Annotated in this window: 56 protein-coding genes and 1 tRNA gene (1 of these 57 only partly in view); 29 read left to right on the top strand and 28 right to left on the bottom strand. The window is 63.6% G+C overall.

Annotated elements, in window-relative coordinates:
* Positions 1-249 precede the first annotated feature (249 nt).
* Positions 250-510, top strand: coding sequence for a styrene oxide isomerase (locus NKH83_RS03375; protein WP_502895537.1), 261 nt, complete (start codon positions 250-252; stop codon positions 508-510).
* Positions 511-659: 149 nt separating this feature from the next.
* On the opposite strand, the gene hisN is transcribed toward NKH83_RS03375, so the two are convergent.
* Both hisN and NKH83_RS03385 read right to left on the bottom strand, forming a co-directional pair.
* Positions 660-1,433, bottom strand: coding sequence for a histidinol-phosphatase (hisN, locus tag NKH83_RS03380; protein ID WP_352478202.1), 774 nt, complete (start codon positions 1,431-1,433; stop codon positions 660-662).
* A 326-nt stretch (positions 1,434-1,759) separates the two neighbouring features.
* Positions 1,760-2,701, bottom strand: coding sequence for an N-formylglutamate amidohydrolase (locus NKH83_RS03385; protein ID WP_352478201.1), 942 nt, complete (start codon positions 2,699-2,701; stop codon positions 1,760-1,762).
* Positions 2,702-2,854: 153 nt separating this feature from the next.
* Between NKH83_RS03385 and cpdR the strand changes: the two genes are divergently transcribed.
* Positions 2,855-3,217 (top strand): cell cycle two-component system response regulator CpdR, encoded by a 363-nt coding sequence (gene cpdR, locus NKH83_RS03390; protein WP_006199474.1) that lies wholly within the window; start codon positions 2,855-2,857, stop codon positions 3,215-3,217.
* Positions 3,218-3,321: 104 nt separating this feature from the next.
* Positions 3,322-3,396, top strand: a tRNA-Val gene (locus NKH83_RS03395).
* A 91-nt stretch (positions 3,397-3,487) separates the two neighbouring features.
* Here NKH83_RS03395 and fcl read toward each other — a convergent pair.
* The gene (gene fcl / locus NKH83_RS03400) at positions 3,488-4,450 is read right to left on the bottom strand and encodes a GDP-L-fucose synthase (protein WP_352802125.1); all 963 of its coding nucleotides are present in this window, start codon (positions 4,448-4,450) and stop codon (positions 3,488-3,490) included.
* A gap of 162 nt (positions 4,451-4,612) precedes the next feature.
* Positions 4,613-5,767 carry a dihydrodipicolinate synthase family protein gene (locus tag NKH83_RS03405; RefSeq protein WP_352478197.1) on the bottom strand — a complete coding sequence of 385 codons (1,155 nt, stop codon included), beginning with the start codon at positions 5,765-5,767 and terminating at the stop codon, positions 4,613-4,615.
* 244 nt (positions 5,768-6,011) lie between these two features.
* Between NKH83_RS03405 and NKH83_RS03410 the strand changes: the two genes are divergently transcribed.
* From NKH83_RS03410 to NKH83_RS03470, 13 genes are all read left to right on the top strand, one after another.
* Positions 6,012-7,067, top strand: a complete 1,056-nt coding sequence (locus NKH83_RS03410) for a LacI family DNA-binding transcriptional regulator (RefSeq protein WP_352478195.1) — start codon at positions 6,012-6,014, stop codon at positions 7,065-7,067.
* A complete protein-coding gene (locus NKH83_RS03415) occupies positions 7,064-8,080 on the top strand; it encodes a Gfo/Idh/MocA family protein (RefSeq protein WP_352478193.1) in 1,017 nt (338 codons plus the stop codon). Before NKH83_RS03410 ends, NKH83_RS03415 begins: the two co-directional genes overlap by 4 nt.
* Entirely contained in the window at positions 8,077-9,678 is a 1,602-nt protein-coding gene (locus NKH83_RS03420) for an acyl CoA:acetate/3-ketoacid CoA transferase (protein WP_352799927.1), read from the top strand. Before NKH83_RS03415 ends, NKH83_RS03420 begins: the two co-directional genes overlap by 4 nt.
* Positions 9,671-10,447: an enoyl-CoA hydratase/isomerase family protein gene (locus NKH83_RS03425; protein ID WP_352478190.1), complete on the top strand. Its 777-nt coding sequence runs from the start codon at positions 9,671-9,673 to the stop codon at positions 10,445-10,447. The genes NKH83_RS03420 and NKH83_RS03425 overlap by 8 nt, the downstream gene beginning before the upstream one ends.
* 15 nt (positions 10,448-10,462) lie before the next feature.
* Complete coding sequence (locus NKH83_RS03430; RefSeq protein WP_352478188.1) at positions 10,463-11,974, top strand: aldehyde dehydrogenase family protein; 1,512 nt, start codon at positions 10,463-10,465, stop codon at positions 11,972-11,974.
* Between the two features lie 60 nt (positions 11,975-12,034).
* Positions 12,035-13,288, top strand: a complete 1,254-nt coding sequence (locus NKH83_RS03435; RefSeq protein WP_254816907.1) for an ABC transporter substrate-binding protein — start codon at positions 12,035-12,037, stop codon at positions 13,286-13,288.
* 142 nt (positions 13,289-13,430) lie between these two features.
* Entirely contained in the window at positions 13,431-14,390 is a 960-nt protein-coding gene (locus NKH83_RS03440; protein WP_254816906.1) for a carbohydrate ABC transporter permease, read from the top strand.
* On the top strand, positions 14,387-15,331 hold the full coding sequence (locus NKH83_RS03445; RefSeq protein ID WP_352478185.1) for a carbohydrate ABC transporter permease: 945 nt from the start codon (positions 14,387-14,389) through the stop codon (positions 15,329-15,331). Before NKH83_RS03440 ends, NKH83_RS03445 begins: the two co-directional genes overlap by 4 nt.
* 4 nt (positions 15,332-15,335) lie before the next feature.
* Positions 15,336-16,451 (top strand): ABC transporter ATP-binding protein, encoded by a 1,116-nt coding sequence (locus NKH83_RS03450; RefSeq protein WP_352478183.1) that lies wholly within the window; start codon positions 15,336-15,338, stop codon positions 16,449-16,451.
* Between the two features lie 5 nt (positions 16,452-16,456).
* The gene (locus tag NKH83_RS03455) at positions 16,457-17,971 is read left to right on the top strand and encodes a GMC oxidoreductase (protein ID WP_352799920.1); all 1,515 of its coding nucleotides are present in this window, start codon (positions 16,457-16,459) and stop codon (positions 17,969-17,971) included.
* Complete coding sequence (locus NKH83_RS03460; RefSeq protein ID WP_352802131.1) at positions 17,968-18,729, top strand: 3-ketoacyl-ACP reductase; 762 nt, start codon at positions 17,968-17,970, stop codon at positions 18,727-18,729. Before NKH83_RS03455 ends, NKH83_RS03460 begins: the two co-directional genes overlap by 4 nt.
* A gap of 12 nt (positions 18,730-18,741) precedes the next feature.
* On the top strand, positions 18,742-20,370 hold the full coding sequence (locus NKH83_RS03465; protein ID WP_352802132.1) for a GMC family oxidoreductase: 1,629 nt from the start codon (positions 18,742-18,744) through the stop codon (positions 20,368-20,370).
* A 10-nt stretch (positions 20,371-20,380) separates the two neighbouring features.
* Positions 20,381-20,692 carry a Dabb family protein gene (locus NKH83_RS03470; RefSeq protein WP_352802134.1) on the top strand — a complete coding sequence of 104 codons (312 nt, stop codon included), beginning with the start codon at positions 20,381-20,383 and terminating at the stop codon, positions 20,690-20,692.
* Here the strand turns inward: NKH83_RS03470 and NKH83_RS03475 are convergent, their stop codons facing one another.
* The 12 genes from NKH83_RS03475 to NKH83_RS03530 all read right to left on the bottom strand — a co-directional run bounded on the left by NKH83_RS03475 (position 20,693) and on the right by NKH83_RS03530 (position 35,079).
* Positions 20,693-21,538, bottom strand: coding sequence for an EamA family transporter (locus tag NKH83_RS03475; protein WP_023675361.1), 846 nt, complete (start codon positions 21,536-21,538; stop codon positions 20,693-20,695).
* Between the two features lie 7 nt (positions 21,539-21,545).
* Positions 21,546-22,460, bottom strand: coding sequence for an endonuclease/exonuclease/phosphatase family protein (locus NKH83_RS03480; protein WP_352802136.1), 915 nt, complete (start codon positions 22,458-22,460; stop codon positions 21,546-21,548).
* Positions 22,461-22,549: 89 nt separating this feature from the next.
* Positions 22,550-24,100: a cation:proton antiporter gene (locus NKH83_RS03485; RefSeq protein WP_352802138.1), complete on the bottom strand. Its 1,551-nt coding sequence runs from the start codon at positions 24,098-24,100 to the stop codon at positions 22,550-22,552.
* A gap of 141 nt (positions 24,101-24,241) precedes the next feature.
* Positions 24,242-25,306 carry an ABC transporter ATP-binding protein gene (locus NKH83_RS03490; protein ID WP_352799902.1) on the bottom strand — a complete coding sequence of 355 codons (1,065 nt, stop codon included), beginning with the start codon at positions 25,304-25,306 and terminating at the stop codon, positions 24,242-24,244.
* Between the two features lie 17 nt (positions 25,307-25,323).
* A complete protein-coding gene (locus tag NKH83_RS03495) occupies positions 25,324-26,115 on the bottom strand; it encodes an ABC transporter permease (RefSeq protein WP_352478173.1) in 792 nt (263 codons plus the stop codon).
* Positions 26,112-27,026, bottom strand: coding sequence for an ABC transporter permease (locus tag NKH83_RS03500; RefSeq protein ID WP_023675356.1), 915 nt, complete (start codon positions 27,024-27,026; stop codon positions 26,112-26,114). Before NKH83_RS03500 ends, NKH83_RS03495 begins: the two co-directional genes overlap by 4 nt.
* Before the next feature lie 64 nt (positions 27,027-27,090).
* On the bottom strand, positions 27,091-28,197 hold the full coding sequence (locus tag NKH83_RS03505; protein WP_254816895.1) for an ABC transporter substrate-binding protein: 1,107 nt from the start codon (positions 28,195-28,197) through the stop codon (positions 27,091-27,093).
* Positions 28,198-28,439: 242 nt separating this feature from the next.
* Positions 28,440-29,612 (bottom strand): iron-containing alcohol dehydrogenase, encoded by a 1,173-nt coding sequence (locus NKH83_RS03510; protein WP_352802141.1) that lies wholly within the window; start codon positions 29,610-29,612, stop codon positions 28,440-28,442.
* A 17-nt stretch (positions 29,613-29,629) separates the two neighbouring features.
* Complete coding sequence (locus NKH83_RS03515; RefSeq protein ID WP_352802143.1) at positions 29,630-31,018, bottom strand: aldehyde dehydrogenase family protein; 1,389 nt, start codon at positions 31,016-31,018, stop codon at positions 29,630-29,632.
* A 180-nt stretch (positions 31,019-31,198) separates the two neighbouring features.
* Positions 31,199-32,569 (bottom strand): glutamine synthetase family protein, encoded by a 1,371-nt coding sequence (locus NKH83_RS03520; protein ID WP_352478167.1) that lies wholly within the window; start codon positions 32,567-32,569, stop codon positions 31,199-31,201.
* Positions 32,570-32,676: 107 nt separating this feature from the next.
* Complete coding sequence (locus NKH83_RS03525) at positions 32,677-34,233, bottom strand: amino acid permease (RefSeq protein ID WP_254816891.1); 1,557 nt, start codon at positions 34,231-34,233, stop codon at positions 32,677-32,679.
* Positions 34,234-34,254: 21 nt separating this feature from the next.
* The gene (locus NKH83_RS03530; RefSeq protein WP_352802146.1) at positions 34,255-35,079 is read right to left on the bottom strand and encodes an N-formylglutamate amidohydrolase; all 825 of its coding nucleotides are present in this window, start codon (positions 35,077-35,079) and stop codon (positions 34,255-34,257) included.
* Positions 35,080-35,224: 145 nt separating this feature from the next.
* Here NKH83_RS03530 and NKH83_RS03535 point away from each other — a divergent pair, with 145 nt between their 5' ends.
* The 3 genes from NKH83_RS03535 to NKH83_RS03545 all read left to right on the top strand — a co-directional run bounded on the left by NKH83_RS03535 (position 35,225) and on the right by NKH83_RS03545 (position 37,923).
* Positions 35,225-36,052: a MurR/RpiR family transcriptional regulator gene (locus NKH83_RS03535; RefSeq protein WP_254816889.1), complete on the top strand. Its 828-nt coding sequence runs from the start codon at positions 35,225-35,227 to the stop codon at positions 36,050-36,052.
* Positions 36,053-36,573: 521 nt separating this feature from the next.
* Positions 36,574-37,389, top strand: coding sequence for an SDR family oxidoreductase (locus NKH83_RS03540; protein ID WP_352802148.1), 816 nt, complete (start codon positions 36,574-36,576; stop codon positions 37,387-37,389).
* 39 nt (positions 37,390-37,428) lie between these two features.
* Entirely contained in the window at positions 37,429-37,923 is a 495-nt protein-coding gene (locus NKH83_RS03545; protein WP_031211357.1) for a MaoC family dehydratase, read from the top strand.
* A 27-nt stretch (positions 37,924-37,950) separates the two neighbouring features.
* Here NKH83_RS03545 and NKH83_RS03550 read toward each other — a convergent pair whose 3' ends face one another.
* Complete coding sequence (locus NKH83_RS03550; protein WP_352802150.1) at positions 37,951-38,652, bottom strand: hypothetical protein; 702 nt, start codon at positions 38,650-38,652, stop codon at positions 37,951-37,953.
* Between the two features lie 192 nt (positions 38,653-38,844).
* Between NKH83_RS03550 and NKH83_RS03555 the strand changes: the two genes are divergently transcribed.
* Positions 38,845-39,486, top strand: coding sequence for a TetR/AcrR family transcriptional regulator (locus NKH83_RS03555; RefSeq protein WP_254816887.1), 642 nt, complete (start codon positions 38,845-38,847; stop codon positions 39,484-39,486).
* 177 nt (positions 39,487-39,663) lie between these two features.
* Entirely contained in the window at positions 39,664-39,900 is a 237-nt protein-coding gene (locus NKH83_RS03560; protein ID WP_352478154.1) for a DUF680 domain-containing protein, read from the top strand.
* Positions 39,901-40,001: 101 nt separating this feature from the next.
* On the opposite strand, the gene NKH83_RS03565 is transcribed toward NKH83_RS03560, so the two are convergent.
* From NKH83_RS03565 to NKH83_RS03590, 6 genes are read right to left on the bottom strand one after another with little or no spacing between them, the layout of a single operon-like run.
* Entirely contained in the window at positions 40,002-40,226 is a 225-nt protein-coding gene (locus tag NKH83_RS03565) for a hypothetical protein (protein ID WP_352478153.1), read from the bottom strand.
* Positions 40,227-40,280: 54 nt separating this feature from the next.
* On the bottom strand, positions 40,281-40,859 hold the full coding sequence (locus NKH83_RS03570) for a sarcosine oxidase subunit gamma (RefSeq protein WP_352478152.1): 579 nt from the start codon (positions 40,857-40,859) through the stop codon (positions 40,281-40,283).
* Positions 40,852-43,845 (bottom strand): sarcosine oxidase subunit alpha, encoded by a 2,994-nt coding sequence (locus NKH83_RS03575; protein WP_352478150.1) that lies wholly within the window; start codon positions 43,843-43,845, stop codon positions 40,852-40,854. The genes NKH83_RS03570 and NKH83_RS03575 overlap by 8 nt, the downstream gene beginning before the upstream one ends.
* Complete coding sequence (locus NKH83_RS03580; protein ID WP_352478148.1) at positions 43,842-44,138, bottom strand: sarcosine oxidase subunit delta; 297 nt, start codon at positions 44,136-44,138, stop codon at positions 43,842-43,844. The genes NKH83_RS03575 and NKH83_RS03580 overlap by 4 nt, the downstream gene beginning before the upstream one ends.
* A gap of 8 nt (positions 44,139-44,146) precedes the next feature.
* Complete coding sequence (locus NKH83_RS03585; protein ID WP_352478146.1) at positions 44,147-44,569, bottom strand: hypothetical protein; 423 nt, start codon at positions 44,567-44,569, stop codon at positions 44,147-44,149.
* Complete coding sequence (locus NKH83_RS03590) at positions 44,569-45,822, bottom strand: sarcosine oxidase subunit beta (protein WP_352802154.1); 1,254 nt, start codon at positions 45,820-45,822, stop codon at positions 44,569-44,571. Before NKH83_RS03590 ends, NKH83_RS03585 begins: the two co-directional genes overlap by 1 nt.
* Positions 45,823-46,022: 200 nt before the next feature.
* Between NKH83_RS03590 and NKH83_RS03595 the strand changes: the two genes are divergently transcribed.
* The 7 genes from NKH83_RS03595 to NKH83_RS03625 all read left to right on the top strand — a co-directional run bounded on the left by NKH83_RS03595 (position 46,023) and on the right by NKH83_RS03625 (position 51,777).
* The gene (locus NKH83_RS03595; protein ID WP_352478142.1) at positions 46,023-46,397 is read left to right on the top strand and encodes a YrdB family protein; all 375 of its coding nucleotides are present in this window, start codon (positions 46,023-46,025) and stop codon (positions 46,395-46,397) included.
* A 106-nt stretch (positions 46,398-46,503) separates the two neighbouring features.
* A complete protein-coding gene (locus NKH83_RS03600; RefSeq protein ID WP_352478140.1) occupies positions 46,504-47,262 on the top strand; it encodes an SDR family oxidoreductase in 759 nt (252 codons plus the stop codon).
* Between the two features lie 107 nt (positions 47,263-47,369).
* Entirely contained in the window at positions 47,370-47,756 is a 387-nt protein-coding gene (locus tag NKH83_RS03605; RefSeq protein ID WP_352478139.1) for an SET domain-containing protein, read from the top strand.
* Positions 47,757-48,022: 266 nt separating this feature from the next.
* Positions 48,023-48,295, top strand: a complete 273-nt coding sequence (gene rpsU, locus NKH83_RS03610; RefSeq protein WP_023675331.1) for a 30S ribosomal protein S21 — start codon at positions 48,023-48,025, stop codon at positions 48,293-48,295.
* A 162-nt stretch (positions 48,296-48,457) separates the two neighbouring features.
* The gene (locus NKH83_RS03615) at positions 48,458-49,303 is read left to right on the top strand and encodes a tetratricopeptide repeat protein (RefSeq protein WP_352478138.1); all 846 of its coding nucleotides are present in this window, start codon (positions 48,458-48,460) and stop codon (positions 49,301-49,303) included.
* A 136-nt stretch (positions 49,304-49,439) separates the two neighbouring features.
* Complete coding sequence (locus tag NKH83_RS03620; RefSeq protein WP_254816875.1) at positions 49,440-49,913, top strand: DUF992 domain-containing protein; 474 nt, start codon at positions 49,440-49,442, stop codon at positions 49,911-49,913.
* Between the two features lie 409 nt (positions 49,914-50,322).
* Positions 50,323-51,777: an MFS transporter gene (locus tag NKH83_RS03625; RefSeq protein WP_352478136.1), complete on the top strand. Its 1,455-nt coding sequence runs from the start codon at positions 50,323-50,325 to the stop codon at positions 51,775-51,777.
* Here NKH83_RS03625 and coaBC read toward each other — a convergent pair.
* The 5 genes from coaBC to ubiE form a co-directional block, all read right to left on the bottom strand.
* Positions 51,774-53,000 (bottom strand): bifunctional phosphopantothenoylcysteine decarboxylase/phosphopantothenate--cysteine ligase CoaBC, encoded by a 1,227-nt coding sequence (gene coaBC, locus NKH83_RS03630; RefSeq protein WP_352478134.1) that lies wholly within the window; start codon positions 52,998-53,000, stop codon positions 51,774-51,776. The genes NKH83_RS03625 and coaBC overlap by 4 nt on opposite strands.
* Positions 53,001-53,025: 25 nt before the next feature.
* The gene (locus NKH83_RS03635; RefSeq protein WP_352478132.1) at positions 53,026-53,433 is read right to left on the bottom strand and encodes a type II toxin-antitoxin system VapC family toxin; all 408 of its coding nucleotides are present in this window, start codon (positions 53,431-53,433) and stop codon (positions 53,026-53,028) included.
* Positions 53,430-53,690: a FitA-like ribbon-helix-helix domain-containing protein gene (locus tag NKH83_RS03640; protein WP_254816871.1), complete on the bottom strand. Its 261-nt coding sequence runs from the start codon at positions 53,688-53,690 to the stop codon at positions 53,430-53,432. The genes NKH83_RS03635 and NKH83_RS03640 overlap by 4 nt, the downstream gene beginning before the upstream one ends.
* A 71-nt stretch (positions 53,691-53,761) precedes the next feature.
* The gene (gene ubiB, locus NKH83_RS03645; protein ID WP_352478130.1) at positions 53,762-55,336 is read right to left on the bottom strand and encodes a 2-polyprenylphenol 6-hydroxylase; all 1,575 of its coding nucleotides are present in this window, start codon (positions 55,334-55,336) and stop codon (positions 53,762-53,764) included.
* 70 nt (positions 55,337-55,406) lie between these two features.
* Complete coding sequence (ubiE, locus tag NKH83_RS03650) at positions 55,407-56,183, bottom strand: bifunctional demethylmenaquinone methyltransferase/2-methoxy-6-polyprenyl-1,4-benzoquinol methylase UbiE (RefSeq protein ID WP_352478128.1); 777 nt, start codon at positions 56,181-56,183, stop codon at positions 55,407-55,409.
* Between the two features lie 166 nt (positions 56,184-56,349).
* On the opposite strand from ubiE, the gene NKH83_RS03655 reads away from it, so the two are divergent.
* Positions 56,350-56,506, top strand: the 5' portion of a protein-coding gene (locus NKH83_RS03655; RefSeq protein WP_254816868.1) for an adenosine deaminase. Its footprint extends 818 nt past the window's final position; the window shows 157 of its 975 coding nt (coding positions 1-157); its start codon is at positions 56,350-56,352; its stop codon lies beyond the right edge, outside the window.

Here is a 56,506-nt window from a genome sequence, read left to right on the forward strand (position 1 = left end):
GCGCTAGCTTGCTGCCAAAGAGGTTGGAGGCCATTCGCCGGGAGAAAAACGACCATGAACGCATCGAACACGCTGTCACGTCAGGGGCATCGGCTACTGCAGATTGGCGTCGCGCTGCTGCTGTTTTCGTCATTCGAAGGGTTGCAATACCGTATCTCGCCGCACCGCGGCTCGGACTGTCCGCGCACACGCTCGGCGCCCTGGAGGGCGTTCTCTTGCTGGCGCTAGGCCTCACATGGTCTAGGCTCAATCTCGGCGCGGCGACGTCGCGGATTGCATTGGCTGCTGATCTATTCGGCTTTGGCGATCCTGGCCGCCTACGTGATCGCCAGCGCCTGGGCGGCCGGCAACGAGACTATGCCGTTAGCGGCCGGAGCCTTCCACGGAAGTGCCCTTCAGGAAGCAGTGATCAAAGGTGTGGCGTATTCGTCCGCGCCGACCGGCCTCATCTCTTTCGTGCTCATTTTGTGGGGCCTGCGTCTCTCGGATGCTTGGCCTGCCGATAGCTAATGCATGTCGCGCAAAAGTGCGCAGCGGTTGTGCGATAACGACATACAAAAAATGCGAGCGCGCGCCATTCAACGCGCGACGCACTTTGGAACCGTACCGCGGTTTCCGTCGGATTTGCGCAAAAACCAGACGCGTGGGTGCACGGATGCCTAGCCGCGCAGCGCCGCCATCGCCGCCGCGTGCAGTTCCGGTGTCGCCGCCGCCAGGATGTCGCCGCCGTTTTCCGCCGGCCCGCCTTCGAAGGTGGTGACAACGCCGCCTGCCTTCTCGATGATCGGGATCAGCGCGACGATGTCGTAGGGTTTCAATCCGGGATCGGCGACGATATCGACGCTGCCCGCGGCCACCATGGCGAAGGCATAGCAGTCGGTGCCGTAACGGGCGAGCTGGACCTGCTTCTCGAATACGTCGTAGCGCAGGCGCGCGTCTCCCTTGAACAGCGCCGGCGTGGTGGTGAACAGCGTCGCCTCGGCGAGATTCGTCGTCTTGCGCGTGGCGAGTTTTCGCGGGCCACCGGGACCTTCATAATGCGAGCCGGAGGCATTGGCGTAGAACAGCTCGCCGGTGAAGGGCTGCGACATCATGCCGGCGACGGCATCGCCGTCGACCGTCAGCCCGACCAGTGTTCCCCATACCGGCAGGCCGGAAATGAAGGCGCGCGTTCCATCAATCGGATCGATCACCCAGACATGCCGGCTGGAGATGTTTTCACTGCCATGCTCCTCGCCGAGGATGCCGTGATCGGGGTATTGCGCGTTGATCAGCGCCCGGATGGCCCGCTCGGCCTCGCGGTCGGCCTCGGTGACGGGGTCGAAGCTGCCGCGCTCCTTGTTGGTGACCGCGCCCTGATTGCGGAAGCGCGGCAAGGTCTCGGCCGCGGCGGCATGCGCAACGCGCCGCATGAACTCGATGCTGACGTCCAACTGATTCTCCCGCTCCAGCATGTTTGAGATGCCCGTTAGCCCACGGTTTTATGCCGAAACAAGGGCGTTCGGAGCCTTTCGCTGGACGCTAACTGTTGCTCGAATGCAACGCAATCATCGTGGAAATGCAATTTCCACTTCACAGTGAATTAAAAAAGCCGGAACGCGCCTTGACATTTGTGCAGCGCACAATACGTTTGTTCTCGGACAGCGTTCCTGTCCATGCCCTCCTTGGGCGTTTCCTCCCTAGACTTCGACCGTGTCGTGCAAACGATGCGGTCTTTTTTTATGCCGCCGCATGAGCGGCGAGTGCCGCGATTCCGGCGCTATTCTGCGGCCAGAGGCAGATCCATGAAATTGTGATCGGGCATCGCCATCAGTTCGGCTGAAAACCGCGCCAGATCGTCCGCCAGGGCGTCGAAACCAGATGATCTCTGGAACGTCCGCTCATTCATGTAGAGCCCGCGATTGACCTCGATCTGCAGCGCATGCAGATGGCGCACCGGGCGGCCATAGTGCTCCGTGATGAAGCCTCCGGCATAGGGCTTGTTGTGGGCGACGCTGTAGCCCATGCCGGTGAGCAGGCCGATCGCGGTTTCGGTCAACGCCGCCGCGGCCGAGATGCCGAAACGGTCGCCGACGATGAAATCCGGCCGCAATCCGCTGTCGCCGACCCTTATGCTTGCCGGCATCGAGTGGCAGTCAATCAGCACGGCATAGCCGAAGCGCGCATGGGTTCTGGTCAAGAGCCGTTTCAGCGTCTCGTGATAGGGCTTGTAGACCGCTTCGATGCGCGCCACGGCTTCCGCCAGCGGCAAGCGGCCGGAATAGATATCGAGCCCCTCGCCTACAAGCCTGGGCACGGTGCCGAGTCCGCCGGCCACCCGCGCTGAGCGGATGTTGCAGAATGACGGCACCGGTTCGGCGAACATGCGCGGGTCGAGTTCCCACGGCTCCCGGTTGACGTCGAGATAGGCACGCGGGAAGTTTGCCGCCAGCATCGGCGCCCCTAGCGCGACGGCACCGCCGAACAATTCCTCGACATAGCAGTCCTCGGAGCGACGGATCGCGTTGCGGTCCAGCTTGGCCATCGCCATGAACCGGTCCGGATAGTAGCGGCCGCTATGCGGCGAGTTGAAGAGGAAGGGAACGCGCTGTTCGGCGCCCGATCGGATTTCGAAGGGTGGAACGACCGAAAAATCCTCGGCTGCCGTTTTCAATTTGAACGAACCCGGGAATACCAATGCATCATGATAGGAAAGTGCCACCTCGCCGCTCGCATGTCCAGCCGCCGAAGCGCCAGCCAAATCAGGATTGTGCGCCCAACGTTCACTTGATGTTTACCGTCACCTCCTCATATACAGCATGGTTAACGGGCTTGCCGCACGGCATTGTCGGTTGGGTGATTCGGACGGGACAAGATGGCACGCATTCTGCTGGCGGAAGACGACGACGACATGCGCCGGTTCCTCGTCAAGGCGCTGGAGCGCGCCGGTTATCAGGTCAGCGATTTCGACAATGGCGCCAGTGCCTATGAGCGGCTGCGCGAGGAGCCTTTTTCGCTGCTTTTGACCGACATCGTCATGCCCGAGATGGATGGCATCGAGCTCGCCCGTCGCGCCACCGAGATCGATCCTGACCTCAAGGTGATGTTCATCACCGGCTTCGCCGCCGTCGCCCTGAACCCTGACTCCAAGGCGCCGAAAGACGCCAAGGTGCTATCGAAGCCGTTCCACCTGCGCGACCTCGTCAACGAAGTCGAAAAGATGCTGCAGGCCGCCTGACGCGCTTTTTGTCGCGTCTTGACCGACGCCGCAAGCCAGCCATTCTTTCCCCTTTCCCGCTATTGACGTGCAGAACCAAAAATGGTGTATGCGCGGCTTCGGATGGGCGTGTAGCTCAGCGGGAGAGCACTGCATTGACATTGCAGGGGTCACAGGTTCAATCCCTGTCACGCCCACCATCCAGACAATCCCTCGATTGGCCGTCGGTATTTTCATCGGCTGTCGTTCTCAGCCTCATCCAATCCTGATGCCGAGCTCGCCAATTCAGCTTCAGGCCGCGCCGAGGCGGAGATCGCCGGTCTCGACGTGCTGGAGAAACCACGCATAGGTCTGTTCCAATCCGCTGCGCAGCGAGTAGCGCGGGCGCCAGCCGGTGGCGAACAGACGCGATACGTCCATCAGCTTGCGCGGCGTGCCGTCCGGCTTCGTCGCATCGAATGTTATTGCGGCATCGGCGCCGGCGACCGACACGATGGTGCGGGCAAGGTCGGCAATGGTGATGTCTTCCCCCGAGCCGACATTGATGTGGCTGTCGCCCGAATAATTCTTCAGCAGCCAGACCAGCGCGTCGGCGGCGTCGTCGACATGCAGGAATTCACGCATCGGCGTGCCTGATCCCCACACCTCCAGGCTCTTGCGGCCGGCGCGCTTGGCCTCGTGCGCCTTGCGCATCAGAGCGGGCACGACATGGCTGGAATTGAGGTCGAAATTGTCGCCCGGACCGTAGAGATTGGTCGGCATCGCCGAGATGTAGTCGACGCCGTACTGGCGCCGATATGCCTGACACAGTTTCAGCCCGGCGATCTTGGCGATCGCATACCATTCGTTGGTGGGCTCGAGCGGCCCGGTCAGCAAGGCGTCCTCGGAGATCGGCTGCGCGGCGAATTTGGGATAGATGCAGGATGAACCAAGAAACAGCAGCTTCTGCACCTCGTTGTGGAAGGCGCTGTCGATGACATTGTTCTGCATGACGAGATTGCCCTGCAGAAAATCGACCGGAAGCCTGTTGTTGGCCAGGATACCGCCAACCTTGGCCGCCGCCATCACCACTGCATCCGGCTTGCGGTCGGCCATCCAGCGCCGCACGCCGGCCTGGTCGAGAAGATCGAGCTCGGCGCGCGAGGCGGTCAGGAGCTCGCAATCCTCGTCGGCCAATCGGCGCAGGATAGCCGAGCCGACCATGCCGCGATGTCCGGCCACGAAAACACGCTTGCCCTGAAGGTCGAAGGTCATCAGCTTACCCCAATGCAGAACGGCAGCTATGCCAGTTGGCCGGCGGAGCGCCGGATCGGCTTCTCTGTTGCCGGACGCATACCGCATACAGATTTGCCCAGACAAGGCAAATCGCAAAGCCACCCGATGCAACCTTTGGATCGGACGCTGTAGCGCTCGCGATCAGACGCCCGCTACCGCGCAGAGGCTTGTCATTCTGGCAATGGCAAGCTCGGGGTCGGCCAGCAACCCTGCCTGGTCGGCAAGGCGAAAGACATCGGAATAGTGGCGGATGCCGCGCGCCGATTGCATGCCGCCGATCATCGAAAAATGCTCCTGGTGGCCGTTCAGCCATGCCATGAAGACGATGCCGGCCTTGTAATATTCGGTCGGCGCCTCGAAGATTTTGCGCGACAGCGGCACTGTCGGCGCCATCAGCGTGTCATAGCCGGCGCGGTCGCCGTCGGCCAGCTTTGCCAGCGCTGCATTGGCGACCGGCGCGATCGCATCGAAAATGCCGAGCAGCGCGTGCGAATGTCTGTCGCCGTCGCCGGCGATCAGCTCGGGGTAATTGAAGTCGTCGCCGGTGAACATCACCACGCCCTCGGGCAGCCGGTCCCTGAGCGCGATCTCCTTGCCGGCATCGAGCATCGATATCTTTATGCCCTCGACGGTGCCGGCGTGACGTTCGATGATCGCGATCACCGTCTCGAGCGCAGTTTCGAAATCGCTGCTGCCCCAATAGCCTTTCAGCGCCGGGTCGAACATGTCGCCCAGCCAGTGCAGGATGACCTTGCCGGATGCCTGGGACAGGATGCGGTCGTAGACGCTGGCATAATCGTCGGGGCCTTTGGCGATCGCCGCAAGCGGGCGGCTGGCCATCATGATCACCTTGCCGCCAAGCCCTTCGATGAACCCGAACTGCTCCTCGTAGGCCGCGATGACATCGTCGAGCGTGCTCGCCGCCCCCGCCGTCAGATGGTCGGTGCCTGCGCCTGACGCGAGAGCGGCGCCCTCGACGCTCCGCGCCTCGGCGATCGAGCGGCGGATCAATTCCCTGGCATTTACCCAGTCGAAGCCCATGCCGCGCTGCGCGGTATCCATCGCTTCGGCGACACGGAAGCCGAGCCGCCAGAGGTGATGGCGAAACGCCATCGTCTTGTCCCAGTCGACCGCCGGCCTCGACCATGGATTGGTCATGGCGAAAGGATCGGCGACGACGTGGGCCGCGGCGTAGGCGATACGCGAGAACCGCGCGCCGGCCACAGGCTGCACCGGCTGGCCGATAAGCCGGTAGAGGATGCGGCCGCCGCCTTCCCCGGGCAAGGTGATGTCCATGGCTTTCTCCTTCCCAGCGCCTATTAAGTGGAACGTTCCAATAAATCAAGAGACTTTGCCGCCCTGCCTCGCGCAACTCAAATTGCTGCATCGCAGCAGGTGAAAGCCGTGCTTAGTGGACGATTGTGCCCACTGAGCCGCATTTTTCTCGGGTTCGCAAAAACACGATTGACTCAAATGCCTCGCAGAGATTAGATCGTTCCAATAAAAATCGCATAAGAAACCTCCGGGAGGACAGATCTGGATGGCCAGCCGGGCCAAGGCAACGATACTCGACATCGCCCGTGAGGCGGGCGTGTCCAAATCGACGGTATCGCTGGTGTTGCAAGGCAGCCGGCTGATCCGGCCTGAGACCGCGCTCAAGGTGCGCAAGGCGATCGAGGATGTCGGCTATGTCTACAACCGCGGCGCCGCCAATCTGCGCAAGGCCCATTCCAACGTCATCGGCATGGTCATCAACGATCTTACCAATCCGTTTTTCGCCGAGATGGCGGTCGGCATGGAGCGCGTCTTCCAGTCGGCCGGGATCGTGCCTTTCATCGCCAACACGGCGGAGAGCCCGGTGCGCCAGGAAGAGGTTCTGAAATCGCTGATGGAGCAGGGTGTCGCCGGGCTCGTCGTGTCGCCGGCGCGCGGCACCACGCCGGGCGCGTTCCGCCGCCTTGAGACCGCAGGCGTTCCGGTCGTTTTCGTCATGCGCCGCCTCCCCGAAAGCCGCATCCCGGTGATCACGCCCGACAATCATCGCGGCGCCTATCTTGCCACCGCCCATCTGATCGGCAAGGGCCACTGCCGGCTGGCCTTCTTCGGCGGCTCGTCCGACCTTGTCGTCTACCACGAGCGGCTGGGCGGCTTTCGCGCGGCCTGTGAAGCGCTCGGCATCGCACCAGCCGACAGGCTGGTCTTTGAGGGCGAAACCAGCCGCAAGGGCGGCATAGCCTGCCTGGAAACCGCGCTCGCCATGGCCGCGCCGCCGACCGCGGCCCTTTGCTTCAACGATGCGGTCGCCTTCGGCGTCTTGCTGGCGCTGCGCAAGCGCGGCCTGGAACCCGGCGCGGACTTTGCCGTCGTCGGCTTCGACGACGTCGCCGAGGCCGAGCACTACATGCCGGCGCTGACCAGCGTCGCGGTGAACACCGCCGGCCTCGGCGAGCGCGCCGCCCATGTCGTGCTGAAGATGATCCAATCGCGCACCACGCGCGCCGAGGATCATATCGGCGCCGTCAACCTCGTGGTCAGGGAAAGCTGCGGCCCCGATCGCAAGGAGCATGGCTGCGCAGGAATGGGAGACGCGGCATGACCGTCAGTTGGGGGCTGATCGGCGCCAGCACGATCGCAAGACAGTTCATGATCGGCGCCATCCGCGCGCGGCCGGACGGCGAGATCGCCGCAGTGATGAGCTCCAGCCCGGAGCGCGCCGCCACCTACGCTCGGGAAAACCGCATTCCGGCGGCGGTCTCGACGCTTGATGAATTGCTCGGCTCCGACATCGACGCCGTCTACATCTCGACCACCAACGAATTGCATCTCGAACAGGCACTCGCCGCCATTGAGGCGGGAAAGCATGTGCTTTGCGAAAAGCCGCTGGCGCTGACCAGCGCCGACGCCCGCAAGATGGTCGCGGCGGCCAGGGCCGCCGGCGTCGTGCTCGGCACCAATCACCATCTGCGCAATGCGGGCTCGCATCGGGCGATGCGCGAAGCGATCGCTGCCGGCCGCATCGGCAGACCGATCGCCGCGCGCGTCTTCCACTCCGTCTATCTGCCGGAAAACCTGCAGGGCTGGCGCATCACCAGGCCGGACGCCGGCGGCGGCGTGGTGCTCGACATCACCGTCCACGATGCCGACACGCTGCGCTTCGTGCTCGGCGACGATCCCGTCGAGATCTCGGCGTTCACGCAATCGGCCGGCATGGCCGCCTGCGGGCTGGAAGACGGCGCCATGTGCCTCTGGCGCTTCGCATCGGGCGTCATCGCCCAGTCGCATGAGGGCTTCACCACCAGATTCGCCGGCACCGGCTTCGAGGTGCATGGCAGCGAAGGCTCGCTGATCGCCAGGGATGTGATGACGCAGAAGCCGGTCGGCTCGGTGTTGCTGCGCACGGCACAGGGCGAGGAGGAATTGAGCTTCGACCGCGAAGATCTCTATGCCCGTTCGCTGCGCCAATTCCACGCGGCGATCCGTGGCGAGGGCCAGCCTTCCGCCACCGGCGAAGACGGCGTCTGGTCGCTGACATCAGCCGAAGCGGCATTGCAATCGGCCAGGTCCGGCAAGGCCGTTGCCATCGACCCGAAGCTCGGGAGTGCTGGATGAGCAAGCTCGTGTCCGCGGCTGAGGCTGCCGGCCTGATCAGGGATGGCGTGGTCGTTTCCGTGTCGTCGTCGAGCGGCCTCGGCTGCCCGGATGCGGTGCTTGCCGCGATCGGCGAGCGCTTCGACGCCGAAGGCCATCCCAAGGACATCACGACGCTGCACCCGATCGCCGCCGGTGACATGTACGGCATCAAGGGCATCGATCACTTAGCCAAGCCCGGCCTGTTGAAGCGCACTTTGTGCGGTTCCTATCCTTCCGGGCCGTCATCTTCCGAACCACCGCAGATCTGGAAGATGATCGGCGACAATTCGGTCGCTGCTTACAACGTGCCGTCCGGCATCCTGTTCGACATGCATCGCGAAGCCGCCGCCAAGCGTCCCGGCGTGCTGACCAAGGTCGGGCTCGACACCTTCGCCGACCCGCGCCACCAGGGCTGCGCCATGAATGCTGCCGCCAGCGAGCCGATCGTTTCGGTGCAGCAGTTCGATGGCGAGGAGTGGCTCTATTTCCGCGCGATCGTGCCGCAGGTCGCGGTCATTCGCGCCACCACCGCCGACGAGCGCGGCAACCTCACCTATGAGCATGAAGGTGCCTATCTCGGCGGCCTCGAACAGGCGCTGGCCGCCCGCAACAATGGCGGTATCGTCATCGCGCAGGTCAAGCGCGTCGTCGAGAACGGCACGCTGAAGCCACACGATGTGCGCGTGCCCGGCGTGCTGGTCGATCATATTGTCGTGGCGCCCGACCAGTTGCAGACGACGCTGACGCCCTACGATCCGGCCATCTCCGGCGAGATTTTCCGGCCGCTGTCGAGCTTTCGCAACGCCGAGATGAACGTCCAGAAGGTCATCGCCCGCCGCGTCGCCATGGAGCTTGCCGACGGCATGGCGGTCAATATCGGCTTCGGCATCTCGGCCAATGTGCCGCGTATCCTGATCGAGGAAGGCCAGCACGGCAAGGTCACCTGGGTCATCGAACAGGGGGCGGTCGGCGGCGTGCCGCTGCTCGACTTCAAGTTCGGCTGCTCGTCCAATGCCGACGCCTTCATGCCCTCTCCGCACCAGTTCATCTATTTCCAGGCCGGTGGCTTTGACGCCTCGCTGCTGTCCTTCCTGCAGATCGACCGCCACGGCTCTGTCAACGTCTCGAAGCTTTCGGCGCGGCCCCACGTCACCGCCGGCGCCGGCGGCTTCGTCGACATCACCGCGCGAGCGAAGAAGATCGTCTTTTCCGGTTTCTTCAACGCCGGTGCCAAGCTGTCGCTTGCTGATGGCGGCATCCGCATCGACCAGGAGGGCAAGGTCAAGAAAGTCGTCGGCGAAGTCGAGCATATCTCCTTCTCGGGCAAGCGTGCCGTCGCGCAGGGGCAGGACATCACCTATGTCACCGAGCGCTGCGTGATGAAGCTGACGCCGGCGGGGCTGATGGTGACGGAGCTGGCGCCGGGCATCGACCTCGAGCGCGATGTGCTGGCGCAGGCCGAGATCCCGCTCGCCGTCGCCAACGACCTGAAAATCACACCGGATGCGCTCTACCGGGACCGGCCGATCGGCCTGTCGCTCAATGGCGGCGCCTCGCTTGGAGGCGCCCATGGCTGAGCGCCTCGTCACCTTTGAAACCGACGGCGCCATCGGCACAATCACGCTGCGCCGGCCGGAGAAATTCAACGCCCTCGACATCCCGATGCTGCGAGCGTTGGAAGCAGCACTCGACGAAGCCGAGGCGGCGGACGGCATCCGCGTCGTGCTGATCTGCGGCGAAGGCAAGGGCTTTTGCGCCGGCGGCGACGTCGAGGCATGGGCAGAAATGAGCGCCGCCGATTTCCAGGTGCAATGGGTGCGCTACGGCCACCGCGTCTTTGATCGGCTGGCGCGGCTGCGGCAGCCGACGATCGCCGTGCTTGCCGGCCATGCGCTGGGCGGCGGGCTGGAACTGGCGGCGGCTGCAGACTTCCGCGTGGCGGAAACACAGGTGAAGCTGGGGTTCCCCGAAACCTCGATCGGCGTCGTTCCCGGCTGGTCCGGCACCCAGCGCGCCGTGCGCCGCTTCGGCGCGCAGGCAGTGCGGCGGATGGCGCTCGGCGGCGAAGTGTTTCTGGCTACCGAGGCTCTTGCTCTGGGGATTGTCGACCGGGTGGTCGAGACCGGTAAGGCGTTCGCCGAAGCCAAGGCCTGGGCCGGCAAGATCGCCGAGCGCGGCCCGCTCGCGACCGAAGCCGCCAAGCTGATGATTGCCATCGCGGAGGGCGAAGAGAGTGCTGCCGCGACCGAAGCGCTGGCCAGCGGCTTCATCGCGCTGACAAGCGATCTCAGGACCGGCGTCGAGGCTTTCAGCGCCAAGCAGAAACCGGCGTTCTCAAGATCTTAGGAACCTGAAACTCACATGAACGCACCTCTCAACATCGCCATGCCCGCCGAGGCAGCCGCAGCGCCGAAAAGCTACCGGCTGCTGATCGGCGGCAAGTTCGTCGATGCCCAGGACGGCCGCACGCTGGAGCGCCGCAGCCCCGGCCACGGCTTCACCGTCTCGCGCTATGCACAGGCCGGCGCGGCGGACGTCGAGACGGCGGTACAGGTTGCCCACAAGGCCTTCGAGACCGGCCCCTGGCCGCGCATGAAGGCCGCCGAACGCGCCGCGATCCTGCTCAAGGCTGCTGACCTGATCGAGGCGCGGCTGGACGAGATTGCCCGGCTCGACGTGCTGGAATCCGGCAAGCCGATTGCCCAAGCGCGCGGCGAGATCGGCGGCGCCGTCGACATCTGGCGCTATGCCGCGGCACTTGCCCGCACGCTTCACGGCGAAAGCTACGCCAATCTCGGCGACGCCATGCTCGGCGTCGTGCTGCGCGAACCGATCGGCGTCGTCTCCATCATCACGCCGTGGAATTTCCCGTTCCTTATCGTCAGCCAGAAACTGCCCTTCGCGCTCGCCGCCGGCTGCACGGCGGTGATCAAGCCGAGCGAGATGACCTCGGCCTCGACTTTCGTGCTCGGCGAGATCCTGATGCAGGCCGGCCTGCCGGATGGCGTCGTCAACATCCTTGCCGGTCTGGGCGCCGATGTCGGCGCACCGATGGTCAGCCACCCGCTGGTCGAGATGGTGTCGTTCACCGGCTCCACCCGGGTCGGTAGGATGACCATGGCCTCTGCTGCCAACTCGCTGAAGAAAGTCTCGATGGAACTCGGCGGCAAGAACGGCCAGCTTGTCTTTCCCGATGCCGACCTCGAAGCCGCTGCTGACGCGGCGGTATTCGGCGGCTTCTTCAACGCCGGCGAATGCTGCAATGCCGGCAGCCGGCTAATCGTCCATGAGGCGATCGCCGACGACTTCCTCGGCGCCGTCAAAGCACTTACTGCCAAGATGGTTGTCGGCGACCCGCTCGACGACCGCACCAAGGTCGGCGCGATGATCTCCGCCGACCATGTGGCCAAGGTCACCGGCTACGTGACGGCAGCGGAAAACGACGGTTGCCGGATCTATTGCGGCGGCAAGCAGCGTGCTTCAAGCGCCGGCCAGTACCTTGATCCGACAATCGTTCGCGACGTCACCGAAGACATGGCCATTGCGCGCGAGGAAGTGTTCGGGCCGGTGCTCTCGGTGCTGACTTTTGAATCGATTGAAAGGGCGTTGCGCATCGCCAACAACACGCCCTATGGTCTGTCGGCCGGCGTGTGGAGCGCCAGCATCGATACCTGCATGTCGGTGGCGCGGAATGTGCGTTCGGGAACCGTTTGGGTGAACACGTTCATGGAAGGTTATCCCGAACTGCCTTTCGGCGGCTACAAGCAGTCCGGTCTGGGACGCGAACTCGGCAAGCGCGCCGTCGAGGATTATACCGAGGAAAAGACAATCCAGTTTCATCGCGGCCAGCGCACCGGATGGTGGGTCGGCTGAGTTGGGAAGAACCCGGTGGCCATCCGCCGGTCGTTGTAAGTTCAACAAGGGAGGAAGTACATGTTGCGCAAACTGCTTATCGGGACGGCTCTCGCAGCGGGCGTTGCGTTCGCGGCCCATGCCGAGGACGTCAAGGAAGTCCAGATGCTGCATTGGTGGACGTCGGGCGGCGAAGCTGCCGCTCTGAACGTGCTCAAGCAGGATCTGGCCAAGGAAGGCTTTGCCTGGAAGGACGTGCCGGTGGCCGGCGGTGGCGGCGACGCCGCCATGACCGCGCTGAAGGCGATGGTGGCGGCCGGCAACTACCCGACCGCCTCGCAGATGCTTGGCTATACCGTGCTCGACTACGCCGCGGCCGGCGTCATGGGCGACCTGACCGAGACGGCGATAAAGGAAGGCTGGGACAAGTCCGTTCCCGCCGCCCTGCAGAAATTCTCCGTCTATGACGGCAAGTGGGTCGCGGCTCCGGTCAACGTCCACTCGGTCAACTGGCTGTGGATCAACAAGGCGGTGATGGACAAGATCGGCGGGACCGAGCCCAAGACCTTCGACGACTTCATCGCGCTGCTCGACAAAGCCAAGGCGGCGGGCGTCATCCCGCTCGCGCTGGGCGGCCAGAACTGGCAGGAAGCGACCATGTTCGACTCGGTCGTGCTGTCGACCGGCGGACCTGAGTTCTACAAGAAGGCCTTCAACGACCTCGACGAGGAATCCCTGAAGTCCGACACGATGAAGAAGTCGTTCGACAATCTCGCCAAGCTCGTCACCTATGTCGACCCGAACTTCTCGGGCCGCGACTGGAACCTCGCCACCGCCATGGTCATCAAGGGCGACGCCTTGGTACAGGTGATGGGCGACTGGGCCAAGGGCGAATTCAACGCCGCCAAGAAGGTCCCGGGCACCGACTTTCTCTGCTATCGCTTCCCGGGCACCGACGGCAGCGTGATCTACAACTCCGACATGTTCGGCATGTTCAAGGTTCCGGAAGACCGCAAGGCCGCCCAGATCGCTCTGGCCACCGCAACTCTGTCGAAGAGCTTCCAGTCGGCCTTCAACGTGGTCAAGGGCTCGGTCCCGGCCCGCACCGACGTGCCGGACACCGACTTCGACGCATGCGGCAAGAAGGGCATGGCCGATTTGAAGGCCGCCAACGAAGGCGGCACCCTGTTCGGCTCGCTGGCGCAAGGCTACGGCGCCCCTCCGGCGGTTGCCAACGCCTACAAGGATGTCGTCTCGAAGTTCGTCCACGGCCAGATCAAGACCTCGGACGAGGCGGTGACCCAACTGGTCAGCGCGATCGAAGACGCCAAGTAAGCACCCGCCCATGTGAACGATCTCCCCGGCGCAAGCCGGGGAGATCCCCTGCGGAGGGGTTTTGCGGTTGCGCTGACCGGCACGCTTCGTGCCGCAGAGGCCGCGACGACAGAATTCCGGACCCGCGATACGGAATGGATCGATGAGCATAGTTGCTGAAACCAGTATCACGCTGACGCCGGAGCACGACGCCCGTCCGGGCGCTTCGGTGCGCTCGCGCCTGCAGGATGCGCTGCCGAAGCTCGTGCTGGCGCCGAGCTTCGCCGCCACCATCGTCTTCGTCTACGGCTTCATCCTGTGGACGATCTATCTGTCCTTCACCAATTCCAAGACCTTTCCCTCCTATGCGATCACCGGGCCACGCGCCTATCAGCGGCTGTGGCGCTGGACTTTCGAAAGCGATCCGCCGTCCTCCTGGTACACCTCGATCACCAATATGGGGATTTTTGGCTTCCTCTATATTTCCATCTGCCTGGCGCTCGGGCTGTTCCTGGCGATCCTGCTTGACCAGAAGATCCGCGGCGAAGGCATGTTGCGGCCGATCTATCTCTACCCGATGGCACTGTCCTTCATCGTCACCGGCGTTGCCTGGAAATGGTTTCTCGACCCCGGCCTCGGCCTCGAGCAGACGCTGCACCAATGGGGCTGGACGAGCTTCCATTTCGACTGGATCAAGAACAAGGACTTCGTCATCTACACTGTGGTCATCGCCGGTGTCTGGCAGGCGTCAGGCTTCATCATGGCGATGTTCCTGGCCGGCCTGCGCGGCATCGACGGCGAGATCCTGAAGGCGGCGCAGATCGACGGCGCCACCACCTTCCAGCTCTACCGTCGCATCGTCATCCCGCTGCTGCGGCCGATCTTCCTGTCCGCCTTGATCGTCCTCGCGCATCTCGCCATCAAGTCCTACGATCTGGTCGTCGCGCTGACCAGCGGCGGGCCGGGCGGCTCGGCCTGGCTGCCGTCGAACTTCATGTATGAGTACACCTTCAAGCGCAACGAAATGGCCGTCGGCTCGGCCAGCGCCGTGATCATGCTGATGACTATCACCGCGATCATCGTTCCCTATCTCTATTCCGAGCTTCGGGAGAAGCCGCGATGAGCGCCATAGCCACTCCTGCTCGCCAGAGCACTGGCGGTATCAGCGCCAGGACGGTCAACCGTATCGTCATCTACGGGCTGCTGGCGCTGTTTGCGCTGTTCTATCTGATGCCGCTGCTCGTCATGCTGGTGACCTCGTTCAAGACCATGGACGAGATCCAGAACGGCAACATGCTGGCGCTGCCGCAGGCGCCGACCTTCGCACCCTGGATAAGGGCATGGAGCGAAGTCTGCTCGGGTCTCACCTGCGTCGGCATGAAGGGTTATTTCTGGAACTCGATCAAGATGGTGGTTCCGGCGGTCATCATCTCGACCCTGCTCGGCGCGCTCAACGGCTATGTGCTGACGAAGTGGCGCTTTCGCGGGGCGACGCTGGTGTTCGGGCTGATGCTGTTTGCCTGCTTCATCCCGTTCCAGTCCGTGCTCTTGCCGATGGCAACGATCCTCGGCAGCCTCGGCCGGTTCGGCGTCAAGCTGCAGAACGCGACCGGCTTCACCTTCGGCTTCGGCAATCCAACCGTGAACCTGGTGTTCGTTCACGTCGTCTACGGCATCGGCTTCACCACCCTGTTCTTCCGCAATTATTACGAAGCGTTTCCGAACGAGCTGGTGAAGGCGGCGCAGATCGACGGCGCCAGCTTCTTCCAGATCTTCCGGCGCATCATGCTTCCCAACTCGCTGCCGATCATCGTGGTGACGGTGATCTACCAGTTCACCAACATCTGGAACGACTTCCTCTTCGCCTCCGCTTATGCCGGCTCAGGCGACGTGATGCCGATGACGGTGGCGCTGAACAACGTCGTCAACACCTCGACCGGCGTCGTCGAATACAACGTCAATATGGCGGCGGCGATGATCGCCGCGCTGCCGACGCTCCTCGTCTATGTGCTCGCTGGCCGCTATTTCGTGCGCGGCCTTATGGCCGGCGCCGTCAAAGGATAATCGCATGGCTTTTCTGGAAATTGACGGGCTGAAGAAGCGGTTCGGAGCGGTCGAGATCCTGAAAGGCATCGACCTCGACCTGGAAAAGGGCGGCTTCCTCGTGCTGGTCGGGCCTTCCGGTTGCGGCAAGTCCACGCTGCTCAACACCATTGCCGGCCTGGAAACCATCACCGAAGGCGAAATCCGCGTCGACGGACGCACGATCAACGATCTCCACCCCTCCAAGCGCGACATCGCCATGGTGTTCCAGAGCTACGCGCTCTATCCGAACATGACGGTGGCCGGGAATATTGCCTTCGGCATGGAGATGCGCGGCGTGCCGGCCGATGAGCGCCAGAAAGCGATCGACAAGGTGGCAAAGGTCCTGCAGATCGGCCATTTGCTGAAGCGCAAGCCAAGCCAGCTTTCCGGCGGCCAGCGCCAGCGGGTCGCCATGGGTCGGGCGCTGGTGCGCGATCCAAAGCTGTTCCTGTTCGACGAGCCTTTGTCCAATCTCGACGCCAAGCTGCGCGTCGACATGCGCATCGAGATCAAGCGCCTGCACGCCACCACCGGCACCACCATCGTCTACGTCACGCACGACCAGATCGAGGCGATGACGCTGGCCACCAAGATCGCGGTGATGCGCGACGGCGAGGTGCAGCAGTTCGGCACACCTGCTGAAATCTATAACAATCCGGTCAACCTGTTTGTTGCCGACTTCATGGGCTCGCCGGCGATGAACCTGATCCCGGCGACGATCGGCAGCAACGGATCCGGCTTCTCCGTCGTCATGGAACGCGAGGCGCGCCAGCCGATCTCGCTGCCGCTGGCCAATGCGCCGGCCGGCCTGTCGGCATTCCACGGAAAACCAATCATCTTCGGCGTCCGCCCGGAAGCACTGACCGATCCCGAAGGCGCCGAACGCAACGCCTCGAACATCGCCCGCGCCGACTGTCACATCGAGGTCATCGAGCCGGCCGGCTCGGATACGTTCGCGGTTACCAATCTCGGCGGCAAGGCGGTGGTGGCGCGGCTGCGCGCCGATGCCAACATCCAGCCCGGCACGGTCACGCCGCTCGCCTTCAACCTGACCAAGGCGGTGTTCTTCGATCCGGCGACCGAGAAACGCATCGTCTGACGGCCATGACAAATCCAGACATCGTCATCATCGGCTCCGGCATCGGCGGCGCCACGATCGCCTCCGGCCTTGCCGGCAGTGGCGCCTCGATCCTGATGCTGGAACGCGGCGAAGCCCTGCCGGCAACCCCGCACGCACGCGACACCCGCGCAATCTTCGTCGATGGCCACTATAGGCCGAAGGAGATGTGGCTCGAGGCCGGCGGAGCGCCTTTCAACCCGGGCAATTACTACTATGTCGGCGGCAATTCGAAATTCTACGGCGCGGTGCTGATCCGCTACCGCAGGGAAGACTTTTCGGAGATGGAGCACTATGGCGGCATCTCGCCGGCCTGGCCGTTTTCCTACGAGGAATTCGAACCCTGGTATTCCAGGGCCGAGCAGCTGTACCGCGTGCGCGGTGCACTCGGCGAAGACCCGACCGAGCCGTTCCACTCGATGCCCTACCCTTTCGGGCCGGTGCCGGACGAGCCGCCGATCGCGCGTGCCCGCGCCGAGCTCAGGAGCCTGGGCCTGCACCCGGCATCGCTGCCGCTCGGCGTCGACCTCGAAGCCTGGCTGAAAGACGGCAGCACGCCGTGGGACGCTTTTCCCAACACCGGCGTCGGCAAGGTCGACGCCCAAACGGGGCCGCTGACCGCCGCCCTTGCCGACCAGAACATCAAGCTCGAGACCGGCGCCCACGTCGAACATCTCGAGGCATCGCCGGATGCGAGGACAATCGCCGCCGTCCATTATCGACAGAACGGTACGCTGAAGAAAGTCGCGCCGAAGTTGGTCATCCTATCGGCCGGCGCAGTCAATTCCGCCGCCATCTTGCTGCGCTCGCCCACCCCTCAGGGCAGAGGCGGTGGCAAAGGCCTGGCCAACCGCTCCGACCAGGTCGGCCGCAACTTCATGAACCACAATTCGAGCGCCATGCTGGCGATCGATCCACGCCGCCGGAACAAATCCGTCTACCAGAAGACGCTGATGCTGAACGATTATTATCTGTCCGACGGCAGGGGCGGCAAGCCGCTCGGCAATGTCCAGCTCCTCGGCAAGATCGACGGCAATATCCTCAAGGCCAATGTCAGGCGCGCGCCCAAATTCGCGCTCGATTTCATGGCCGGCCACGCCGTCGACTGGTATCTGATGTGTGAAGACCTGCCCGATCCCGAGAGCCGCATCATGGTCGACGGCAAGGACATCGTCATGCAGTGGCGGCGCTCCAACATGCAGTCGCTCGACGGACTGACCAAGGTGATGCGCGAGAATTTCCGCGCCTGCGGCTATCCGATCGTCCTGTCGCGGCCGTTTGACAAGCGCACGCCCTCGCATCAGTGCGGCACGGTGAAGATGGGCAACGATCCAGCGACCTCGCCGCTGGATCCGTTCTGCCGCTCCTTCGACCACAGCAATTTGTTTGTCGTCGATGCCGGCTTCCTGCCGAATTCGGCCGCCGTCAATCCGGCGCTGTCGATCGCCGCACAGGCGCTGCGCGTCGCCGACCACATCCGCAAGACGGAGCTTGCAACATGAGCCGCCCGGCAGCCATCGTCACCGGCGGCGCGCGCGGCATCGGCCTTGCTTGCGCCGAGGCGCTGGCCGATGCAGGCTTCGACATCCTCGTTGCCGACCTTGCCGGCGAAGCCGCCGACGAACTCGCCGCCGACATCACCGGGCGCGGCGCGAAATTTGCCTATGCCAGCAGCGACATCGCCGACCTCGACGGCCATGCAGCGCTGATCGATGTCGCGACAAGCGCCTTCGGCCGCATCGACTGCCTGGTCAACAATGCTGGCATCGGCACTGTCCTGCGCGGCGATCTGCTCGAGCTCAAGCCGGAAAATTTCGACCGGGTGCTCGGCATCAATCTGCGCGGCACGGTGTTCCTCAGCCAGGCCGTCGCCAAAGCGATGCTAGGCCTGCCGGGCGATGGTGCGAGATCGATCATCACCGTCACCTCGGTCAGTGCCGCCATGGCCTCGCCGGAACGTTGCGACTACTGCATTTCCAAGGCCGGGCTTTCGATGTGGGTGAAGAACCTGGCGCTGCGGCTTGCCACCGAAAACATCGCCGTGTTCGAGGTGCGGCCGGGCATCATCCGCACCGAGATGACCGCGGGTGTCACCGCCAAATATGACGCGCTGATCGAGAGCGGGCTGGTGCCGGCGATGCGCTGGGGCGAGGGCCAGGATATCGGTGCCGCCGTGGCGGCGCTCGCCGGCGGCAAGCTCGGCTTTTCGACCGGCTCGGTCATCAATGTCGACGGCGCGCTGTCGGTGCCGAGGCTATGAACAGGTGATGCCATGACCGACTTCATAATCGTCGGCGCCGGCCCGGCCGGCTGCGTACTCGCCAACCGGCTGAGCGAAGATCCGTCGCATCAGGTGCTGCTGCTCGAAGCCGGCGGCAAGGACTGGCATCCGCTGATCCACATGCCGGCCGGTTTTGCCAAGATGACCAAGGGCATCGCCGCCTGGGGCTGGTCGACTGTGCCGCAAAAGCACATGAACGACCGCGTCTTCCGATACACGCAGGCCAAGGTGATCGGTGGCGGCTCGTCGATCAACGCCCAGATCTACACGCGCGGCAATGCCCGCGACTACGACGCCTGGGAGAAGGAAGAAGGTCTTGCCGGCTGGGGCTATCGCGACGTGCTGCCCTATTTCAAACGCGCCGAGAACAATCAACGTTATGCCAACGATTTTCACGGCGACCAGGGCCCGCTCGGCGTGTCGAACCCGATCGCGCCGCTGCCGATCTGCGAGGCCTATTTCCGCGCCGGGCAGGAGATGGGCATCCCCTTCAATCCCGACTTCAACGGCGCCAGCCAGGAGGGCGTCGGCTATTACCAATTGACGCAGAAGGACGCCAAGCGCTCCTCCGCCTCGGTCGCCTATCTCAGGCCGATCCGCGAGCGCAAGAATCTTACCATCAGGACCGGCGTTCTGGTGACGCGCATCGTCGTCGACAAGGGCCGCGCCATCGGCGTCGAAATCGTCGACAGGCCGGGCGGCCAGCCAGCGATCCTGCGCGCCGAACGCGAGGTGATCGTCTCGTCCGGCGCAATCGGCTCGCCGAAGCTTTTGATGCAGTCGGGCATCGGCCCTGCCGACCATTTGAAGGCGGCCGGCGTGACGCCTGTGCACGACCTGCCAGGTGTCGGCTCCAATCTGCAGGATCATCTCGACCTGTTCGTCATCGCCGAATGCACCGGCGAGCACACTTACGACAACTACGCCAAGCTGCACTGGATGGCGTGGGCCGGCCTTCAGTACCTGCTCCTGAAGAAGGGCCCGGTGGCCTCCAGCCTGTTCGAGACCGGCGGCTTCTGGTACGCCGATCCGACCGCCGCCTCTCCCGATATCCAGCTGCATCTCGGCCTCGGCTCCGGCATCGAGGCCGGCGTCGAGAAGCTGAACAATCCGGGCGTGACACTGAACTCGGCCTTCCTGCGCCCGCGCTCGCGCGGCACGGTGCGGCTGAACAGTGCCGACCCGGCTGACCGCCCGCTGATCGATCCGAACTATTGGTCCGATCCCTATGACCGCGACATGTCGATCAAGGGGCTGAGGCTGGCGCGCGAGATCATGCGGCAGAAGGCGCTGGCCCCCTATGTGCTGCGCGAGGTACTGCCGGGACCCGACCTGCAGAGCGGCGACGAGCTGTTCGACTACGCCTGCCGCAGTTCCAAGACCGACCACCACCCGGTCGGCACCTGCCGCATGGGTTACGATGCGATGAGCGTGGTGACGCCGGAGCTCAGGTTACGTGGCATCGATGGCCTGCGTGTCTGCGACGCCTCGGTGATGCCGCTCATCCCCTCCTCGAACACTAATGCCCCGACGGTCATGGTTGGTGAAAAGGGCGCCGATCTGATCCTTGGCCGCGAGCCGCTGCCGCCGGCGGTGTTTTCCACCAACCGAGCGGCATGAGGGACAAGGAATGATCCGGCACTGTGTTTTCGTCAGAGTCCGCAACGATGTCGCTAACGCCGAGCGGGCGGCGATCCATGCCGATCTCGAAGCGTTGCGGTCGATGATCGACGGCATGGGCAAGGTCGAATTCGGCGCCAACACCAGCCCCGAACCCTTCGCCCGCGGCTTCACATACGGCTTCACCATCGACTTTCGCGATGCCGCCGCACGCGATGCCTATCTCGAGCATGAAGCGCATCAGCGAGCCGGCGCAAGACTGGTCGCGGCGCTCGAAGGCGGCACGGACGGCCTGATGGTGTTCGACCTGGAGATCGCGTGACTATCCCATTCTCAGCGCAACCACGCCGGCAACGATGCTGAGCACCGCGGCACCCCGCCATGCCGTCATCTTCTCGCCGAGAGCGAACACCGAGATCATCATGGCGAACAGGATCGATGTTTCGCGCAGCGACGCCACCGAGGCGATCGGCGCCTTGGTCATCGCCCACATCACGATCCAGTAGGCGCCGCCGCTGAGCACGCCGGTATAGATTCCTGCCTTCCAGTCGCGGGCCAGCACCGGCAGCGCCTGTGGGCCGCGAAAGACGACGCAAAGCACCAGCGCCCACAGCGCATCGCAGACGAACAACCAGGCCGCATAGCTCGATGCGGTGGCGGCCAGCCGCGCGCCGCTGCCGTCCGACAGCGTATAGCTGGCGATGAAGATGGATGTGCCCAACGCGAAACCGACAGCGCGCAGGTTCAATTTCTCCAGATGCGCGCCGCCGCGAAACGACAGCACCAGCGTGCCCGCCGACAACAAGAGAATGCCGAGAATGGCGAGCGGCGCCGGCATCTCGGCAACCACCACAACGCCCCCCAAAGCGGCCAGCAAGGGCGCGGTGCCGCGCGCCAGCGGATAGGTCTGGGCGAAATCGCCGGCCTTGTAGGCGCCGATCAGGAACGTCCTGTAGCCCATGTGGAAGACAACCGAGGCGAGGATGTATGGCCACACTTCCGGCTTCGGCACCTCGACGAAGGGCAACGTCACCAGTGCGGCGGCGCCCATGCCGAGCGTCATCAGCGTTATCGACAGGAAACGGTCGAGATGGACCTTGACCAGCGCATTCCAGATCGCATGCATGGAAGCGGCGGCGAGCACCGCGAAAAAGACAAACAGGCTCATCGGCGGTTCATCCGCCGCCCGTCCCTATGGCGATAGGCGTCTCCAGGTCGATATCGACCCAGAGCGGAAAATGATCGGAGGCGACTTGGCCGATATCGGCGCTGACCGATCGCACGCGCCCGGCAAACATGCCGCCGACGAAGCAATGGTCGAGCCGGCGCTTTGCGATCCTGCCGTCGATGGTCTTCACATGGGTGTGGAAGTCCGACGTCGGTTCGCGGGCGACGGCGGCGGCGTCGACAAAACCGTCGAGATAGGCGGCACCGCGATGATAGGGCGCGCTGCCGACGATGCGGCGGTACTCGGCGCTACCCGGCTCCATATTGAAGTCGCCCAACCAGATCGCCGCTACGGGGTTTTCTGGCTCCTGTTCGCCATTGCTCCAGTTGCGCGCCGGCTCGTCGTCGGCGCCGCTCCATGGGCCGCCCTCGGACCGCGCGCGGCGATGCTCGGCCAGCAAATAGTCGATCTGCTCCAGCCGCTCCTCGGCCGCGATATGCGCCAGATGCAGCGAAAAGAACCGCACCGGGCCGGCAGGGGTGCGGATCATGCATTCAAGTGCGGCGTTGCGGGTGTTGAGCGGCCGCAGCGTGCGCCTGAGCGGCAGCGTGTGCAGCCGCGACCAGACAATCGGCAGCTTAGACAGAACTATGGTGCCGAATTGCCGCCGCCGGTTGACGATGCGGCCGTCACGCCGCTGGCTGGCATCCATGTCGAAGGCCGGGCCGTAGACCCAATGGTAGTCGGGCAGCAATCGCGAAAGAAGTTCCGGCTGGTCGTCCTCGTTGCTGCGTAACCAGTGCCGCTCGACTTCCTGCAAGGCGATGACGTCGGCGCCGGCGACGACCTTGGCGCAACGCGCCAGATCGTAGCGGCCATCGCCGCCGAAGCCGTACTGGATGTTATAGCTGACCAGCTTCATTGCTTATCCGGCTCAGTTTCCTGCTGGCAGTAGCCGTTCGGTGGATTGGTTGCAATGTGCAGCCGAACGGAGGGAGCTTGGGCCAGATGCTAAGTCGTCAGTGGCTGGAACCGCCCGGGCGGGGATGCAGCCAGTTCCGACCAGTCGATCTCTTCCTCGAGGCGGTGGTAGGCCTCGTCGCCGATCGTTCCGTCGATGCGCAGGCGCTCCAGTGCATCGCGCTGGCTTTTGATGGCATAAAGACGCAACCTGTCATACTCGGTCGCCGCCTGGGCATCCTCCGGGTTCTCGGCGATGGCGCGCTGGGCGGCATATTGCTCGCGCACCGCCCCCGCGGCGCTCGACGTCTTGCCGCTGAGCACGTCGAGCGCAGCCTGCATGATGGCGACGCGCGCCCGCGCCACCTCCCGGTCGACCGTCTGGTCGGGCTTGAGATTGAGCACACTCAGCAACGGCTTCAGGCTGACGCCTTGCAGCACCAGCGTGCCGAGCACGACCGTGAAAGCGGCGAGCACGATCGGATCACGGCCCGGAAAGTCGGCCGGCAAGGCGAAGGCTGCCGCAAGCGTCACCAGGCCGCGCATGCCGCACCAGCCGATAAGCACGCCGCCGCGAAATGTCGGCGCGTCCTTCCGCCTGTCCTCGTCGCCCAGACGTGCCAGCGCTCTGAGGATCGCGCCGCAGCCCAGCACCCAGACGAGCCGCGATACGATGACAATGGCCAGCACCGCCAGGGCAAAGACGAACGCCTCGCTTTGTCCTTGCTCGGCAAGTCGACCGACAATCGATCGCGCTTGCAGGCCCATCAGGACGAAGGCCAGGACGTTGAGCACGAACACCGCCGTCTCCCAGACCGAGTAGGAGCTGACACGATTCCTTGCCGGCATGCGGCGCGGCGATGTACGGGCGATCGTCATGGCATAGACGACGATCGTGATGATGGCGGACAGCCCTATCCTGTCGGCCAGGATCCAGACGCCAAAGGTTGAGGCGAATTGCACCACGGTGCCGCTCGCCGGATCGTCGATACGGCCGAGTATGGCGAGAGACAACCGGCCTAGCACATAGCCTGCGGCAAGGCTGCCGACCGTCGACAGCAGGATCATTGGTATGGCACTGCTCAATAGGATGGAGCCGGCGGCTGCGGAAACCGACATTCGGTAGATCAGCAGTGCCGTCGCGTCATTGAGAAGGCTCTCGCCTTCCAGGATGGCGGTGATGCGGTGCGGTACCTTGAACTGCCCGAGCACGGCCGCCGCTGCCACCGCATCGGGCGGCGCCACAATCGCGCCAAGCGCTATGGCGGCGGCGACGGGCAGGCCTGCCATCGTCCAGCCCACCAGAGCGACCGCCACCGTGGTGAAGATGACGGCGCCAAGCGCCAGCAGGATGAGCGAAACCTTGTAGCGGTTGAGATCGCGCAGCGACGTGTCGTAGGCCGCGTCGAGCAGAACCGGCGCGATGAACAGAGCGAGCGCCAGCTCCGGGTCGATCTCGATGGTCGGGGCAAACGGCAGGAAGGCGATGCCAGCGCCGGCCAGCGCCAACAATGAAGGATAGGGAATCTGCAGACGCCGCGACAGCGCGGTCAGGACGACCGCGATGAGAAGCAGGACAAGGGTGAGTTCAAAAAGCGCCATGCCTTATCGTAGCGGTGAAGCCGGGCGATTGGCACTGCAAAAACGGCAACGGCTTTGGCTGCTCGTGAATGGTGAATGGCTGCGTGCAGAGGAATTTCGGCGCGTAAAGCGCTTGCTCACCATTCACTATTCCCTCTTCCTCTAATGCAGCACCAGCATGTCGCCCGACGAGAACGAAATCTCGGCCTTTTCGCCGACGGCTGGCGGCGGCGTGGCCGGGCTGTTGAACGTGTCGAGCGAGACCGTGCTGCCGCCGATACCGACGCGCACCCGGATGACCGAGCCGAGGAAATGCACCTCGGCGATTTCGCCCGAAAGGCTGGAGTCGCGGCCGGGGTGGCGGCCGAGCGAAATCGCTTCCGGACGCAGTGCCAACGACAGCGTGTCGCCGGGTTTCGAGCCGTTGAGCTTGCCCTTGAGCGAAACCTCTTGCGAATTGACGCGCACCTTGCCCGAAGCCGCGTCGGTGACCGTGCCTTCAAGCACGTTCAGCGTGCCGACGAAATTGGCAACGAATTTGGTTGCCGGCCGGTTGTAGATCTCGAACGGCGTGCCTACTTGCTCGGCCTTGCCGCCATACATGACGGCAATGCGGTCGGAGATCGACAGCGCCTCTTCTTGGTCGTGGGTGACGAAGATGGTGGTGATGCCGAGCTTCTTCTGGATCGAGCGGATTTCCTCGCGCAGCGACACGCGCACCTTCGCGTCGAGCGCCGATAGCGGCTCATCGAGCAGCAACAGCTTCGGCTTCGGCGCAATTGCCCGCGCCAGCGCGATGCGCTGCTGCTGGCCGCCGGAAAGCTGGTAGGGATAGCGGTCGCCCATCTGCGGCAGCTTGATGATATCGAGCATTTCGGCAATGCGCCTGTCGGCATCGGCCTTTGGCATGCCGGCGACCTTCAGCCCGAAGCCGATATTCTGCGCCACGGTGAGGTTCGGAAACAGCGCATAGGCCTGGAACACCATGCCGACATTGCGCTGATTGGGCTTCAGCCGGGTGATGTCCTTGCCGGCCACGACGATCTTGCCGGCGGACGGCTCTTCGAAACCAGCGACCATGCGCAGCACCGTCGTCTTGCCGCAGCCCGATGGCCCAAGGAAAGAGACGAATTCGCCCGGCTCGACGTCGAGGTTGAAATCCTGCACCACGGTGATGGGGCCGAAGGATTTTCGCACATGCTGGATTGAGAGGAATGGCTCGGCCATGGCTTTCTTCTTTCGGGTCAGTTCGGCCGGTTCGCCGATCGCGGCGCGAAACGCGACAGGATCTGGATCAGCGACATGCAGCCCCAGGTGATGGCGAAGGCGATGATGGCAAGCGCCGCCGGCTCGTAGGCCCGGTTGGCGCCGACGTTCTGCAGATAGGGTCCGAAGGCAGGCCGGTTGAGCAGGCTGGCCATGGTGAATTCGCCTATCACGATGGCGAAGGTCAGGAAGGCGCCCGACAGCACCGCGATCAGCACATTGGGCAGGATGACCCGGGTGATGATCGTGCCCCAGCCGGCGCCGAGAATCTGCGCCGCCTCGGTCAGTGTCCGCACGTCGATCGTGCGAAGTCCGGTGTCGACGGCGCGATACATATAGGGCAGCGCCAGCGTCGCATACCCGATGACCAGCAAGGCATTGGCTCCTGTCTCGCTGCCCAGGAACGGCAGCGGTGAGTTCGACCCGTACATTCTAATGTAGCCGAAGACGATGACGATGGCGGGAATGACCAGCGGCAGCAGCGTGATGAACTCGACGACGGGCCTGAGCTGCGGCATCCGCAGACGGATCCAATAAGCGGTAGGCACCACGATCAGCACGCCGAGAATGATGGTGAAAACAGCAGCGAGTACGGAATAGCCGAAGGTCGCCTGGAAACGGGGGTCGCCAAACACGACTTTGTACGCATCGAAGGAATAGGCGCCGCGCCGCATGCGCATGGAAAATTCCACGGTCGCGATAAGCGGAATGAAGAAGTAGGCAGCGCCCAGCGCGAAGACGACCCAGGCCCAGAAACGTCCGCTCTTCATTTAAGCCACCTTTCCGAGCGCGTCCGGAACCAGATGTAGAAGACATTGGCAAGCCCGGTGATGACGATCATACCGAAGGCAATGGCATAGCCGAGATGGGCATTGTGCAGCACGTCCCCGCGGATCTGCGCGTAGAGCAGGATAGGGACGATGTTAAGCGAGGAGCCGGTCAGAGCGTAAGCGGTGGCGATGGCACCGAAGGCGTTGGCGAACAAGAGGATGACGGTGCCGAGGAAGCTTGGCCAGATCACCGGAATGACGACCATACGCCAGAACTGCGCCTGGGTCGCGCCAAGCGTTGCCGCCGCTTCGCCCCATTCCTTCTTCAGCCCGTCGATCGCTGGCACGATGATCACCACCATCAGCGGGATCTGGAAATAGACATAGGTCAGTGTCAGGCCCCAGAACGACAGAATGTTGAAACCATGGGCATAAATGTTGAAGCCGACCAATACGTTGAGCAGCACCGTGGCGAGCCCGAGCCGGCCGAGCGTCGCGAGAAAGGCGAAGGCCAGCGGCACGCCGGCAAAATTGGAGGCCACGCCGGAGAATGTCAGTGTCGCCGAGCGTATCCACTCCGGCAGCCCGCCGCGCACGATGGCGATGGCAATGGCAAGCCCCGCGAAAGCACCGATCAGCGACGAGGCGAGGCTGACCTTGATTGAGATCCAGTAGGCGGCAACGATCGACGGCTGCGCCAAGGCCGCTATGTTCTCGAAAGTGAATTCGCCGGCATCGTTCCGGAATGCGCCCAGCATCAGATAGAGCGTGGGCAGGATCAGGAACATGATGGCGAAGATGAAGAAAGGCGCAACGCCAAGCCATTGTGTCGGCAGCCTCATGCTGCGGGCGTCGGCAGGAGGCGCGGTCTTCCCGGCAACAGCGTGATCGGACAACGAGATATCGGTCATGCGCCGGCTACCGTCCTGGAGGTATGCCGGGCGGCGATCTAAGCCGCCCGGCTGATCTCAAGTCTTACTTGACGTTGGCGCCGACGACGGCATCCCAGTTCTTGGTGATGGCTTCCTTGGCCTTGCCCTGCTCGTCGAGTGTCGGGAACACCGCGGCTGCATAGGACTCGGCCGGCGGCAGCTTGGCCATCACGTCAGCCGGGAGCTTGCCATTCTTGGCGAGGTCGTTGAAGCGGATCGGGTGACAATAGCCCTTCAGCCAGCCGATCTGGCCTTCGTCGGAATAGAGATATTCCAGCCATAGCTTGGCAGCATTCGGGTGTGGCGCATAGGCGCTGATCGCCTGAACATAGACGCCGGCGACGACACCGGTCTTCGGCACGACGACGTCGACCGGCGGATTGCCCTTCAGCGTATCGCGGCCGGCAAGCGCGTTATAATCCCAGGTCACCAGGATTGGCGTCTGGCCTTGGGCAAGCGTCGCGGGCTTGCCGATGACCGGCACGAAATTGCCGGCGGCGTTGAGCTTCTTGAAGAAGTCGAGACCAGCCGTGCCGGCGGCTTCGCCGGCGGCCGCACCGCTGGAAAGGCCGGCGGCATAGACGGCCTGGATGGCCTGGTTCGAAGCACGCGGGTCACCGGCGAGCGCCACGGTATTGGCAAATTCCGGCTTCAGCAGGTCGGCCCAGTCGGCCGGCGCTTCCTTGACCAGGTCCTTGTTCACCAGAAACGAAAGCACGCCGTAGTAGTCGCCGGTCCAAAAGCCTTCGGCATCCTTGGCGCTGTCCGGGATCGAGTCCCAGGTTGATACTTTATAAGCCTGGATCAGGCCATCCTTCTTTGCGGTCGGGCCGAAGGACAGGCCGACGTCGATAACGTCGGGCGCCTGCGGGCCCTTGTTGTCCTTGTTGGCCTTGATCGCCTCGACCTCGTCGCCGGAGCCGGCATCGGGGTTGAGTTCGTTGATGGTGATTTCCGGGTACTTCGCCTTGAAGCCGTCGATGACGGCGCCATAGCCGCACCAGTCATGCGGCAGCGCGATGGTCGTGAGCTGGCCTTCAGCCTTGGCTGCGGCGACCAGTTCATCCATGGACTGGGCCGACGAGATGGCAGAGGTCGCCATCAGGGCGACGGCCGTAAGGGAAAGCAGTTTTCCCGTGAATTTGAACATGTGTTCTCTCCGTTGAACTGACGCCGTTGGACGCCTGCGATGCGGTATCGTTTTCGTGTGACAGCCAGATGAAAGCTCTGTGAAAGCGATGCCCTGCAGTACGAAAAAGTAAACTCTTTTTAACCGGCTGTAGCAATCGCTACGCGGCTATTTTTCCGGCTAACTAGTTTCGGCCTTGCCGTTCATCCTTTCCCCCTTTCTTCGCCTCTTTTCCAAAGTGGATTTCCAATGCGGAAGTTGTCTCAGACGGCGCCGGCGATGGCGTTTTCGAGCAGCGTCAGCGCCGCCTTCTTGGTCAGCTTGACCGGGTTGCCGCCGGCGGTCGGGTCGACCACCGCCATGTCGGCGATCAGGCCCTTGCGCTTCTTGTCCATGTCGAGCCCCTTGATCAGGCCGGGCAGCGCATGCGGCACCTTGAGCTCTTTGCGCAGCTTGATGATCGCCTTCGCAAAACCGTCGAAGCCGCCCTTAATGCCGCAATAGGCGGCAAGCCGGGCTATGCGCGGCTCAATCGCCTCGCGGTTGAAGGCCAGCACATAAGGCATGAACACGGCGTTGGTCATGCCGTGGTGGGTGTCGTAGAGCGCGCCGATCGGATGCGACAGCGAATGAATCGCGCCAAGCCCTTTCTGGAAGGCGGCGGCCCCCATGGCGGCCGCGCTCATCATGTTGGCGCGGGCGACCAGATCCTTGCCGTTGGCATAGGCTTTCGGCAGGTTTTCGAAGACCAGCCTGATGCCTTCCACCGCGATGCCGTCGGCCATCGGGTGATAGCCCGGCGCACAGTAGGCTTCGAGGCAATGGGCAAGCGCATCCATGCCGGTGCCGGCGGTGATGAAGCCGGGCATGCCCACCGACAGCTCCGGATCGGCAATGACGATCGCCGGCAAGAGTTTCGGATGGAAGATGACCTTCTTGGTGTGGGTCGCCTCATTGGTGATGACGCCGGCGCGACCAACCTCCGAGCCGGTGCCGGCGGTGGTCGGCACCGCGATGATCGGCGCGATCGCATCGGCATCGGCGCGCGTCCACCAGTCGCCGACATCCTCGAAATCCCAGACCGGCCGTGTCTGCCCGGCCTGGAAGGCGATCAGCTTGCCGAGGTCGAGCGCCGAGCCGCCGCCAAAGGCGATGACGCCGTCATGCTTGCCCCCCTTGAACACGGCAATGCCGGCGGTCAGGTTGGAATCGACCGGGTTCGGCTTGACCTCGGAAAACACGCCATACGGCACCTTGGCATCGTCCAGTATTTTCAGCGTCGAAGCCATCACCGGCAGTTTGGCCAGTCCCGGGTCGGTAACGAACAGCGGCCGCTTGATGCCGGTCGCCGCCAGCACCTCCGGCAGCTCCTTGATGCGTCCGGCGCCGAAGCGGACGGTGGTCGGGTAGTTCCATTTGGAAACGAGTTTTGTCATTTTTGTCTTTCGAAAAATCAGATGGCTTCGCGCAGATGGTATGATTTCGGCCTGGTCAGATTGTCGTAGCCGATGGCCGACAGTGCCGCGCCCTTGCCGGTGTCCTTGACGCCGGTCCAGACCAGCGCCGGGTCGAGATAGTCGCAGCGGTTCATGAACACGGTGCCGGTCTCGACGCGGTCGCCGATCGCCGCCGCGTGGTCGGTGTCGCGCGTCCAGATCGAAGCCGTCAGCCCATAGGGGCTGTCGTTCATCAGCGCGATCGCCTCCTCGTCGTTGCGCACCTTCATGATGCCGACGATCGGGCCAAAGCTTTCCTCGCGCATGACGCTCATCTGGTGGTTGACCTGGGTCAGGACTTCCGGCGCCAGATAGGGCGAACCTTGCCTGTCGTTGGCCACCTTCATATTGATGTGCGCCCTGGCGCCCTTGCGCAACGCCTCGGCTTTCTGCTCGCGGATCAGGTCGGCGAAGCGCGCCTGCGCCATCGGTCCCATGGTGGTCGCCTGGTCGAGCGGATTGCCGACGACGTAGTTGCTGGTCTCGGCAATGAAGCCCTCGACGAATTCATCGTAGACCTTCTCGTGGACATAGACGCGTTCGATGCCGCAGCAGCACTGGCCGGAATTGTAGAAGGCGCCGTCGACCAGATTGGCAACGGCATGGTCCATCTTGGCGTCCGGCAGCACATAGGCCGGATCCTTGCCGCCGAGTTCGAGGCCGAGCGTCATGAAGGTGCCCGCGGCCGCCGTTTCGATGGCGCGGCCGCCGGCGACCGAGCCGGTGAAGTTGACATGGTCGATCTTGCCGGAGCCGAGCAGCCTTTCGGTCTGCGCGTGGTTCATGACAAGGTTCTGGAACAGGCCCTTGGGCAGGCCTGCTGTGTCGAACGCCTGCTGAAAACGTTCGCCGACCAACAATGTCTGCGCCGCGTGCTTGAGGATGACGGCGCTGCCCGCCATCAGCGCCGGGACGATGGTGTTGATGGCGGTGAGATAGGGATAGTTCCATGGCGCGATCACCATGACCACGCCGAGTGGCACTTTCTTCACATAACGGCGAAAGCCGTCCTTCGGGTTGGAGGCCATGACCGGCTTCAAGGCCGCCTCGGCGATCTCGACCATGTAGCTAACGCGTTCCCTGACGCCGCCGAACTCGCCGCCATAGCGCACCGGCCTGCCCATCTGCCAGGCGATCTCCGGCACGATCTCGCCGGTCATGGCGACCAGCGCTTCAAGCATGGCAAGCATGTATTTGCCGCGCTCGACGACTGGCGTCTGCGCCCACTTCTCCTGCGCCGCCTTGGCGCGCTCAACTGCGGCACCGATCGCCTGGTCCGTCGCCAGAGGCCGTTCGGCATAGATCGAACCGTCGACAGGGGATTTTATCTTGACCGTTTCGGTCATGCCTTGGGTCCTCGCATTCTACAATAATTATCGTTGGTCACGCCGCCCTCATCCGCCTGCCGGCACCTTTCCGCCTATAGTGACGGAGAAGGGACAAGCTCCAGCGCTGGCGACCCCCTCTCCCCGTTCTTCACGAGAGGGTAAAGGTGAGGGGCGGGCGGCGCCGACATTGCCAGCCATTCAATACCGCTCGAAACCTCTGTGCAGTTCCCAGTCCGTAATCCGGCGGTCGTACTCGAACTGTTCCCAGTGTGCCGTGTGGATGTAATGCTCCAGCACATCGTCGCCGAGCGCGTGCCTCAGCATCTTCGATTCCGCCAGCGTTGCGGTGGCGTCGCGCAGTGTCTTTGGAATTTCAGGCAGCTGCGAGGCCTGGTAGGCGTCGCCGACGAAGGGCTTCTGCAGTTCAAGCTTTTCATCGATGCCGGCAAGGCCGGCTGCGATCAGTGCCGCGAAGGCGAGATAAGGATTAAGGTCGGCGCCGCCGATGCGGCATTCCATGCGGATGCCCTTGGTGCCCTCGCCGCAAAGACGGAAACCGGCGGTGCGGTTGTCCTCGCTCCACATGATCTTGGTCGGCGCAAACGTGCCGGCCTGGAAGCGCTTGTAGGAATTGATGTAGGGCGCCAGGAACCAGGTGAATTCCTTGGCATATTTGAGCTGGCCGGCCGCCCATTGCTGGCCGAGTGTCGACAGCGTCCACTCGGCATTTTTGTCGTAGAACAATGGCGTCTTGCCGTCGGCGCTCCACAGCGAATTATGGATGTGGCTGGAATTGCCGGCGAGCCCGTAATTGTACTTGGCCATGAACGAGATCGCCTTGCCTTCGGACTCGGCGATTTCCTTGGCGCCGTTCTTCAGGATCACGTGGCGGTCGGCCATGTCGAGCGCCTCGGCGTAGCGGACATTGATCTCTTCCTGGCCTGGCCCCCACTCGCCCTTCGAATTCTCGATCGGGATGCCGGCCGCTTCCATCTCGTTGCGCAGCCGGCGCATGACGCCTTCTTCCTTGGTGGTGATGCCGATCTGGTAATCGCCGATGTAGGGCGATGCCGTCTCGAGGCTCTGCCAGTGCTTTTTGCGAGCGGAATCATAGGTTTCGCTGAACAGATAGAATTCGAGCTCGGATGCGAAATAGCCGATATAGCCGCGTTCCTGCAGCCGCTTGACCTGCTTCTTCAGCATAGCGCGCGGCGAATGCGCCAGGTCGTCATGGGTATGGTGGTCGAGCACGTCGCAGATCACCAGCGCTGTCTTCTCCAGCCAGGGGATCCGCCGCAGCGTCGCAAGGTCCGGCTTCATGACGAAATCGCCATAGCCCTTCGACCAGCTCGCCGCCTTGTAGCCGGGCACCGGTTCCATGTCGATGTCGGCGGCCAGCAGGTAGTTGCAGCCATGCGTCTCGTCATGCGCGGAATCGACGAAATACCGGGCCAGGAACCGCTTTCCCGCAAGCCGCCCCTGCATGTCGACGATGCAGGCCAGCACGGTGTCGACCTCGCCGCTGGAGACCGCTTGCTTCAACTGATCGAAGGAGAAATTTCCGGCCATTCCTTTGGCACTCCAGCGCTTGTCGTTTCGGGCCTGTAAAAAAGACCACTTTGAAGATGTGGGAAGCTATGGCCGGCAAAGCGCCGGCCATAGCTGGAGGACTTGCCTCAGTGGCCGGTTTCGCCGACGGCCTGTTCCGCAGCCTTGATCGCTGCCTGGCGCGCCGCGATGATGTCGCCGAGCGGCGGGCCCTGGAAGCGGTTGCGCTCGAAGGCAAACCAGACGATCGCCGTCAGGATGAAGAAGCCGACGGTGATGTAGAGCGCCCAGTCGTTCGGCGGCTGAATGCCGATGACGAAGATCAGGAGCATCGACAGGATCGAAAGCACGCCGAACAGCATGAAAATGGCGCGCCCCATATTCCACGGCCCCATCTTGTCCCATTTCGGCGTTCCCCAGGCCAGCATGCCGAGTACGATCGGCACGGTGAAGGAGAGGAACAGGAAGATGACGGTGCACGACACGACGATGGTGTAGGCCGAGGTGCCTGCGACTGAAACCAGCGTCGAGCCCCAGACAAACAGGACGGACAGGATCGACGCCGTCCAGATCGCCGCCACCGGCGTGCGGTAGGTCGGGCTGACCTTGGCCAGTGCCGAGGAACCCGGCAGGCCGCCGTCCCGCGAGAAGGCGAAGATCATACGCGAAGCGGAAGTGACGGTGGCGAGGCCGCAAAGCAGCTGTGCCAGGAACACGACGAGGTAGACGAACTCCTTGACGCCCGGGCTGACGCGCTGGTCGAAGGCCCAGAAGAACACGTTCCAGCCCTGCTTGGCCGCATCGTCCATGTTCGGGATCATCAGCACGAAGGCTGCGAGGAACAGATAACCGAAGACGGCCGACCAGATCACCGACATGACCATGGCGCGCGGCACGGAGCTCGCGGCCTTGATGGTCTCCTCGGAAGTATGCGCCGACGCATCGTAGCCGGTGATCGTATAGATCGGCAGCAGCAGGCCAAGCGCGAACACCCAGGCATTGGATACCGACGGCCACACACCGGCGCCGGCATCGCCGGAATAATTGTGGAAGGTGAACAGCCGGCTGAAATCCCAGGTTTCGGCCGAGATCAGGCAGACGACCGCGATGAGGATCGAGCCGAAGAAGATCAGATAGCCCGAGAAGTCGGTCAGCTTGGCCGTCAGCTTGATGCCGAGGTGGTTGATCAGTGCCTGGGCGCCCGTGATGATGACCAGGAAGATCATCTGGTTGGTCAGCGTACCCTCGATGCCGAGCGCCGGTCCGAAGGCGCCGAGGAAAAACGTCCAAGTGCCGACATTGATGGCGCCGAGCACGGTGATCAGCCCGAGCAGGTTGAGCCAGGCCGTCACCCAGCCGGTGCCGCGATTGCCGAGGATCGAGCCCCAATGATAGAGGCCGCCGGCGGTCGGATAGGCCGAGCTGATCTGCGACATCGCTACAGCGAAGGTCAGCGAAACGAAACAGCCGACCAGCCAGCCAATGCCGATGCCGATGCCGCCGGAGCCGGAGGTTGCCTGCGCCAGCGAGTTGATGCCGCCGGACAGGATGCAGATGATCGAAAAGGAGACCGCGAAATTTGAAAAGCGACTGAGGCGCCGCTCTAGTTCCTGGGCATAGCCCATATTGTGGAGGACCTTTACGTCCTCCGCCTTGTCAACTTCAGTGTAGCCCGATGCTGCCATTTTTAGTCCCCTTTTGGTTTCTTAGCTGGCCGATTGAACTGACTTTCCGACTGCGCTTGGTCTGGAGGCCTTGGCCGCCTCGGGCTCCAGATTGAGAAAAATACTCGCGAGCAGATCCGCCCATTTCCGCTGCCCGGCTGCGCCGGCGATCTCGTCGTTGCGGACTTCGATCATCGCGCAAGGCAGCCCGCGCGAGCGCGCATGGCGTTCCAGCGTGAAATAGACCCGGTCGGCCGGCGAATAGGGTTCATTGACGCCGACGGTGACGCCGGCAAGCCGCTGCAGCGCCGCGATCAGCGGCGCCGCCAGCCGGCGGTCCTCATCATGGATGATGCCGATGTGCCACGGCCGGCTTTTGCCTTTATAGAGCGGCGTGAAGGAATGGATCGAGACCAGCCTGGTCTCCCGCCCGGACGCCAGGCGCTCGTCGATGATCGTTGCGATCCGCTCGTGAAACGGTCGCCAAGCCAGCGCGATGCGCGCCTCCCGCTGGTCGGCCGAAAGTCCCTGGTTGGCCGGGACCACGGTTTTTTCGCTGGCGCTGACCGTCACTATCAGGTCCGGCGCGTCGAGCGGCCGGTTGCAGTCGATGACGAGCCGCGAAATGCAAGTCTCGACCAGCGTCGCATCGAGTGCCTCGGCCATGCGGCGCGCCACCGGCAAGGCGCCGGGATCCCAGGCGATGTGGCGGGAAAGATCCTCGGCGGCAAGGCCGAGCGTTCCGAATTCCGGTGGCAGGAAATTCGAGGCGTGGTCGCAGGTCAGCACGAAAGGGCTCGATCCGCCAGGGTTCGTCACCCTTACGGTTTCAGGCGATGCAAGGCTGGCGGGCCGTGCTGTCTCCATTGTCTGCTGTCCCCGGGGAGCGCTGTATCGTATGTTACGTATTTTGCCTCATTGCGTCCCTGCGGATGATTTCATACAGTTTGGCCGGCTTTGTCAAACGCGATTTCGATAATGCGGTAACGGCACGGCCAGGGTGGGGAAAAACATGGTTTCCAGCATTGCCGAACTGATCTCCGACCGCATCGGCGCCATGCCGGCCGGCGAGCGGCGCGCTGCACAAACGTTGATCGCCAGCTATCCGCTGATCGGGCTGAAGACGGTCGCCGAATTCTCGGCTGCCGCCGGCGTGTCGTCGCCGACGATCCTGCGTTTCGTCGCCCGGCTCGGCTTCCAGAACTATCCGGAATTCCAGTCGACGCTGCAAGACGAGCTGGCGGCGCAATTGCAGTCGCCGGCCTCGCGCACGCTCAATCCGCCATCGCAGGGCGCCAGCGCCGTCTCGCCGATGCTGGAGGCAACGCTCGACAATATGCGCGAGACATTCCGGCATCTCTCGGACAAGCAGCTTGCCGACATCGTCGCCAAGCTCGCCGACCGGCGCGGCAAGACATTCCTGATCGGCGGCCGCTTCACCGACCCGCTGGCGCGCTATATGGCGGCCCACCTTGCTATCATCAAACCCAACGTCTTCCATCTCGCCGGCCAGGAAAGTGTCTGGCGCGACCGGCTGATCGACATGGGCAAGCGAGACGTGCTGGTGATCTTCGACATCAGGCGCTATCAGGACAGCCTCGTCCGCTTTGCCGAGACCGCCAACCAGCGCGGCGTGCAGATCGTGCTGTTTACCGACCAGTGGCTGTCGCCGATCGCCCGCTTTGCCCGCCATGTCATCGCCGGGCGCACCGCCGTGCCTTCGGCCTGGGACTCATCCGCCGCCCTTTTCGTCGTTGCCGAAGCGCTGATCGGCGCCGTCACAAGGCAGCTCGAGGCCGACGGCGCCAAACGCATCCGCGAGCTGGAAAGCCTGCGGTAGCGCAGGCTTTTGGAAAGCACGCTCCTGGCCGTGCCTAGTCAAACAAAAAACTGACCATCTGCAGGATCAGGATCAGCAACAAAACGCCAAAGGCAGACGCCAAAACAGCTGCCAGCAGGACGATGCGTTGTTTCTTACCCATAGCTCCCCCGGGGAAGCATAGCTCCCGTCCACGAAGACGAATGTCAGTCCTGCCCTATCGCTCGGCCACCGTCCCACGTCATCAAGACCCGCCTGCGGCTTGGCGGAGGAGTAAGGACGACTTGCTTCACGCGCGAAATGAACCGCTGGGGCCAAGGTGCTCGCTTAGAGGGACGGCTGCATCATTCATCCGACCCATGTCACGGCCGAATGACCACCTTGCCGTTCGGGCTTAACCATTTCAGCCGCAAACCGTGCCATCGCCGCAGTCCGGATACATTTGGCGTGGCAAGGACAATCGTAGTTCGGCTAGCCTTGTCGATGCGAAGCCGCTCCTTGAACCATCAGTCAAACAGCGGTGAACTGCGCGGAGGAAATCGATGAGCTATCTGGACGAGCTGTTCTCAGTCGTCGGCAAGACGGCGCTGGTCACCGGCGCCGCGACCGGCATCGGTCGCATGGCGGCGACCGCTCTGGTCATGGCCGGCGCCTCGGTGATGATCGCCTCGCGCAAGAGCGAGGATTGCGTCGGGGTAGCGGGCGAGTTGAACGGCCTTGGCGCGCCCGGCAGGGCGGAAGGTTTTGCCGGCGACGTCTCCAGCGAGGCCGGCGTTGCGGCGCTTGTGGCCGAGGTCAGGGCGCGGACCGAGCGGCTGCATATCCTGGTCAACAATGCCGGCATCTCCTGGGGCGCGCCGCTGGAAAGCTTTCCCTACCATGCCTGGGCCAAGGTGTTCGGCGTCAATGTCACCGCGGTCTTCCACCTGACGCGCGAGTTGCTGCCTCTGCTCGAGGCCGCCGCCAGCGATGCCGACCCGGCCCGGGTGATCAACCTCGGATCGGTGATGGGCACGCAGCCTTTGGCCGAAGATGCCTACTCCTACTCGGCCTCGAAGGCCGCGGTTCACCACCTGACGCGCATCCTGGCGATCGAATTCGCCGCCCGCCGCATCACCGTCAACGCCTTTGCGCCTGGCCCTTTCCAGAGCCGGATGACGGCCTTCGCCACCGGCACCGAGGACCAGGCAAGACATGTCGGCAACCATGTTCCGATCGGCCGGATCGGCGCACCGGATGACATTGCCGGCGCAACGCTCTATTTGTGCAGCCGTGCCGGCAGCTATGTCACCGGCGCCATCCTGCCGATCGATGGCGGGCAGTCGGTGCAACACGGGCTGACATTATTCAAGGAATGAGACGCACGCCATCCGGCGAGTGAAATGCCGGGGGTGAAGATGGAGGACATCAGCGTGGAACCGATCAGTCTCGATGTGCTTCTGGCCAACGTCGGCAAGGAAGTCGGCGTGTCGCCATGGCGGGTCGTCACCCAGCGCATGATCGACCAGTTCGCCGATGCCACCGACGACCATCAGTTCATCCATTGCGATCCTGAACGCGCCAGCCGCGAAACGCCGTTCGGCGGCACCATCGCGCATGGCTTCCTGTCGCTTTCGCTGTTGTCGGCGATGACCTTCGAAACCATGCCACCGCTGGAAAACAGCAAGATGGGCGTCAATCACGGCTTCGATTCGCTGCGCTTCCTGGCGCCGGTGAAGACCGGCTCGCGCATCCGCACCCGTTTCGTATTGGCCGACGTCAAGGTCAGGCCGTCCGGGTGGGTGCAGACGGCGCACGACGTGACGATCGAGATCGAGGGCTCGAAAAAACCGGCGCTGACCGCGCGCTGGCTGACGCTGACGCTGATCGAACGCCAACCGGAAGCGGTTTGACTGGCATCCAAGCCTGGGAACCTAAATCTATTTGGCTTCGGCCGCGACATACTTCATATGGCGGCTGACCTGCAAAGCAATGTAGACTACCAGTGAGCAACCGATTGGAAACACGATCTCGTTGAGGCCGGTTGCGATCGCCTGCGGCAGTGCGAGAGCAGCGTCATTTGCCGCGGCCGTCTCAATCGTCAGCACCGTGATGCCGCCGCCGAATACCGCGCCTATCAGGGCGCCTGCCGGCGCGAAATGGAGCGGACGCGGTTCTTCCTTCGATGCCAGCGACGCCAGTATCCAGCCGAGCAGCCCGTATTCGATCGCCCGCAGCACACCGAGCGTCGTGAGCGACAGGATGGCCGGCTTTGCCGCCGCGTCCAGCGCGCTGACCATGACCTTTTGCGTCCCTTTGGCGATGCCCATCGCCAGTGGCGCTGAAATCGCACTGATCAAGCCGCCGAGCGAGGCTCGCACCTTGGTGAGTGCCGTGCCGAGGCTGACGCCGGCGCAGACGAAGAACGACCAGGTCACGCCTTGCGCCAGTTCGATCAGAACCTGCGTCGTCGCGGGGTAGGCACCTGCCGCAAATCTGACGGTCAGAATGAGAGCTTCCATGGCGAAGCCGAGCGCGATCGCCAGCCATGCGACCATGACGACGCGCCTGAGCGCCATCCTGGCGCGATGGGAAAGCGGGTCCACGTCCGGCACGCCGGACGAAAGCTCAGTTCCGGTCATAACGGCCTCCCGAAACGAAATTCTTGCAGAGCCGCGAATTAGTCTTTGTCTGTAACAGTCCGATGTTGCCGGCTTTATTGCCGCGTTACATGGGTATTGCCACAGTCAAGCTTCCGCTTCGTGCCACCCTTGCCCGACGCCGTACAGCGTATATATGCTGCATCCAGCCATCAGTCATAAGGCAGTAGAAAGTTGCAGCTGAGCGTCCAGGAGCGCCGCGAAAAACAAAAAGCCGAACTGCGTTCCGAACTTGTCGACGCCGCGCACAAGCTTGTCCAGGAAGAAGGCTATGACGGCCTCACCATCCGCAAGCTCGCAGAGCGCGTTGGCTATGCGCCGATGTCGGTCTATTCCTATTTCGCCGACAAGCAGGACATCCTGTTCGCGCTGGCCGAGGATGCCTTCGAGACCTTGGCCAGGCGCATCGCAAATCATACGGCCGACGACCCGATCGAGGCGCTCAAGGCGGTGCTTGTCGAATACGCCGCCTTTGGGCTGGAAAATCCCAACGAATACCGCACCGTCTTCATGACCGAAAAAGTCAGGCCGCCAGCCGGAAAAACCTTCGCCGAAATGGAGAGCGGCAACCCGGCGATGAAAGTGCTGATCGCGAGGGTCGAAGCCTGCGTTGCCGCCGGCAGGCTCAAAGGCGATCCACGCGCCATCGCCACCATGCTGTGGGCGGTCGGCCACGGCGCCATCTCGCTGCTGATCACCTTCCCGTTCTACCCGTTCGGCGACCAGACGACGTTCATCACACGGATCGGCGACATCATGCTCGAAGCCATCGCCGCGCACGAGATTGCGCCGCTCACGCCGCCGGTCAACTGCTGAAGAGCGGCGCTCCTCCCGATCTGCAGGATCTTCTTCGAACGATCTGCGCTGCGGCGCCGAGCGTTCGGCAATTCTCCGTACGCGTACGATTTTGCTTGAACACCGGGAGTCCAGGGCGTATCTGTACGCAATGTCGTACACGTACGAGAAATTCAACAGCTGAACCGGAGACCGACGATGAAGAAGGCAATCCTCACGTTCGCCGCCCTGCTGGCGCTCTCTGGCGCCGCATTTGCCGGCAGCAGTCAGCCAGCCAAGCAAGAAGCGGCCTGCATCGACACCAAGGCCGATGTGAAGCTCGATTGCGCGCCGACCGGATCGCTTGAAAAGGCGGACGCCGCGGCCCACAAGGCCAGCAAGGGCCCGAGGCTCGGCATCGGCATCGACCCGTGGATCGTGCCAAGCAGCTTCTGAGCCGGTCGGGCGACAATACGCGGTGAGGAACCGAAAGGGCGGCAGGAATTTCCGGCCGCCGATCTTGTCTGCTTCAGCCCTGCTTTATCGCGGCGTGCAGATCACTTCTTACGCTTCCGTCCCGCCACGTTTTTACGCTTGCCGGGTCTTGCCGGTGCGCCGGGAATGGCCGTTCCGGTGATCGACACCGGATCGCTGGCCGGGAATGTATCCTCGAGGCCTTCCTCGAGTTCCTCTTCGATATCCGTCCCAGTGCGCTGCTCGTCTTCAAAAGAGCGCACGGCCGGCGTCTTGACCGGCGACTTCGGCGCGGAGTTCGGCGGCATTTGCATTCTCCCTCGGCTCGCTGTCGCAGAAACGGTCAGGCGCGGCGAACATGCCTATGCTGCCGCGTCGCGCGCTGCCTCGGACAGAAAAGTAAAGACATAATCGGAAAAGGAACGCCAGCATTCGACGCGGAACGCGTCGGCCGCCGTGCGCAACAGCACAATTTCGACCTTGCCGAGAATGCTACGCGACGCCGCCCCGACCGGAAAGGCGTCGAGCGACAGATCCTGCGGGCAGCCGGCATTGATCGTCGCCGCGGCAGCCGGACCGATAACCGATATGGCGACGTTGCGGTGCGAGATGCCGACCGCCGAATGCAGTACGGAAATGTTGGCGCAGTCGGCGAGCGGATCTTTTCCGTTCTCGTCGATGACCAGCCATTCGTCCGGCCCGAGCCACAAGGCCGTGCGTCCGGCCTTTGCCGCCGAGGTCTTCGGCCTTTGCGGCAGGACGACGCCGAGCGCTTTCGAAAGTGCCGCAATCGAACCTTCCGGCGCGCGCAGCGATATGCGCTCGGCCGGCGGCAGCACGGCAAGTATAACGCCGGCGGCGGAAAGTGACTGGCCGGCGAGAGCCGGACGGCGTTCGACCGAGGGTCCGGCGGCGTTGGTTTTCACGGCGGCCTTAGCCATTGAGGCGCTCCCCCTTCTCGTCGAAGAACACCATGCCGGTGACCTCCACCTCGATCACCCCGTTCGGCATCGGCACATAGAGCGTCTCGCCCATGCGATCGCGGCCGCCGGCAACCAGCCCCAGCGCGATCGAGCGGCCGCAATTTTGCGACCAGTAACTCGACGTGACATGGCCAATCATCTTCATCGGGATTGCCTGCTTCGGGTCCGCGACGATCTGCGCGCCCTCCTCCAGCACCACCTTGGGATCCCTGGTCTTCAGGCCGACAAGCTGCTTGCGGCCCTTGGCGACCAGATCCGGCCGCGCCATGCCGCGAATGCCGACGAAGTCGGTCTTCTTCTTGCCGACCGCCCAGTCGAGCCCGGCGTCGTTCGGCGTCACCGTGCCGTCGGTATCCTGGCCGACGATGATGTAGCCCTTTTCGGCGCGCAGCACATGCATGGACTCGGTGCCGTAAGCACAGGCGCCATGCTTCTGGCCCTCGGCCCATAGCGCTTCCCAGACTGCCTCGCCGTAATCGGCCGGCACGTTGACCTCGAAGCCGCGCTCACCGCTGAACGACATGCGAAACAGCCTGGTCGGCACGCCGCAGATCCGGCCTTCGCGCACCGACATATGCGGCAGCGCCTCATCCGACATGTCGATGCCCTCGACCAGCGGCGCAATGATGTCGCGAGACTTCGGTCCCTGCACGGCAATCACCGCCCATTGCTCGGTAATCGAGGTCAGCCAGACGTTGAGATGCGGGAACTCGGTCTGGAGATAGTCTTCCATGTGGTTCATGACCCGCGGCGCGCCGCCGGTCGTCGTCGTCACATGGAAACGGTCGGGTGCAAGCCTGCCGACGACACCGTCGTCATAGATGAAGCCGTCCTCGCGCAGCATGATGCCGTAACGGCAGCGGCCCGGCTCGAGCTTTTCCCATGGATTGGTGTAGAGCAGTTCCATGAATTTGGCCGCATCCGGCCCGACCACCTCGATCTTGCCCAGCGTCGAGGCGTCAAACAGGCCGGCTGTCTTGCGCACCGTGACGCATTCGCGGTCGACGGCGGCATGTATGTCCTCGCCCGGCTTCGGGAAATACCAGGCGCGCTTCCACTGACCGACATCCTCGAATACAGCGCCCTGGCGCTCGGCCCAGGGATGGATCGCCGTCTTGCGGGTCGGGTCGAACAGGGGACCCCGCGCGTGCCCGACGATCGAGCCGAATGTCACCGGCGTATAGGGCGCGCGGAACGTCGTCAGCCCGACCTGCGGGATCGGCTTGCCCAACGTCTCGGCGGCAATCGCCAGGCCGTGCATGTTGGAGGTCTTGCCCTGGTCGGTCGCCATGCCATTGGTGGTGAAGCGTTTGACGTGCTCTATCGAGCGCATGCCCTCATGCACTGCCTGGCGGATGTCCTTGGCGGTGACGTCGTTCTGGAAGTCGACGAACGCCTTCACCGTCGTGTCGGCGCCGGCACCGGGTGCTGCACCCAGCATGCCGCGCGACCAGCTTTCGCCGGCGTCGACCTTCGGCTTGGTGCCCTTGGCCGGCCTGCTGCCGGCGTCCTTGGCCGCCTTGGCGCCGGCGGCGTAGGCTTCGTCGATGGTCGCCGACAGCCCGTCGGTGCCGTTGCAGGCGCCGACCGAGACGCAGTCCTGCGCATAAATTCCGGGCACAAAGCGCTTGGTCTCGTCGTTGAAGGCGACCTTGCCGCGTGATTGCGAGAACAGGTGCACCGACGGCGTCCAGCCGGCCGACATCAGGATCGCGTCGACCGGTATGGTGCGTTCGCCGCCGCCATTCTTCGGCTGCACGGTCATCGACGACACCCGCAATTTGCCGCCGGCGCGTATCACCGCGCGGCCGAAATTGACCTCGATGCCGAGCGCCCTCGCCTCGTCGATCACCGGCCCGGTCGGGTTGTCGCGCAGATCGATGATCGCCGCCACGTTGATGCCGGCCTTTTTCAGGTCGATCGCCGCCGCGTAGGCGGAATCGTTTGCCGTGTAGACGCCGACATTCCTGCCGACGGCGACGCCGTAATGGTTGAGATAGGTGCGCGCCGCCGACGCCAGCATGATGCCGGGGCGGTCGTTTTCGGCAAACACCATGTGCCGCTCGATGGCGCCGGTCGCCAGCACCACCCGTTTGGCACGAACCTGCCACAGCCGCTCGCGCGGCAGGTCGCGGCCGGGGTTCTGCAGATGGTCGCTGACGCGCTCGACCAGCCCGACGAAATTCTGCGCGTAATAGCCGAACGCCGTGGTGCGCGGCAGCACGCGGACATTGTCCATCGACTTCAACTTGGCGACGGCGGACTGCGCCCAGGCAAAACCGTCCTGGCCATCGATCCTGGCGCCGCTCTCGAAATGAAGGCTGCCGCCGAATTCCGCCTGCTCGTCGGCAAGGATGACACGCGCCCCGGTTTCAGCCGCGGCCAATGCCGCGGCGATACCCGCGGCACCGCCGCCCAGCACCAGCACATCGCAGTGGGCGAAGCGCGCCGAATAATGGTCGGGGTCCGGCTGGTCGGGAGCGACGCCAAGGCCGGCGGCGGCCCTAATCTTGGGTTCGTAGAGGTTTTTCCATGCAGTCTTCGGCCACATGAAGGTCTTGTAGTAGAAGCCGGCCGAAAGCATCGGCGAGGCAATACTGCTGACGGCACCGATGTCGAAAGCGAGCGACGGCCAGCGGTTCTGTGACTGCGCGGTCAGCCCGTCATAGAGCTCCTGCACCGTAGCTCGGACGTTCGGCGTCCTGCGTGCCGCGTCGCGCTTGATCTCGACCAGCGCGTTCGGCTCTTCGGCGCCGGCCGACAGGAAGCCGCGCGGCCTGTGGTACTTGAACGAGCGGCCGACGAGATGAACGCCATTGGCGAGCAGCGCCGAGGCCAGCGTGTCGCCCTCGATACCGGTATAGGAACGGCCATCGAAGCTGAAGCCAGCTATCTTTGCCTGTTTGAGCCGTCCGGCGCCGGCAATGCGGAATGTCGCGCTCATTTGGTGGCTCCCGGCAGCTTTACGGGCTTCGGCTCGCCGGCCTTGTAGGTCATCAGGAACCTGTCGCTGACGGTGTCGCGCACGGCGTTGAAGAACCGCGCGCAGCCATGCATGTGCCGCCAGCGCTCATAGATGATGCCCTTGGGATTTGAGCGGATGAAGAAGAACTTTTCGAAATCGTCGTCGCTCTCGCCGGCGATGTTTGGGGAACGCGCAATATGCGCCTCGCCGGCGTTGCGGAACTCGAGCTCCGGACGCTCTTGCTCGCAATAGGGGCAGCGGATGAGAAGCATGGTTGGTCCTACAATTCGCCGTGGCCGACGCGGGCGCCGGCCGGTTGGTCGCAAAGCCTCTGGCCCAAGGTCACGAAGGGCGCGACGAGCCGGATACGCTCCTCGATGCTTGCCGCAGGGCTGAAGAGGTCGCGGTTGGCCATGTTGCCGATCGTCAGCAGGACCGGATCGACCGTGACGATGACGACGCGCGGCTCGAACTGCTCGTCGTTGTCCAGATCCGCCGGCCGGCCTTCAAGAAACGAGACGACCCTTTGTCCGCCGCTCCAGACGCAGGTCAGAATGCCGTCGTCGACCGAAAACGGCCATTCGGTCTCGTTTTCGGCGCGGCTGATCGGCTGCGTGCGCACCTCGTCCGGCGACGGAAAATGGAACAGGCCTTGCTCGCCGGCGAGCATCAGCGGCATGGCGACGGCCATCTCGGTCATCATCAGTGCGCCACCGCTGCCGCCGCCGCCTCGTCGATGAGGCGGCCGGTGCGGAAGCGCTCGATGGTGAAAGGCGCGTTGATCGGGTGCGGATCGTCCCTGGCGATCGTATGGGCAAAGACATGGCCCGAACCCGGCGTTGCCTTGAAACCGCCCGTGCCCCAGCCGCAATTGACATAGAGGCCGGGCACCGGCGTCTTGGCCAGGATCGGCGAACGGTCCGGCGTCACGTCGACGATGCCGCCCCATGAGCGCAGCATCTTCATACGGGTGAAGATCGGGAACATCTCGCAGATCGCATCGAGCGTATGTTGCAAAATGTGCAGCCCGCCGGTCTGCGAATAGGAGACATACTGGTCGGTGCCGGCGCCGATGACCAGTTCGCCCTTGTCGGACTGCGAGATATAGGCATGCACCGTGTTCGACATGACTACGCAGGGCACCACCGGCTTGACCGGCTCCGACACCAGCGCCTGCAGTGGATAGCTTTCCAGCGGCATACGCACGCCGGCCATGTTCATGATCACCGAGGAGTGGCCGGCGGCGACCACGCCGATCTTGCTGGCGCCGATGAAGCCGCGCGTCGTCTCGACGCCGGTGACCGCGCCGTTCGGCGCCCGCTTGACGCCGGTGACCTCGCAATTCTGGATGATGTGGACGCCGCGCGCCGAGGCGCCGCGCGCATAGCCCCAGGCGACCGCATCGTGACGCGCCGTGCCGCCGCGGCGCTGCAGGGAGGCGCCCATCACCGGATAGCGCGCATTGCGCGAAATGTTGAGCGGCGGGCAGAATTCCTTGGCCTGCTCCGGCGTCAGCCATTCATTGTCGATGCCGTTCAGCCGGTTGGCATGGACGTGGCGCTTCAGCACCTGGATGTCGTGGATGTTGTGGGCCAGCATCATGACGCCGCGCGGCGAATACATGACGTTGTAGTTGAGCTCCTGGCTGAGCCCGTCCCACAGCTTCAGCGCGTGATCGTAGATTCCGGCGCTCTCGTCGTAGAGATAGTTCGAGCGGATAATGGTGGTGTTGCGGCCGGTATTGCCGCCGCCGAGCCAGCCTTTTTCCAATAGCGCGACGTTGGTGATGCCGTGCACGGTGGCGAGATAATAGGCGGTGGCCAGGCCGTGGCCGCCGGCGCCGACGATGATGACGTCGTACTCCTTCTTCGGCTCCGGCGAGGACCACTGTTCCTCCCAACCCTTGTGGCCGCGCATGGCCTCGCGGGCGATGGCGAATACCGAGTATTTCTTCAACGTCGCAGGCCTCGCAAATGACGGCCGGGCAGATCAGCCAACCCCGGCGCGCGAGCTTGTATCACTAGCGAAACGGCGCTGCCAGCCTTGCACTGTTTGCGACGGGGCTTGCCGTTTTGCGCCATGGTGGAGAAGAGGCATGCGGGCAGGTTGATGCAATTGCCTTCGAGCGCTATCCGTTGACTGACGATCGGAGGATTATGGCGGTGGGTAACGTCTGGTGGAATCTGACATTGCGCTTCCTGCTGGAGCTCGCCGCTTTGCTCGGCCTCGGCATGGCGGGCTGGAGCCTCTCAGCGGGCATGTGGCGTTGGATCCTTGCCGTGGCATTGCCGTTCGGCGCCGCCGCGCTCTGGGGAATCTTCGCGGTGCCGAACGATCCGAGCCGCTCGGGGCGGGCGCCGGTTCCGGTGCCGGGCGGTTTGCGGCTGGTGCTCGAACTCGTCATCCTGTTCGGCGGCGCTGCCGGATTCCACCTGGCCGGTTGCACGACAGCCGGCATAGCCGTCGCACTGCTGATCGCCGTCAGCTACGCATTTTCGCTCGATCGGCTCGGCTGGCTGCTTAGGCAATAGTCCAGGCCGACACGACCTCGCAGGTATCGGGTGGCTCGCGCCGCCTCGATTTGCGACCAAGCATCCCGATTGCCGGCAAGGGCCGGCGCGAAAAGGATGCAGGAAAATGCTCACACTTGCCAACAAAGTTGCCCTCGTCACAGGCGCCAGTTCCGGGATCGGCCGCGCCACGGCCAAGCTGTTTGCGGAGGAAGGCGCCAAGGTGGTCGTCGCTGCCCGCCGCAAGGCGGAGCTTGACGCGCTGGTTGCCGAAATCGAAGACGCCGACGGCACCGCCATCGCCCTTGCCGGCGATGTCCGCGACGAAGCCTACGCGAAGGCCCTGGTCGACCTCGCGGTCGAGAAATTCGGCGGGCTGGACATCGCCTTCAACAATGCCGGTTCGGTCGGCAAGACCGGGCCGGTTTCGGAGCTGTCGCTGGAGGGCTGGCGCGAGACGCTCGACACCAACCTGACCAGCGCCTTTCTCGGCGCAAAATATCAGGTGCCGGCGATGGTCGACCGCGGCGGCGGATCGCTGATCTTCACCTCCACCTTTGTCGGCCACACGGTCGGCATGCCCGGCATGACCAGCTATGCCGCGAGCAAGGCCGGACTGATCGGATTGACGCAGGTGCTGGCCGCCGAATATGGCGCCAAAGGCGTGCGGGTCAACGCGCTGCTGCCGGGCGGCACCGACACGCCTTCGGCAACGTTCAAGACCCCTGAATCGCGAGCCTTCGTTGAAAACCTGCATGCCTTGAAGCGCGTCGCCGAGCCTGACGAGATCGCCCGCTCGGCGCTCTATCTGGCTTCCGATGCATCGAGCTTCACCACCGGCGCGGCCCTGTTCGCCGACGGCGGCGTCTCGATCACCCGCACGTGAAGCGTTTCGCGGTCGGTGAGGCCCGCCAGCCGCAATGCCTGAAAACCGGTCTTGCTTTTCCCGGCGATTTGACGATTCCGTCTTCTCCTCGAAGATGGGTTGGAAACATGCTGCTGATCAGGACCTATATCGCCGCAAGCGCAATCGAAGGCGTCGGCGTGTTCGCCGCCGAGCCGATCCGGAAAGGGGCGCAGATCTGGCGGCTCGATCCGGACTTCGACCGGCTGATCCAGGTGGAAAGATACGAGACGGCGCCGCCGCACCTCAAGGAATTGCTCGACAGATATGCCTATCCCAGTCCGGACCGGCCGGGCTTCATGGTCTATGAGGTCGACAATGGCCGCTTCATGAACCACGCCGACAAACCGAACACCGACTTTTCGCAATATGGCGGGGCCACTGCGACCCGCGACATCGCCGCCGGCGAGGAGATAACCTGCGACTACGGCGAGTTCTTCGAGGGTTTCGAGCAGCTCCACCTGGCCACGGCGTAGCGTCGCCTATCTGGCCCAAGGCGAATTTTGTTCTTGCTTTGTGCCGGCAGCTATGCTAGTAAACTCGGTATGGTGCTGATTCAGACCAACGACCCGCCGCTGAGGCGGGTTTTTCGTTTCGGGGTCGGCACCACCACTCAATCGGCAGTGGACAGAGCGCCTTGATTCTGCTATCAGCCGCCCCAATTCGTGGTGTAACGCGCCGCGGAGGCTTGTGGCTATGGCCGCTTGCCTGTTGATTTCAAACCCGAAAGACAGGATTGCCCGTGCAGGTACTCGTCCGCGACAACAATGTTGATCAGGCGCTTCGCGCGCTCAAGAAAAAGATGCAGCGCGAAGGCATCTTCCGCGAAATGAAGATGCGCGGACATTACGAGAAGCCCTCCGAGAAGCGCGCCCGTGAAAAGGCGGAAGCCGTGCGCCGTGCCCGCAAGCTGGCCCGCAAGCGTGCCCAGCGCGAAGGCCTGCTGCCGATGACGCCGCGTCCGGTCGCGGCCGGTGCTGCCGGTGCCGGTGCCCCGCGTCCGCCGCGGTTCTGACGCCAATTTTTCGTCCTTTTCCAAGGATATCCAGGGTGGCGCGATGCGGAATCGCCGCCACCTTTTTTGTTGTGATGTAGACCCGGTCCGAAAGGACCGGTTGGGAGAGATGCCGGTTCGGAGGGGGAACGGACCAGACGGCGCAGTAAGGACAGGGCAGACATGGACGCAATTACCGTAGAGCGCAGAACCGCGTGGCGCGGCCTCGCCCTGACGGCAGCCCTGCTTTCCGGGATGGCGCTTGCCAGCTGCCAGAGCGTTCCGACCGGCGAGTTCAACAACATCGACAAGGCGCAAGCCTCGAGCGAGAACATCTCCTCGCTATCGGCGGTGATCCAGCGCAACCCCCAGGATCCGGAAGCCTACAATGTGCGCGGCTCGGCCTATGGCCGCGGCGGCCAGTACCAGGCGGCGCTGAAGGACTTCAACACCGCCATCCAGCTCAATCCGAATTTTTACCAGGCCTATTCGAATCGCGCGCTCATCCAGCGCTTCCTCGGCGACCAGGCGAGCGCGCTTGCCGACTACAACCGCTCGATCCAGATCAATCCCAACTATGACGCCGCCTATATCGGCCGCGGCAATCTCTACCGCAGGGCGGGCCGGGTGCAGGAAGCCTTCAACGATTTCCAGAAGGCCATCCAGCTCGACACGACCGACGCGCGCGCCTATCACAATCGCGGCCTGATCTACCAGAGCCAGGGCCAGCACGCCTTTGCCATCGAGGATTTCTCGACTGCCATTTCGTTGGCGCCGGACGCCTCCGAGCCCTACAACGGGCGCGGCCTCTCCTACCTGGCCATGAACGACGAGGACAATGCATTCGCCGACTTCAACATGGCCATCAAGCTCGACGGCAAGAATGCCGAGGCCTGGTCCAACCAGGCGTTGATCTACGAGCGGCGCGGCGACAAGGTCAGGGCCGCGAAATCCTACCGCGAGGCCGTGCACCTCAATCCGACCTACCAGCCGGCCAAGGACGGCCTGGCCCGCACCAGCACCGGCTGAGCGGCCGGTTAATCGGGCGGCCCTTTCCGCGCCCCGACAACCCTGCGTTTACCCTTGCGTTGCTGGCGCCAAGTTTTCGGCGGAACGCTCGGCGTGCTCAGCCGTTTGTACAAGGCAATTTCGAAAGGACCCTGCCATGATCAAGAAACTCGCTTGTGCCGCCGCTCTCGCGACGACCGTCGTTGCCGCTCCCGCCAGCGCCAGCAAGCTCCAGCTCGGCGTGCTCGACTGCACCATCGACGGCGGCACGGCCTATCTCGTCACCTCCAACAAGGGTGTTTCCTGTGTCTTTCGTCCACATCGTGGCGGCCCCTCCGAAGTCTATACCGGGGTGATTTCCAAGCTCGGCGTCGATGTCGGCCGGACGCATCAGGGCCAGCTGGTATGGGCGGTTCTGGCGGCGACCCGCAACCACGATGAAGGCGACCTTGCCGGCAGCTACTATGGCGTGAACGCCGAGGCCAGCGTGGTCACCGGTGGCGGCGCCAATCTCCTGGTCGGCGGCCTCGACAGCGCCTTTTCGCTGCAGCCGCTCAGTGTCCAGGCACAGACCGGCGTCAACCTGGCGGTCGCCGTCACCTCGCTGGATCTGATCCACTCGTTGAAATAGCGGCGTAGCATGGCTCCCGAGCGGCGGGGAGCGTAGGTGTCGGCCTGCGAATAGCTGCCGAAGGCTCATAGTTTCCGGCAGGCCCACTCCGCGGAGAATGGGCCGCCCTGATGTTCAAAGTTGCGGCGCTCGAAGATCACGGCATGGCAACTGTGTTCATGCCGTTATCGTGACCGAAGATTGCGGCGATCCAATATTGCTTGTCTTCGGTCTGACCAGAATCTCAACGCTTCGTGATCGTCCCCCATCGCACAATTTGAAATCCGCCACGCCAACGGCGATCAAAGCCGCTTGATCTCAACTGCGGTTGAGGTTCTAGAAGTCCTCCCATACTGCGGCATGTACTCATTTGGACGTGAAGAACGCTCCAATACTTTAGACCAGCGTCTAAGAAAGCCTGGGGGGCCGGATGACCAAGACAAGCACAAACAGGGTCGACTGGCGCGCGCTGTGGGCGAGCGGCGATCTGGCGCGCTTCTGCTTCATCAGCCTCGGCATCCTGCTGCACGCCACCAACGAAACGATGGTGGCAACGGTCATGCCGGCCATGGTCGGCGAGCTCGCCGGCGTGCAACTGGTGGGCTGGTCGCTGGCGATCTACGAGCTCGGCGCCATCGTGGCCGGTGCGGCCGCCGGACGGCTGGTGAGCTATGTCGCACTGCGCACCAACATGATGGTCGCCGCGATGCTCTATGCCGGCGGCGCGCTGGTTTGCGCCGCCGCGCCTTTGATGCCGCTGTTCCTCTGCGGCCGCCTGATCGAGGGGCTCGGTGGCGGCGCGCTGGTGTCGCTGGCCTTCGTCTCGGTCGAGCGGCTGTTTGCCCGCGCGATCTGGCCGCAGCTTTTCGGCGTCATGTCGGCGGTCTGGGGTGTCGCCGCCTTCAGCGGGCCGGTGCTCGGCGCGGTCATGACCGAATTGCTGTCCTGGCGCTGGGCCTTCGGCGTCTTCACCCTCGGCGGCACGGCCATGGCGCTGGCAAGCTTCCTCGTGCTCGATACACCTGAAGCAACAAGGCCGCAGGCGACCGGCGGCTCGGCGCCGCCCTTCCCCTTGGCGGCTCTTGGCTGCCTCGCCGTCAGCGTCGTGCTGATAGCCACCGCCGGCGTCGACATCGCCCTGCTGCGCTCGTCGCTGCTGCTCAGCCTCGGCCTGATCGGCCTGGCGCTGTTTATCTATATCGACGCACTGAAGCCGCGCTCGCGCCTGTTCCCGTCGCGGCTGTTCTCATGGCGCTCGCCGGTCGGCGCGGGCATGACCATGGTCGCGGCGTTCTCGGTGGCGACCTGCTCCTTTACCGTCTACGGACCGCTGCTGCTGACCAGCCTGCACGGCATCCCGATCCTGACCACCGGCTACATCATCGCCGGCGAATCGATCGCCTGGTCGATCCTGTCGATCCTCGTCGCCAATGCGCCGCCGGAACGCGAGCGGCTGATCATTGTCGGCGGTGCGCTGATGATCGCCACGGGCGTTGCCGGTTTCGCCTATACTGTGCCGGCGGGCTCGATCCCGCTGATCCTGCTTTGTGCCTTGTTGCAAGGCGGCGGCTTCGGCATCGCCTGGCCGTTCGTCACGCGCGTAATCGTGGCATCGGCGCGGGAGGGCGAGCAGACGATCGCCTCGGCCGCCGTGCCGACCATGCAGCGCATCGGCTATGCCGTGGGTGCGGCATTGACCGGCATCGTAGCCAACGCCAGCGGCTTTTCAGAGGGCCTGAACCGCGAGGCCGCGGCAAACGTCGCTGCCTGGCTGTTCCTGGCGTTTATCCCGCTCGGGATCCTGGGATGCCTTGCCGCCTTGCGGATTTCGGGGGCGCCGCCAGCGAAGCTGCCGATCTCCCCCCTCGCAGGGGAGATTGACTAGACGACGACCGTCTTCAGCCGCTCGGCGATCAGTGCCGCGAGCCGCGTCGCCACCTCATCCTTGCTCATCTCTGGCCATTCCTCGACGCCGGCCTTTGAGACGATCCGTACCTTGTTGCGGTCGCCGCCCATCACGCCCGGAGCACCATCTTCATGCGAGACATCATTGGCGACGATAAGATCGGCCCCCTTTTTTGCAAGCTTGGCCTCGGCGTTCCTGACCAGATCCTGCGTCTCCGCAGCGAAACCGACCACCAGCATCGGCCGCTTTTTGTGATGCCCGACACCGGCAAGAATATCGGGATTTTCCACCATCCGCAGCGCCGGCGGCCCCTCGCCCGCCACCTTCTTGATCTTTTCCCCGGCCGAACTTTGAGTGCGCCAGTCGGCGACAGCCGCGACGAACACTGCCGCGTCGGCCGGCAGCAGCTGCTCGACCGCGTCCTTCATCTCGACGGCCGTTTCGACGTGCAGCGTGGCGACGCCGGCCGGATCGGCAATGCCGACCGGACCGGAGACGAGACGCACATCGGCGCCGAGCCTGGCTAGCGCCGCCGCAATGGCGTGGCCCTGCTTGCCCGACGACCGGTTGGCGATGTAGCGGACCGGGTCGATCGGCTCATGCGTCGGCCCGGAGGTGACAATGATCTTCCTGCCTGCCAGCGGCTTTGGCCGGCCGTCGAGCAGCGCCTCGATCGCGGCGACGATCTCCAGCGGCTCGGCCATGCGGCCCTCGCCCACCTCGTTGCTCTCGGCCATCTCGCCCTTCGCCGGGCCGACGAATGCGACGCCGTCCTTGCTCAGCGCCGCACGGTTGCGGCGGACCGCCGGATGCGCCCACATTTTCGGGTTCATCGCCGGCGCCATCAAAACTCGCTTGTCGGTGGCGATGAGCACGGTCGAGGCAAGGTCGTTGGCATGGCCATTGGCGAGCTTTGCCATCAGGTCGGCGGTGGCCGGCGCCACGACCACAAGGTCGGCCTCGCGCGACAGCCTGATATGGCCGATATCGTGCTCGTCCTGCCGGTCGAACAGTTCGGTGAAAACATGGTCGGCGGACAGCGCCCCGGCCGACAGCGTGGTGACGAATTCCTGCGCCGCGGCGGTCATCACCACCCGCACTGCCGCACCGCGCTCGCGCAGCCGACGGATCAGGTCGAGCGCCTTGTAGGCAGCAATGCCTCCGCCGATGATGAGCAGGATGCGCTTGCTGGAGAGGGTCATGCCCGAGGCCAGTTCTTGTCCAATGTCATGCCGGCTTCAGCGCCGATTCGATGTCGGTATGGATGAAATCGTCACCCTTGAAAAGTAGCGGCAGGTTTCGGGTCTTGGCCAGGGCATAGGCGAAACAGTCGCCCATGTTGAGGTCAGCACGATGGCGGGATCCGCGACCGTACCGAGAGTAGGCAAGTCGTGCGACCTCGAGCTGAGCCAGATCAAAAGGAACGACCGTCAGTTCGAGGCGATCGATGAGCACCTGAAGTTCGGCGGGGTTGATGCCACCGCCGGACCGGTTCGCCACACAATGTGCCTCCAGAAGTGTTGCAGTGCTTATCAGTACAGCAGATGAGGTGCCGAAAACATCGACGAATGCAGCCGCATCCGGCTCTGCGCCGATGATTGCGATTAACGCAGACGTATCAACTGCAACGGTCACAGAAGTCCCTCATCCCACATGTGATCAGTAAGCGCCTTGAGGTCAATGGGGTGTTCTGATTTCCGTCCGAGCGCCAAGATCTCGTCACGTGACGCTTTCAGCCGCCACTCCCCGTTCTGGAGCTTGCTCTCGGGGATCGTCACTTTGCGCAAGGCATCCCGCGCTTCCTGCTCCATCGAAACGCCGCGCGCGGCAGCGCGTTCGCGCAGCACCTGCTTCACTTCGTCATCAAGATTACGGATTGTGATAGTGCTCATAGCGTAGCTGCTCGCCGTTAACATAAGCGACAAGCGGCGTGATTGCAATGACAGCACTGCTGTCATTGCAATCAGAGCAGCTTCCAGGCGATATACACCAGCGTCAGCGCGATCACCCACAGCGCCAGCCGGCCGGAGCGGGTGTGGCGCGCCTCGGCTTTGCCGATCGCGTCCGCCGTCCCCTCGTCGAAGCGCAGGCCGTTTTCGGCCATCAGGTCGATCTCACGCGACAGCCGCTCGGTACGGGCTGCGAGGTCCGGCGCCTGACGGGCCAGCGCCAGCAGCGCGTTGGCGCCGTCGCGCGCATCGGCCAGCAGCGCGCGCGGGCCGAGATTGCGCGCAATCCAGCCGCTGACCACCGGCTCCGACGTCTTCCACATGTTGAAGGCCGGATCGAGTGTGCGGGCGACGCCTTCGACAACGACCATGGTCTTCTGCAGCAGCACCAGTTCGGATCGCGTCGCCATGTCGAACAGGTCGGTCACCTCGAACAGCAGCGTCAACAGCTTGGCCATCGAGATGGTCTCGGCCGGCTGGCCGTGGATGGGTTCGCCGATCGCCCGGATCGCCTGGGCGAAAGCTGCGACGTTGTGCTGGCGCGGCACGTAGCCGGCCTCGAAATGCACTTCGGCGACGCGCTGGTAATCGCGCGTGATGAAGCCGTAGAGGATTTCGGCGAGGAACCGGCGCTCCTTCCTGCCGAGCCGGCCGGCAATGCCGAGATCGACGGCGACGATGGTGCCGTCGGCTTCTATAAACAGGTTGCCCGGGTGCATGTCGGCATGGAAGAAACCGTCGCGCAGCGTATGGCGCAGAAACGACTGAACGAGGTTGGCGGCAATCGCCTTCAGGTCGTGGCCGGCGGCGGCTAGGCCGGCAATATCGTTCATCTTGATGCCGTCGACCCATTCCATGGTCAGCACGTCACGACCGGTGCGCTCCCAGTCGACCGACGGCACACGGAAGCCGGGATCGTCCTTGGTATTCTCGCCGAGCTCCGAAAAAGCCGCCGCCTCCAGCCTCAGGTCCATTTCGATTTTGGTCGTCTGGGCCAGTGTCTCGGTCACCTCGACGGGCCGCAGCCGGCGCGACGACGGGATGTATTTTTCCTGCAGCCGGGCGGCGAGAAAATAGCTCTCGAGATCGCGAAAGAAGCGGCGGCGCACGCCCGGCCGGATGACCTTCACCGCCACCCGGGTAACGACGCCGTTCTGCAGGATTTCGGCGGTATGGACCTGGGCGATCGAGGCGGCGGCGACGGCCTCGCCAAAACTGACATAGAGCTCGTCGACCCTGCGTCCGAGCGAGGCCTCTATCGCGGCGACAGCCTCGGCCTTCGGAAACGTCTGCATCTTGTCCTGCAGCATGGCAAGATCAAGCGCGATATCGTTTCCGACGACATCCGGCCGTGTCGCCAGGAACTGGCCGAGCTTGACGTAAGACGGGCCGAGCCGCACGACCGCCTTGGCCAGCCTGTCGCCACGCTCATAGGCAAGCGCGCGACGGCGGGTGAACAGCCGGGCCATGCGCCAGCCGAATTTCGGCAAGCCGAAGAGCTCGTCACCGGGCAAAGCCGCGATGACACCCTCGCGGACCAGCACCCAGCCGGCCCGCACGAGCCTGAAACCAGCGCCGATGCTGCTCATGGCTGGCTTTGCCCCGCCGATTTCCTAGACCGGCGAAGAGCACATTGAGTACGAAAGATACGGGCCAGCTTCAAAGCTTCCAGCCCGAGTGGAGCGCGGCGATGCCGCCGGAGTAGTTGCGGAATGAGACGCGCTCGAAGCCCGCGCGCGAAATCATCGTCGCGAAATTCTGCTGATTGGGAAATTTGCGGATCGATTCGACCAGATAGGAATATGGCTCGCCATCGCCGGTCACCATCTTGCCGATCCGCGGGATGGCGTTGAACGACCATGCTTCGTAGACCTTGTCGAGCAGCGGCATCTCGACCTCGGAGAATTCAAGGCAGAGAAAGCGCCCGCCGGGCTTCAGCACGCGATAGGCTTCGGCAAGCGCCACATCGATGCGGGGCACGTTGCGGATGCCGAAAGCGATGGTGTAGGCGTCGAAAGTAGCATCGGCAAAAGGCAGTTCCTCGGCATTGGCTTCGACGAAATCGGTATTTGCCGACAGGCCCTTTTTCTCGGCCCGGTCGCGGCCGACGGCGAGCATCGAGCCGTTGATATCGAGAACCGTTGCATGAGCGTGCTTGCCGCTCGCCTCGACGATGCGGAAGGCGACATCGCCGGTGCCGCCGGCAACGTCGAGAACGCTCCAGCCCGGCCGCTTCGGTGGATTGAGCCAGGCAACCATGGCGTCCTTCCACAACCGATGCAACCCGGCCGACATCAGGTCGTTCATCAGGTCGTAGCGGTTCGCCACCTTGTGGAAAACATCATTGACCAGGGACTGCTTGTCGCCTGGTCCTACCCGCTTGAAACCATAGGAGGTTTCCATGCCGCCCGCAGCAGTGGTTCTTTCAACCGACATCGTTTTGATCCGCCATAAAATCGGCGGGACCATAGCCGATCGATGGTGCGGGCGCTATTGTTTAAGGCGCGGTGTTCGGCCGCGCTTCGAAGCAGGTTCCGGAAAAGTGTCACACGGTTCCGACAGGAACTTGCGTCATAAGAAAAAAGCCTGACGGGATAATTGAATGCCTTTGAAAGCAGAACTGCACTGCCACATCGAAGGGGCAGCGGCGCCTGAACTCGTCCTCCGCCAGGCTGAGAAATACGGCAAGGATGCCTCGCCCTACATCCAGGACGGCTCCTTCGTCTGGCACGACTTCACCTCTTTCCTCGCCGCGTACG

Source organism: Mesorhizobium sp. M0909, assembly GCF_040319515.1.
Taxonomy (GTDB): domain Bacteria; phylum Pseudomonadota; class Alphaproteobacteria; order Rhizobiales; family Rhizobiaceae; genus Mesorhizobium.

Coding starts and splice junctions, on each gene's coding strand:
- cpdR (WP_006199474.1), top strand. CDS start 2,855: ATGGCACGCATTCTGCTGGCGGAAGACGACGACGACATGCGCCGGTTC.
- fcl (WP_352802125.1), bottom strand. CDS start 4,450: ATGACCTTCGACCTTCAGGGCAAGCGTGTTTTCGTGGCCGGACATCGC.
- NKH83_RS03405 (WP_352478197.1), bottom strand. CDS start 5,767: ATGGACATCACCTTGCCCGGGGAAGGCGGCGGCCGCATCCTCTACCGG.
- NKH83_RS03410 (WP_352478195.1), top strand. CDS start 6,012: ATGGCCAGCCGGGCCAAGGCAACGATACTCGACATCGCCCGTGAGGCG.
- NKH83_RS03415 (WP_352478193.1), top strand. CDS start 7,064: ATGACCGTCAGTTGGGGGCTGATCGGCGCCAGCACGATCGCAAGACAG.
- NKH83_RS03420 (WP_352799927.1), top strand. CDS start 8,077: ATGAGCAAGCTCGTGTCCGCGGCTGAGGCTGCCGGCCTGATCAGGGAT.
- NKH83_RS03425 (WP_352478190.1), top strand. CDS start 9,671: ATGGCTGAGCGCCTCGTCACCTTTGAAACCGACGGCGCCATCGGCACA.
- NKH83_RS03430 (WP_352478188.1), top strand. CDS start 10,463: ATGAACGCACCTCTCAACATCGCCATGCCCGCCGAGGCAGCCGCAGCG.
- NKH83_RS03435 (WP_254816907.1), top strand. CDS start 12,035: ATGTTGCGCAAACTGCTTATCGGGACGGCTCTCGCAGCGGGCGTTGCG.
- NKH83_RS03440 (WP_254816906.1), top strand. CDS start 13,431: ATGAGCATAGTTGCTGAAACCAGTATCACGCTGACGCCGGAGCACGAC.
- NKH83_RS03445 (WP_352478185.1), top strand. CDS start 14,387: ATGAGCGCCATAGCCACTCCTGCTCGCCAGAGCACTGGCGGTATCAGC.
- NKH83_RS03450 (WP_352478183.1), top strand. CDS start 15,336: ATGGCTTTTCTGGAAATTGACGGGCTGAAGAAGCGGTTCGGAGCGGTC.
- NKH83_RS03455 (WP_352799920.1), top strand. CDS start 16,457: ATGACAAATCCAGACATCGTCATCATCGGCTCCGGCATCGGCGGCGCC.
- NKH83_RS03460 (WP_352802131.1), top strand. CDS start 17,968: ATGAGCCGCCCGGCAGCCATCGTCACCGGCGGCGCGCGCGGCATCGGC.
- NKH83_RS03465 (WP_352802132.1), top strand. CDS start 18,742: ATGACCGACTTCATAATCGTCGGCGCCGGCCCGGCCGGCTGCGTACTC.
- NKH83_RS03470 (WP_352802134.1), top strand. CDS start 20,381: ATGATCCGGCACTGTGTTTTCGTCAGAGTCCGCAACGATGTCGCTAAC.
- NKH83_RS03475 (WP_023675361.1), bottom strand. CDS start 21,538: ATGAGCCTGTTTGTCTTTTTCGCGGTGCTCGCCGCCGCTTCCATGCAT.
- NKH83_RS03480 (WP_352802136.1), bottom strand. CDS start 22,460: ATGAAGCTGGTCAGCTATAACATCCAGTACGGCTTCGGCGGCGATGGC.
- NKH83_RS03485 (WP_352802138.1), bottom strand. CDS start 24,100: ATGGCGCTTTTTGAACTCACCCTTGTCCTGCTTCTCATCGCGGTCGTC.
- NKH83_RS03490 (WP_352799902.1), bottom strand. CDS start 25,306: ATGGCCGAGCCATTCCTCTCAATCCAGCATGTGCGAAAATCCTTCGGC.
- NKH83_RS03495 (WP_352478173.1), bottom strand. CDS start 26,115: ATGAAGAGCGGACGTTTCTGGGCCTGGGTCGTCTTCGCGCTGGGCGCT.
- NKH83_RS03500 (WP_023675356.1), bottom strand. CDS start 27,026: ATGACCGATATCTCGTTGTCCGATCACGCTGTTGCCGGGAAGACCGCG.
- NKH83_RS03505 (WP_254816895.1), bottom strand. CDS start 28,197: ATGTTCAAATTCACGGGAAAACTGCTTTCCCTTACGGCCGTCGCCCTG.
- NKH83_RS03510 (WP_352802141.1), bottom strand. CDS start 29,612: ATGACAAAACTCGTTTCCAAATGGAACTACCCGACCACCGTCCGCTTC.
- NKH83_RS03515 (WP_352802143.1), bottom strand. CDS start 31,018: ATGACCGAAACGGTCAAGATAAAATCCCCTGTCGACGGTTCGATCTAT.
- NKH83_RS03520 (WP_352478167.1), bottom strand. CDS start 32,569: ATGGCCGGAAATTTCTCCTTCGATCAGTTGAAGCAAGCGGTCTCCAGC.
- NKH83_RS03525 (WP_254816891.1), bottom strand. CDS start 34,233: ATGGCAGCATCGGGCTACACTGAAGTTGACAAGGCGGAGGACGTAAAG.
- NKH83_RS03530 (WP_352802146.1), bottom strand. CDS start 35,079: ATGGAGACAGCACGGCCCGCCAGCCTTGCATCGCCTGAAACCGTAAGG.
- NKH83_RS03535 (WP_254816889.1), top strand. CDS start 35,225: ATGGTTTCCAGCATTGCCGAACTGATCTCCGACCGCATCGGCGCCATG.
- NKH83_RS03540 (WP_352802148.1), top strand. CDS start 36,574: ATGAGCTATCTGGACGAGCTGTTCTCAGTCGTCGGCAAGACGGCGCTG.
- NKH83_RS03545 (WP_031211357.1), top strand. CDS start 37,429: ATGGAGGACATCAGCGTGGAACCGATCAGTCTCGATGTGCTTCTGGCC.
- NKH83_RS03550 (WP_352802150.1), bottom strand. CDS start 38,652: ATGACCGGAACTGAGCTTTCGTCCGGCGTGCCGGACGTGGACCCGCTT.
- NKH83_RS03560 (WP_352478154.1), top strand. CDS start 39,664: ATGAAGAAGGCAATCCTCACGTTCGCCGCCCTGCTGGCGCTCTCTGGC.
- NKH83_RS03565 (WP_352478153.1), bottom strand. CDS start 40,226: ATGCCGCCGAACTCCGCGCCGAAGTCGCCGGTCAAGACGCCGGCCGTG.
- NKH83_RS03570 (WP_352478152.1), bottom strand. CDS start 40,859: ATGGCTAAGGCCGCCGTGAAAACCAACGCCGCCGGACCCTCGGTCGAA.
- NKH83_RS03575 (WP_352478150.1), bottom strand. CDS start 43,845: ATGAGCGCGACATTCCGCATTGCCGGCGCCGGACGGCTCAAACAGGCA.
- NKH83_RS03580 (WP_352478148.1), bottom strand. CDS start 44,138: ATGCTTCTCATCCGCTGCCCCTATTGCGAGCAAGAGCGTCCGGAGCTC.
- NKH83_RS03585 (WP_352478146.1), bottom strand. CDS start 44,569: ATGATGACCGAGATGGCCGTCGCCATGCCGCTGATGCTCGCCGGCGAG.
- NKH83_RS03595 (WP_352478142.1), top strand. CDS start 46,023: ATGGCGGTGGGTAACGTCTGGTGGAATCTGACATTGCGCTTCCTGCTG.
- NKH83_RS03600 (WP_352478140.1), top strand. CDS start 46,504: ATGCTCACACTTGCCAACAAAGTTGCCCTCGTCACAGGCGCCAGTTCC.
- NKH83_RS03605 (WP_352478139.1), top strand. CDS start 47,370: ATGCTGCTGATCAGGACCTATATCGCCGCAAGCGCAATCGAAGGCGTC.
- NKH83_RS03615 (WP_352478138.1), top strand. CDS start 48,458: ATGGACGCAATTACCGTAGAGCGCAGAACCGCGTGGCGCGGCCTCGCC.
- NKH83_RS03620 (WP_254816875.1), top strand. CDS start 49,440: ATGATCAAGAAACTCGCTTGTGCCGCCGCTCTCGCGACGACCGTCGTT.
- NKH83_RS03625 (WP_352478136.1), top strand. CDS start 50,323: ATGACCAAGACAAGCACAAACAGGGTCGACTGGCGCGCGCTGTGGGCG.
- coaBC (WP_352478134.1), bottom strand. CDS start 53,000: ATGACCCTCTCCAGCAAGCGCATCCTGCTCATCATCGGCGGAGGCATT.
- NKH83_RS03640 (WP_254816871.1), bottom strand. CDS start 53,690: ATGAGCACTATCACAATCCGTAATCTTGATGACGAAGTGAAGCAGGTG.
- ubiB (WP_352478130.1), bottom strand. CDS start 55,336: ATGAGCAGCATCGGCGCTGGTTTCAGGCTCGTGCGGGCCGGCTGGGTG.
- ubiE (WP_352478128.1), bottom strand. CDS start 56,183: ATGTCGGTTGAAAGAACCACTGCTGCGGGCGGCATGGAAACCTCCTAT.